Source organism: Cryobacterium cheniae, from assembly GCF_004403395.1.
Lineage (GTDB): Bacteria > Actinomycetota > Actinomycetes > Actinomycetales > Microbacteriaceae > Cryobacterium > Cryobacterium cheniae.
Genome location: NZ_SOGN01000015.1, coordinates 1 through 43,995 on the forward strand (window position 1 = coordinate 1; position 43,995 = coordinate 43,995).

Consider the following 43,995-nt stretch of genomic DNA (forward strand, 5'->3'; position numbering starts at 1 on the left):
TTTGTGGTCGCTGTCGGTGCTGATGAGGTGCTGCGCGACCCGGTATCCGGCGGCCGTGTAGTCGCGGTGGGTGTTGATCCCGTCGCAGGAGTACCGCACAACCCTGGGCATGTCCTCCCCGTCGAACGCGACGAGCGCGGACCCTTGTTCGTCGTACCCATCGGTCATGCCGTTGAACTTGCGGCCCTCGTACTGGCTGGTTACTGCGCTCACCTCGCGGTCGGTGGGTCCGTCGCTCCACGACACGTTCATCCATGCGGACGCGGTGCCGGTGCTCATCCGGACGCTGAACTTCACGCCGGGAAACGCGTTCTTCAGCGCCACCCGAACCAACTTGGCGGTGTCCTTGGTGCTGATGTAATCCGTCATGTTCGTATCTCCTCAGTTACTCGGTGCGGTATTGGCCTGATCGGCCTGGATGGATTCCCACAGGGCAAGCCGAGTCCGGAGGTCGGCGATCCGGGCGAGCTGGTCGGCAGCGCGCGCGGCCGTGACCGCGGGGTGCTCGGGTGTGTGGGACGTGGCGTATNGATCGTGTGGGCGGGGGTCTGGATCTGTTCAAGCATTTTCTCTCCTCCAAATTTTTTTGCCTTTCGGCGGTTTCTCCGCCCTCATGGAGTGCTGTCGGGGTCAAGCCCCAAGGAACGGTTGCAGGCCAAAAGTTATGGAGGAGCGCAGCGGGGGAAGAAGTTTTTGCCGAAACTGTGACGACGGCTTGACGCCGGCAGCACGCAGTGAATAATCCCCCAGACGAAAAGCAACAAAGTTCACGTGCGCCACGCTGCACAGTCGGGAACCAAGATTCCTGGTTCTTCCTGACTCGAGTGCAGGTTTCGACGGGGTCGCCTCTGGTGCCGCGAGTTCAGCCGCGAAACCATTTGATCCGCTCAGGACTCCCCCAGGGCGTGCGCGTCACCTCACCGTTAACGGCCGCAGACGCGCCAGGGGCCACAGGCCCGACCTGCCTACCTCGATCCGGGAGTCGTACTGAAGAACCTCATCAGCGAATCCGAACCGGCGACGCTGGTGGGCCCAGTCCGGGGGCATCACCGTGTCGGTGTCATCGGTGACGTCAACCTCGGCGGTATCGGCTAGATCCACTTAGCTGATCCGTCTGCGACCTCCGCTGTCAGAGGTGAACGTCGGTGCCGTGATTGTGCTTCCGACTTGGAACACGCATTTGAAGGTGAGAGTCAAGAGATGCTGTACCCCGAATCTTTAACGTGGCAGCCGCGACCCGGGTTGTGCCCCAGTTCATATCCACTACTGGTTGTACACATCGCCTTCTTTAGATGGTGAGGGTTTGATCGACAAGCCTTTGGGCGACCTGAGACAACAACAGGTGGTTACTGCGAGCGTGAGACCTAAGCAACGCGAACGCTTCCTCCATCGAGACGCCGCGAGAATGCGAAATTACGCCTTTGGCTTGCTCAATCACTACTCGGGAGTTCAACGCGCTCATCAATTGATCCCGCACCGAATTGCTTTCCCGGAGCGTGCGTTCCTGCAGAATCCCGATCGTAGCGACGTCGGCCAACGCTTGTGCCGCGCGCACATCCTGTTGACGCAGGGCGCCGGGAACCGTGGACAACAAGTTGAGGGCGCCAATGGTTGTCGCACGCAGCCGCAATGGAATCGCATGGACCGCCGCGAAACCCTGCTCCCGTGCGCTCTCCCGAAACCGCCGCCACGCGGGCGGGCTGTCCTCCACGTCCGGCAGGGACACGACCGACCCGGTGGTGAAACACTCCACGCACAGGCCCGCCCGAGCGCTGAGCTGCATCACTTCGACAAGCCGGCTGGCTTCGCTGGTCGAGGCGACAACTTCAAGCTCGCCGTCTGCGTCGGCCAGGAGAATACCTGCTGCCTCAATGTCCAGAAGGCTGGCGCAACTCTCCACCAGTGTTTGTAAGAGCTCCACTACGTCGTAATCGGCAACCAGGGTGTCAGCGAGGGTCGCGAACGTATCGACCAGGCGGTCTTCTCTCGTTTCATCAATCATGAGACCCTTCGATCTGGTTTTCAGTTACCGCAAAACTCAATCGCCGGTCGATGATCTCCCCCGCGATCTCCTGCACGGATCGGCCTGCGGCGAACGCATGGCCCTGGATGATCAGACGGGCGTCCAGGGCAGAAATCCCTAGCTGCGCCAGCACCATGCCCGTGGCCTGATGCACCTCACGACGGGAGAACTGTTTGCGAGCGTCTGTGTCGCCATCACTATCGCTTTGGGACAGCCGGATAGCCCGAGCGAGAACGAGACGGCTGACGACGGTCGCAAGGGCTGAAGTGTGCTGGATATTCAGTTCACTAAGGTGACTGGGGCGACTCGTGTACAAGTCGATCGCCCCGATGCGCAGGGGTCCCAGCACCAAAGGAAACGCGAACACCGCACCGAGGTCATCGGCGATGATCGCCTTCGAGAACGCCGGCCACACCCGGCGCGGACGTTCACGGATGTTCGGCTCAAGAACCGGCGACCCGGTTTCCAAAGCATCCCAGCACGGGCCCTCACCAAGATCAATCTGGAGCTCGTCCAGCCGAAACGATAGAGCGTCGCTCGCCGAGACCGATTCCGCAGGGAGAAAATCACCGAATGTCGAGATGGACAGACCATCCACCGGCAAGACCCCCAGGAAAGGTTCATACAGACGCGACTCATCACCCGCCAACGCAGCCAACGCTTCTTTAGCTACCGCAAATCGATCTAACATCGCACTCGCACCTCCGCCCCCTGTAGCTCTCCGCTTCAGACCTCGCTGCCTCGTAGTCCGAACGTACTCCACCACCGCTACAGCCGGAGATGCGGGGTTGGCCGTCAGCGGCCGAATATTTCGGCTCTTCATGCAGCACTCGCCGATCCCGTCACGACGGCGCCGGACACCAGGAGATCGTTGAGTCCCGCTGCTGGATCCGTGTCAGGCACTCTTCGCGGCCGAGATTTGAGTTCCAGCGAGTCCCTCTTCCAGGTCGTAACCAAGAGCTGCCGCAATACTGAGTAACTGCGCCTCAAGCAGCTCCTGCTCCGCGCAGGACATTTCCTTTTCCGCTTCGCCGATGCGTGCACGAAAATCGCCGTAGATGCTCTCCATCAGGGTCTCGCCCGTCCCGGTCAGCTCCAAGAACAGGCTCCGCCGGTCATCCGGGTTGGCAGCTCTACGGACAACATCCCGAGCGACCAACCGGTCACAGATCGCAGTCACCGCACCCGTTGAGAGATCTGTGGAGCCGGCCAACATCTTCGGTGTCATCCGGCCCGCTTCTGAAATCCGAAAAAGAACCCGAATCTCCGAACCCGAGAAGCCCGCCTTCGCCGCCATCCCGGCACGCGTTTTATCCAACGCTCGAAGCAGCACGACCACCGCAGCAGCAACACCCTCAAGAACCTGGACACAGCCACTTTCCTTGAACATGGTTTCTCCCGACATCAACGACACGTATTCAGCTGGATCCACAGCAATTCCACCTCCACCCTACCGACGACTGCCATTATCTTCCAACATTGAATATCACGAAGTGTGAATAGCTTGAACTTCAAACTATCAGGTATATATTACATCCCGACGCCACTTTTCACGGCATCGCCCGATCTCTGCTAAACCACAACGTGTGAGCCTTCAGGGCACGCTGAGAGACAAGGTCCTTATCTATGAACGCGTACCGCCTGACAGTGAATAGCTGCCACTATGTTGTCGACACCGAAGACGACCTGACGGAATGGAAAGCCTCAGTCGCCGAGGCTGTGCAAAGCGGTGGCGGATTCGTCACCGTCACCACTGCCGGCGGGTTCCCTACTGCACTGCTGATCACCCCGAACTCGACCGTCACGTTGCAGAGAGTCCGCCACCCCTCACCCCGGCCGGAACCGTGGACGCAGCTCCTCGCCGAGGAAGCCTTCACCTACGAGGATTTCTACGACTGAACTCCTGCTATCGCCAAATCCGATAGTCCCCAGGTTACTGCTCCTCGTCCGTTCTCTGCTGAACGTCCCTACCACAAGCCGGCGGTGTTCGGTGACCGTGACTGGCCGGATGCTTGAAACCAAAGAGGTTCGAGGTGCCAATTAGGTGATCCCGCAGCGGGCGCGGGCGCACATCGCACCTCATTCCGCGCGAGTTTGAGTTCATGGAGCGTACGACTATAGGGGCGCGTCAGCTTCTGACCGTACGCCGGGTGGGCTGAACTTGGCGACGCCAGCAGTCAGCTCGTGGCTTCCCGGATACCAGGATCACGCCTTCTTCACCACCGCCCACATCGACGGAATAATCAACAACCTCTCCACGACCTTGGAGCACTATCAGCGCGACGAGCCGGTGCAGCTCGCTCGGCGCTTCACCGAAACCGAGGATCAGTTAGTGCTCGAGGGCATCCGACCGCTGCCGCAAGCCGCAGCCCGCCTGTTCGCCGACGCACTGAATCAGGCGCGCAACTCCGTCGAGCACGCGCTGTTCGCCAAAGTGTTGCATCGGCTCAACCGCCCACTCACCCCCGATGAGTCACGAGCACTCGAGATCCCCGCATTCGACAAGCGCGAGAAATTCGAGCAATGGGCGAAGAACAGACACCGCTGTTCGATAGGTCTGTTTGCGCCCGGCGATGACCTCTACGAGCGCGTTCTGCGCCTGCAGCCCTTCCAGCGCCAGGACCCTCACCATTACCCGCTTCGTCTGCTCGCTGAGCACACGAACTTCGCGAAGCATCGAGAGCCGACCGTTGCCTTCACGCGGGTCGCGCGGTTTGATTTCGACTCGAAGATGATGGGCAGGCCTGTGGGTGAACGTGATGTCGTGGAGGTGGGCGACGTGCTGGCGGCCGTGCCCATTGGTAAGCGCGAACTGTTCTCGGTATGGCCCGAGGTAGCAGTGCAGCGCCCGCACACCGGAGAGTGGCAGACACTCATGCGTGAGGCAGGGGAGATCGCCGATTGGGTGCGGCGGCAAGCGCTGCCCTTCCTCAATGCCGGCGAGACCGATCTTCCTCCCATACCGCCAGCGCTAGACATCACCGTCGTGTATGACAGCACCGCCGCAGCATGGCTGGCAGCGGGTGAGACGTCAGCTGCCAAGCGCATGCAGAACCGCATCGGCGGTGAACAACTCCGCGGCACCGTCCTAGTGATGATGGTTGGTCTGTTCGGAGCAGAATCGCGGCGAAAATTTGGCACCTGGCTGGATGGCATGGACGACGAGACCGTGATGGAGGAGTTTTGGGACGTTCTCCAGTCGGCCTCCAGAGGAGGCGACTTTGCTTCGTACTACCGCGCAGCCGAGAAGTGGGCAGCGGAGGCCGGCGTTCAGCCGCCCGATATGGTCTGACTCCGTGCCCGTAAGGCGTTCAACGCGCCGTCGACCGGAGTCAAGCGATTCTGATTTTGTCGTCTTACGCCGGTCCCGTTTGGGTAGCCGGATATTGTGACTTTTTGGCGCTCTGTCAGTTTCCGAAATCGTCTGCACACGCTCTGGCGGAACTGCGGGGTTGTGCAGATCAGTATGGACACGAAAGTGTTCCGAGTCCCCTGCACGGAACTGCTTTCCGCTTCATAGTCGCGTGCACAAGGCGTCGTTTTCAGAATTCGTCTGCGTCAATCAGCAGCGGCTATTGCTTCATCCCGGACGAGATCGACGAGCCAATCCGACAGCATCTGCCCGTACATCGGGTCTGGAGCATGACCGTGTTGATGCGCGTGCCAGCGTGTGGCCTCGGCTGGCGTCGATTGGCGCGAGATGAAGTCGGTCAGCGGACAGTCGGCGAGCACAGTTGGGTGGGGCGAGGTCCAGCGCAGAAACCGCCAGTGGTAGGTGAGTGCCCCGAGGGCGCTCCGCAACTCGCTGGTTCGAAGCGGGAAGGCGAAGCCCGCCGCCCAGCGTGGCACCTCCTCTGCCGGCATCGGACGGGCGAAGTAATACCCCTGTCCCAGCGGCACTCCGAGGATGCTTGCGGCCTCTGCCATGCCAGCGTCCTCGAGTCCTTCAATTACGACGCTGACGCCAAAATCGCGTCCCATCTGGGTCAGCGCCGCGATGGTGCTCAGCGTCTCCACCGGCTTGGACCGGATATCGACGAGCAGACCACGGTCGAGTTTGATCATGTCGAAGGGCAGCGCGAAGAGGCGTTGGAGGGTGCTATATCCCGAGCCCAGATCGTCGAGGGAGAGACCCACCCCGAGACTGAGGAGTCGGTCGATTGCCTCGATCTGCACGTCGGATTCCATTGCGAGGGTCTCCAGCAGCTCCAGGCCGAGCCGGTCGGGCTTGATGCCGTGGAGCTGGATCGCATCGCCGACCCACCGTGTACAGTCTGGATGCCGGAGCGTGGACGGCGAGATGTTCACCGACACCTTGGTTGACAGACCCTCGTCGTCCCATCGGGCTATGCAGGCGAGCGCCTCATTCAGGCCCCGCCGGAATAGCTCGTCGAGATCGGCCTCATCCAGGGCGGGAAGGAACCGGGCAGGTGGAATCACGGTTCCGTCCGGCAGAGTCAATCGAGCCAGGGCCTCGACTCGCCGGAGCCCGCCCGTGCGCAGGTCCAGCACCGGCTGCATGAACATGGACAGCCCTCCGGCGAACAAGCGGTCCCGGTAGGTTCGGTCGGTAGGCACGTCCGTCGTGTCCGTCACCCTGTCGACGTGCCGGTCCACCGCTGCCTTGGGAGCGTCCGGCGCCAGCGACCACCACCGGCCCGCTGGCCGGTCCGCTCGGGCTTGACGGAGGGCGGCGTCCGCTCGATGAAGGAGGGACCCAGCCGCACCGTCACCAACGATGCGGGCTAGTCCCATGCTCAGCTCGATGGTGCAGTCCTGGTCCAGATCCTGGTTTGTAAACGGGAAGGGGGTCTCCACGGCTTCGTGCAGGCGCCCCAGTGAGTCCTCCAACCGGGTTCCTTCGTCGATGTTCTCGAGGACAACGACGAACCGGTCACCGCCGAGGCAGGCCAGGAAATCACCATTCGCCAGCCGCTCTCGCATCCGGCGTCCGAGTTGTTTGAGCAGGCTGTCGCCCGCCTTATGCCCAAAAGCGCCGTTGATCGATCGGAGCGCGACGACGTCGACCAGGGCCAGGGCTGCACCTTGGCGTGGCCTGCGTGTGGACAAGTGCTGGTTTAGGGCGCGGCGGTTCGGCAGGCTGGTCACCGGATCATGGCCAGTCTGGAACTGCAGTCCCTCCTGGTGTGCCATGCGCGCGGTGACGTCGCGCTGGACGCTGACGAAGTGCGTAATCGTTCCGGCCTCGTCTCGGAGAGGCCTGATGCTCAGACTGTTCCAGAACGGGGAACCGTCCTTTCGATAGTTGAGGATGTCCCCCTCGTACGGTTCCCCGCAGCTCAACGCCCGCCGGATTGCCGCCGTGATTACAGGGTCCGACCCAGGCCCCTGCAGAATGCGGCAGTTGAGGCCGAGCAGCTCGGCCTCGTCATAGCCCGTAATGGCGGTGAAGGACTTGCTCGCGTGAAGAATTCTCTGCTCTGGATCGGTAATCAAGGAAGCCTGGGACGTGGCAGCGAATGCGCGGGCTAACACTTGCGCGACCTCGTTCTCAGCCGAGTCGGTCGTCGGATGCTCAGGAAAGGTTGCCCGCAGTCCGGATTCGGCCGCAACTGACATGCGTGCGCGGGCGGACCATTGATTGGTTTTCACGCCGACGAACCAAGCTCGAGAGAGAAACTCATCGTGCACCCCTTTCGTTCGTGCCAGGTACGCGCCGAAAATCTGCTCGCGACCTAGTTGAACTACATAAATGACTCTACGAGACCATTCCTGCGCCCCGTACCAGTGTGAGTATTAGCGCTCCTGGGGGCCACCGATATTGACGTTGGGGGCCACCGGTCGATGTGGCCGGTATCGTGTTTGGGGGCCACCGAATATTGCTGTTGGGGGCCATCTGCTTAGCTCCTTCCGCCGCGTGTATAGGCACGCGGCAGAAGGAGTAATCAACAATGGTACGAAGGATCAACGCGAAGCTCGTGCTTCAACTCCGCGCCGAAGGAATGACGGGGCGGGCGATCGCTCTCGCGCAGGGCATGTCGCGCAAGAGTGTGCTGGCGGTGTTCGATGCCGCCGAGAAGGCCGGTGGTATCGGCAGTGACGGCCATGGCGGCCGCACCGAGGCCGAGGTGTATGCGCTGCTGTTCCCGGGCCGGGGCGAACACGAGAGTGTGTTCGTGCAGCCTGGTTGGGACGGGGTGCACAAAGAGCTCGCCAAGGTCGGGGTGTTGCTTCCACCGGTTGAATCCGCCGTGTACACCTCGGCCGAGTTTCGGGCACTGGTGACCGGACTGGGGATGCGGTCCTCGAGGGGCCGCACGGGCGTGTGTTGGGACAACAGCATGGCCGAAAGTTTCTTCTCAATGCTCAAGAACGAGCGCGTTTACCGCACTGCTTACGCGACAAAATCACAAGCTCGAAGCGATGTCATTCGGTATATCGAAGGGTTCTACAACAGCCGCCGCCGGCATTCCGCACTCGGTTACCGAAGGCCTAATGAAGTCCACTATGTTTATCAACAGCCAGCATTGGCAGCGTAGAAGAATCCACTAATTCCGCTGTCCGAAATGCCCGCGGCAGCTTAAACGGGCGGCGCCAGTTGTCATTGGTTTCGGCAGGATGCTAACGCGCTCTCTTTGCCCTCTTTTCGATGGCCAAGCCACAGATGCGTTCAACAAGTGTCGCGTAATCGATCCCGACCGCGGCGGCTGACTGTGGCAGGAGACTCGTTGCTGTGAGCCCTGGCAGTGTGTTCACCTCGATGAGCCATAGAACACCTTGCACGTCCAGACGGAAGTCCGAACGGCTGTACCCGTCGAGTTTGAGACAGGCATGGGCAACAAGTGCCAATCGCTGGGCTTCGGCGGCGATCTCGTCAGAGACCTGAGCCGGAAAGACTTCTCGAACAGCGCCGACCTGGTATTTCTGCTGGTAGGAGAATGTGCTTTCGGGATCGAGCATCACCTCTCCAACCGCTAGGGCGGTTCCATCGAGAACACCGACCGTAAGCTCACGCCCGGCGATGAATTGCTCTAGTAGCACTTCGCCGTATCGCGAGGCCGTCTCGAGCGCTGCGGCCAGTTCAACCGGTGACCGGACGAGTGAGAGGCCCACCGTGGACCCTTGGGAATTTGGCTTGACGATGAGTGGGTAACCTATCGGCTCAGCTTGGCCGTGGTGTTTGCCATCCCAGATCGCCCAGCCGGGCGTTTCGATGCCCGCAGCCGCGAAAAGCCGCTTCAAAATATCTTTGTCCATGGCAAGCCCGCTACCGAGGGATCCGCTGCCAGTGAAGGTGACACCGGCCAGCTCCAGCAAGGCCTGGAACTGGCCATTTTCACCAGAGCCGCCGTGTAGAGCCAGGAATACAACGTCCGTTCCCGCGACGGCGGACGCGACGGTAACTTCTGACGCTCGGATTTGGAGCTGGTTTAAGCTGTCCCGGCTTGGCAGCGTGTCTGGGACCGACGCAGTAAGCGCAGCCGGTTCCGACGCGGCGCTAACGGCACCGCAAGCGGTATCCACAAGGACGACATCATGCCCGCGAGACCTCAAAGCCTTCACCACTTGCGTGGCACTAGCGATCGACACGTCTCGCTCTTCACTATCCCCGCCGAACAACACCCCAACCCGCATGGCCTTAGGCTATCGGCTCGACGCACAGCGAACGCGACATGGCGCTGGACCCCTCAAAACCAGTGATTCCTCCGACTTGCTGGGACTTTCCGGCGATACCCAGCGAAAAGTGCACAACGCGATCCGCGAATGTGCTCGACGCACTCGCCAGGACGGCGATCGCCACGAGTGCGTCCTGTCGTTTGCAGGGCTTTGGGGGCATCCTGCGCTGTTCCTGGCGACCTTCCCTCCGGGTGCTCACGGGACAGCAGCGTCCCATCTGCTGGGGTATATGTCAGCGAAGCGGTATCAACTCCGATCCGATCGGGCGTCCGGGCTTCTCTTCGCTCAAGATGGGCAGCTCCAGCGGACCCATTACATCAATTCACCGATCAGCGACGATCCCGCGCCCGACATGCTGGTGGATGAGCTTCGGCTCGAGCCGGTGGGCGAGCAGAGCCGCCCCATCCCACCATCGGCCCGCCGCACGACGAAACGCCTGCGAGGCAAGCGCAGATGATCCTCCTCCGCTGATACTGTCACCGCACGGGCCGGCCCGTCTCGATAGCCGATCGGGCACCGGGCGGCAACGAGAGACTATGGCAGACTTCCAGCAATGACGATCGCAAGCTCCCCTTGGGACCACCCCGAGCCCAGGCAATCGCAACTCCACCTCGACGTCGTACCCGTGGGCGTCTTGCACGCGTTAGCAGCGGGCGAATCCGCCTTGCTCGCCCTCCAATACGTGTCGCCCTATCTGGCGGGTCCCGAGTGCCTTGGCCTTTGGCGTATGCGGAGCAAGCAAATTCAGGACACTCCCACGGACGCACCGTGGATTACGCGACTAATGGTCGACCCGCAGGTCACGGCACCGGTTGGATTGGCCGGCTTCCACGGTGCCCCCGACGAGGTGGGGATGGTGGAAGTCGGGTATCGAGTCGATCCCGCACTGCGTCGACGGGGCTATGCGAGGCGTTCCCTGGAAACGCTACTCGCTGTCGCGCAGCGTCACCCTGACGTGCACACGGTCCGCGCCACCGTCAGTCCGGAGAACCCGGCGTCGCGAGCGCTCATCGACAGCTACGGGTTCGTCGAGACAGGCGAGCAATGGGACGAAGAAGACGGACTAGAGATCATCTACGAAGTCTGTGTCAGCAGCGCTGCCGGCGTGAGCAGCATCCGGTATCCGAGACGAGTCAAACCACTCGCACACGCTGGCCCACGGTCATAAACGATCGTTTGCGGACAGTTGCGCGAGCACCCCAGCCGCTGTGACTGTTAGCGCTTCGTGGCGGCGTTCTGTGATCGCTATTTGGCGCTATCGAGCGTCAGGCGCTTCCTAATCCGGCAGGAGACCCAAGGTGCGCGCCCGGCGATAGAAGGTCGCTCTGGACATTCCCAGATTCCGTGCGACGTCGGCTGCTGGCTCACCGTGGTCTATGAGGCTGCGGGCGTTGCGTATTTGACTGTCGGTGATGATCCGCGGGCGACCGCCCAAATTTTTGCCGGCGTCGCGGCGTTTGGTGATCGAGTCGATTACACGCTCTCGCTTGATTTCATGTTCCATCTGACCGAGTGCGGCCATGATCGTGAACAGCTCGGGCGCTGAAGTCAGGAAGCGCCGCCTCAACCTCGGCGACCGCGACGCGCACCCGGGCAGGGTCGTTGCGCCGGGTGAAGTGGATCCCGAACAGAGCTTGGCGGCTGGCGCCGCTGAGCCAGAGTGAGTCGGTGGCGGTGGTGCGCAGTTCGCTGACCAGCAGCACCGGTGCGAGCCGGTTGCTGAGGGCACGAAGCGCCCGCAGCGCGGCTGCGGCGTAGACGGGATCGACGAAGTACTCGGATTGGATCTCGTTTTCATGCAAGGGTATCGCCTAGAGCCGAAAATGGGGTAGGCGTTCATGCCAGGGACCAGGGAGACCACCTTGCGGGTTCAGGTTGCTGTCGACGGTCGGTGTGCTGCGGATTCGTTGCGCGTCGAGGATCTGTTCCGGGACGGGGTCGTCATCGGCGCCGAGTCGGGTCTTCACCCAAATCGTGCCGAGGTCTTCACCGGTCCATTGGGTGAAGGTGCTCACACTGTAGCCGGCACCGCTGATCAAGGGAATCTGGTGCAGCTCGGCCTCTCAGCGCAACCCGCCGAGACGTCTTGACGGACCCGGTAGGTGGGTTCCACGCGCAGCGTGACGCGCAGCGTGACGCGCAGCGTGACGCGCAGCGTGACGCGCAGCGTGATGCGGACCGCGGTCGCGAGGGTGCCGTTGCGGTCCCCGGATCCGTGCGTGCCGGTCGCGAACGCACCGGCGATCGAGACATGCGGAAGGGATCCGAGGTTGTGCAGCGCCCAGCCGTGGGCATGCACCCATGCCGCGAGGTCCCCGTACCGCATCCCGGCCGGCGCGTCGACGGTTTCGGCGGCCTCTTCGAGGATAGGTGGTTCGCGGATCGTGGTGACCGAGACGGTGGTGTCGGTGGTGTCGGGCAGGTCGGTGAAGGTGTGGCGCGTGCCCAGCGCGCGTACCGGCCGCCGGCACGGCTCAAAGCCTGCACGTCAGCGACGGAGCGGGCCTGCACGATCGGGGCACGGTAGGTGTATGTGCCCGCTCAGTCCCGGTTCGCGGTCAGCTCGGGACCCGTTCGAGGACTCGGGTGGACTGTCCGATGACCAGTTCGGTAGGCAACGCGATCTTCCGCATCGCGCGCGGGTCCTCGACGAGGCCGAGCGCGACATCGACGGCCGCTTCTCCCATGCCTTCTTGGTCTTGCCGTATGTGCGTGAAACGGTACTGCGCCCGGTCATAGAATGCGTCGGGATGGTCGAAGCAGACGATCGAGAGATCGTCGGGGACACTTCGACCCAGTTTCCCGGCCGCCTCGCGGAGCATCGCGGCGATGTTGTACTCGGTGGCGACGATTCCGGTGAGCTCGGGGTGCGTTTGGAGGTACCCGACGAGATGATCGATGTCCTCTGCGGGTGTGGCGGTGCTGCCCGGCGTGGTGGAGTGGACAAGGTCGAACACTTTCGCCTCGTCGTGTGCGATATGGTGCATCGCCTGCGCCTTGACGTACCCGTCGCGACGATCGCGGAGGGTCGAGACGGTGCTGTCCGAACTGACCAGCCCGATGTGCTCATGTCCGAGCGAGAACAGGTGCTCGGCGGCGTGCTGCCCGGCGGCGATGTTGTCCGAGCACACCGTGGAGATCGGAACCCCGTCGAACACGCGGTCGAGGATCACGACTGGAAAGTCCTTCGTGAGCAGTTCGAGAACCGCCGGGGGCACGTAGATGGAGGAGCTGGGCTGCAGGATGAGCGCCCGCACACCTCCCTCGACGAGAGCGCGGATCAGCCGGTCCTCCGCGGAGGCGTCACCGAGGCTGCGTTTGATCAGTAGGTTCGCGCTGGCGTTCGCTCGGTCCAGCAGTCCGCCGAGAATGCGGGTGCCGAAGGTGTCGTCGAAGTTCGTGACGACGAGACCGATCAGGGGTTGCTTCAGGGTGTGACCCGGCGCGGTGGTGGCGGCATCGCTGATGACGATCGTTCCCACCCGGGGGCGGCGGCTGATGAACCCGTCGACACGCAGCAGATCCAGGGCCTTCTTGACCGTGATCGCACTGACGCCATGACGCTCGGTGAGTTCGACGTCGGACGGCAGCCGGGTATCGACCGGGTACTCCCCGCGCTCGATCGCGCCGCGCAGCTCGTCGTATACCTTCTGATACAGCGCGACCATCCCGTCCTGCCCTCCCCTCACTGAATTGAACATATTTAATCTAGCATCACCGTGTGGTGGCGTACGGCTGATTTGGCGGCAGTGAACGCCAGCGCGGCGGCGCCGATGAGAGGGCTGTCGACGGGGTGGGTCGCCGCCTTGATGCTGATGGCCCGCACGTGGCCGAACGGATGATACTGCAGCCGAGATGCGACTCGGGTGATGTAGTCCGGGGCGACCCGGGAGAAGCCTCCGGCGATGACCACCCGTTCAAAGTCAACGACGGCTGCCAGGCTGGCGATGCTGTTCCCCAGGGCCTGCGCGGATCGATCGATCGCGGTTATCGCGGCGGCGTCACCTTTAACGGCGCTGCGGGCGAGGTCCTCACCGGTTTTGCCCGTCCAGCCCAGAGCGCGCGCGTACCGGACCGATGCGGGGCCGGAGGCGATCTCTTCCAGAGTGGCCACGGCCCCGTACCCGCTCACATAGCACTGACCGATCTGGCCGGCGTTGCCTGTGCTCCCTGTCACGGGCTGCCCGTTTAGCACGAGCCCGCCGCCGACACCGGTAGAGACCACCAGGCCAAGCAGCGACTGCGGCGGCCGACCGGGAGTAAGCCAGTGCTCGGCCAATGCGAGCGCGGTCCCGTCGAGCGCGAGAGTGGCGGGCAGGTGCTCACCGTGTTCGGCGCGCACGGCGGTCTCGATGATGTCCGCAACGGGCAGGCCTGCGGCGTTTGGAAGGTTGACGGGGCTGACACTGCGTGCCGCCCGGTTCAACGGGCCGGCCGACCCGACCCCGGCGCCGGCCAGCTGCACTCCGGGCGGTAGAAACCGCAGACTTGTCTGCACCAGCCAGCCCAGCGCGGGTCGCAGGGTGTCGACCGTCGCGGTGCGCCCGGTCTCCACTCGTGCCCGGGAGCCGGGCACGAGGGATCCGTCGATCAGGACGATCGCGGACTCTGCTTTGGTGCCGCCGATGTCGACGGCCAGCGCCGCGGTCACCAGGCCCTGAGCACTCGGCAGATACCGGACGGTCACGGCCGTTCGCGGTCCGCGCGCAGTTCAAGGGCCATGATGGCGCTGAGCTGGGTGGAGAAGTCGACTCGGTCGGGGGCAGGAGCCGACCAGTCGTCGCCGGCAAGCAGCCAGCCGTCGACCTGCGCGTTCTGCCAAAGCGCGTCAGTGCTGCTTCGGATGAACGCTTCCAGCGCCCGGGCGTCGTCGCTGGCAGTGCCCAGTTCGTCGAGGAGGGTACCGACGTAGCGGTAGTAGATGCCCTTGAACAGTCCCTCGTCACCGCCGACGCCTTCCTGCGCGAACAGACCGTTCTCGGACATTTCGCGGATCGCGGTCAGCGCGGTGCGGGTCGCCTGCTCGAGGTAGCGGGCGTCGCCGGCCGCTTTGGCGAGGGCGACCGCGGCGCCCACGTACAGGCCCTGGTTGTACGTGAACCGCCAGTGCAGGTCGACTTCACCGTTCTCCTCCCGGTTGATGCCGTCTTCCACAAACCCGTCCGGGCCGACGAGCGTGTTGGTGAGCCACCGGTACGCGGCCACGCCGTAGTCGAGGTAGCGGGCGGCGTCGTCGTGTGCGGCGAGGCGGGCGGAGAGGATGACGAAAGGGCCGTTTGCGGGGGTGTTCTTGTAGTACAACTGCTGTTTGCGCCAGGCGACGCTCGCACCCATCTGGTCGTTCCAGCCGTGGTCGACGACGTGGTCCCAGATCTTCTTGCTGGCGTCGAGGTAGCTGGCGTCGCTGGTCGCGTCGTAGAGGCGGAGGATAGCGAGGGCATACCAGAGCATGTCGTCGAAGTAGTCGTTGAACAGGGCCCCATCGTTGCGGTCATGGACGTTCCGGTAAGCGTCTTCTGCCTTGTCGAGCCAAACCTTGTCGCCGGTGCGTTCGAACGCGTCGATGCGTACGTCGACCAGGTGGGCGAGCCACCAGTAGTTGAAGGTGGTGTTGTCTCCGGCCGGGTAGCTGTTGTTGAGTAGCTGTTTCCCCTCCGCGCCGAAGAAGTGGTCGAGGCTGCGCTGCGCGATGGTGGCACGCTCGCCCCACACAGTCTGCTGGATGATGGTCATGTGAGCTCCTGAAAAGTGTTGGGGTGACGGTGCGGTGGACGCGTCGGGTCCACCGCACCGCACTGTCGGGCTATTACTGGTTGTCGGCGAGGATCTGGTCGCCCAGGTTCTGCGCCTCACTGAGGGCTTCCTCAGCGTTGATCTCACCGGCGAGAAAGCGCTCCAGCTGCGGGATCAGCGCCTTGCCTTCGACGTCGGATGCGCCGGGGATGCGGGAGCGCACCTTGGCGTACTCGAGCGTCTCGATGAACGCGGCGTACTTCGGGTTGTCGGTGAAGTACGGGTCGTTCGCCGCCTCGATGTTCGCGGGGATCCAACCCGAGATCTCGCCGAAAGCGACACCATTCTTCGGCTGGGTGGTCCACCACTTGATGAACTCCCACGCGCCGTCGGCGTTCTTGGCGCCCTGCGGGATGATGAGCCCGAAGCCGCCCATTCCGGCGCCCTTGTCGCCGGTCGGGCCGGCCGGGGGCTGCACGATGCCGTATTCGGTGCCCGCCGCGTCGAGGCTCGACAGCGCCCACGGTCCGTCGAGTTTGAGGGCGACGTTACCTTCAGCGAACGCGTCGACGCCCTCACCGAACCCCAGTTCGTATACCCCGGCGTCGAGCAGGCTCTGCCAGAAGTCGAGCACCTCCAGGCCCTCGGGGCTGTTGAACGCCGTCGTCTTCTCGTCGGCGCTGTACATCTGCCCGCCCGCCTGCGCCAGCCACGTGTTGAACAGGCCCGGGTCGTTGAGCTGGAACCCAGTGCGGGTGAGCGTTCCCCCATCGTGGACGGTGGTCGCCTCGGCGACCGACTTGAGCTCGTCCCACGTCGTCGGCGCCTCCACCCCCGCCTCATCGAGCGCCGCGGTGTTGTAGAACAGCGACCGGTTGTCTACGAGCAGCGGCATACCGTACGTGACGTCGTCGATCACGAGCTCGCTCAGCGCCTGGTCGAAGAACTGCCCCACATCCACGTTGTCCGCTTCGATGTACTCGTCCAACGGGGCCAGCGCATTCTTGGGGACGTAAAGCGAGGTGTTGTAGCGGTCCCACAGTACGACGTCGGGCACGTCGCCGGAGGCAAGACCGGTGAGGAGCTTCTCTTCGACGAGCTCCTGCGCGACGTAGCTGACTTCGTACTTGTCCTGGGACTCGTTGAACGCGTCGGCCTGTGCGTCGAGCTGGGCGACCTGGTCTCCCGACCAGGACCCCCAGAAGGTGACCTTTTCTGGGGCGCCGTCGGCAGCGTTGCCGCCGGCAGCGTTGCCGCCGGCGCTGCAGGCGACCAGCGCGACGGCGGTCGCGGCCGCGACACCGATGGCGAGAAGTCGCCGTGGTGATGTCTTCATTGCATTTCCTCCTTGAATGTTGGTGCGGGGATTCGCCGGATCGGGTGCGTCCGGACGTGTAAGGGGCAGCTACTTCACGGCAGAGCCGGTGAAGTTCTGCACGATGTACTTCTGCGCGACGATGAAAACGAGCAGTGCGGGCAGGCTGGAGACGATCGTTCCTGCCATCAGCGGTCCGTAGTCGGTCTGGTACTCGTTGATGAACGCGGACAGACCGACTTGGACGGTATACATGTCCGGGTTGTTCAGCGCGATCAGCGGCCAGAGGAAACTGTTCCATCCAGCCTGGAAGGTCAGCACGGCCAGCACCGCTGCGCCGGCGGTGGAGAGCGGGAAATAAATGCTGAGAAAGATCCGGAACTCGCTCGCCCCGTCGATGCGGGCGGCGTCGCCGATCTCGTCGGGGAGCGACTCGAAGAACTGCTTCATGAAGAACACCGCGAACGCTCCCGCGGCGAATGGGACAAGCACGGCGGCGTAGCTGTTGATCATCCCCACCCCGCCCTGCCCGAACAGGTCGTTTCCTCCAACGAGCGGTAAGTATCGCAGCACCAGGAAGGTGGGGATCATGGTGACGATTGCGGGCACCATCATGGAGGCGAGGAATGTGGCGAACACGCTGCCCTGGCCGGGGAATCGCAGTTTGGCGAGTGCGTACCCGGCGAGGCTGCCGAAGAACACGTTAGTGATGGTGCCGCCGATGGCGAGGATGAACGAGTTGACCAGGTAGCGGGCGAAGGTGCCGTCCGCGAACAGGGCGGCGTAGTTGTCGACGGTGGGGTTGCGGGGAAGCAAGTTTAACGCCCCGGAAAGCGCCTCACTCTCGGTCTTGAACGAGGTCGACAGCGTCCATACCAGCGGAAGCACGGTGGAGATGCTGACCAGGATGACGGCGATATACCAGAATCCGGAGCCGACGATACGGCGACGCTGCGCCCGCTTCTTGGCGGGACTGGCCGGTAGGGCCGAGATGGTGGCGCTCATGAGAAGTCCCTGCGGTTTGTGATGCGGGCGTTGACCAACGAAAAGACGAGAATGATGAGGAAGAGGATGAACGACAACGCCGACGCGTAGCCCATCTCCAGGCGCCCGAATCCTCGGTCGTAGATGTAGTAGACGAGGGTGAGTGTGGAGTTGCCCGGGCCGCCCTTGGTGAGCACGTACGCCTGGTCGAACACCTGGAATGCGGCAATCAGCAGCAGTGTCACAACCAGGAACATGGTGCGCGCGATCGCGGGCATTGTGACGTACCGGAATACGCGCCAGCTGTTCGCACCGTCCAGCCGGGCAGCTTCGATCAACTCCGAGGGAACGCCCTGCAGCGCGGCGAGGAAGATGAGCATGTTCGCGCCGAACCCGGCCCAGACGCTCATCATGACGATCGCGATCATTGCCCATTGCGAGTCGTATAACCATGCCGGCCCGTCGATCCCGAACCAGCCGAGGATGGAGTTGAACAGCCCGTACTGCGGGTTCAGCAGCCAGAACCAGATCGACGCGGTCGCCACAGTGGAGGAGATGACGGGGATGTAGAACAGGGTGCGGAACACCCGCACGGCGCCGCTGCGGCGGTTTAGCAGCAGCGCGGTGCCGAGCGCGACGATCGCCCCGAGCGGGACGAACAGGGCCGTGTAGTAAGCCGTGTTGCGCAGCGCGATCCAGAAGATCGGATCCTGGAAGATGCGGACGTAGTTGTCCACCCCGATCCACTCGAAGTCTCCGACGATGGAGTAGTCGGTGAAACTGACAACGACTGCGATGCCGACCGGGATCAGCACGAACAGCACGAACAGGACCACCGGGACGGCCAAGAAGATCCATCCGCTCACCGCCTGCTGGCGGCGGGTGGCGCTGACCGCGCCGCCGTCGGGACGGAACCGCCTCCACTTGGGGGGCTGCTGCGCGATCTCGGGGGCGCGGACGGCTTCGTTGAGCCGGGTCAGGGTCGTCATCGGGCCATCGCCCCTGCCGGGGTACGCCGGTGGGTGCGCAGCCCCGCGACCTCGAGGACGAGTTCGCAGAACATCGCATTGGCCCAGGAAAACCACTCCCGGGTGTATCGGGACGGGTCGTCCTTGTGGAAGGACTCGTGCATGAACCCGGTCCCGGCGTGGGTGCGCATCAGCAGGTCCAGAATGGCGGTACGCTCGTCGTCTGTTTCCGCAGTCAAGCCCTGGACCGCCAACGCGATCGGCCAGATCGTCCCGTCCGGGGTGTGCGGGCTGCCGACACCGGCGCCGGCGGTGCCGGTGAAGTAGAACGGGTTGTCCGGGCTGAGCACGAACGCGCGGGTGCGCAGGTAATCGGGGTCCTCGGGGGTGCACCAGCCGAGCAGCGGGAGCGAGAGCAGGCTGGGGGTATTCGCGTCGTCGGCGAGCAGCACCCCTCCGAGCCCGTCGACCTCGTACGCGTAGACCGTGTCGCCGGACGGCGCGATCGCGGTGCCGTAGTCGGCAATGCCGTTGCCGATCGATTCGCGCAGCGCCAGCGCGGACGCGGCAAGCTTTTCCGCGCCGAACACGGTGCTGGCGATCTCGGCGATGTGTTCGAGTTCGACGAACGCGAACATGTTCGCGGGGATGTTGAAGTGAAACGTGCACACGTCGTCGCTGGGGCGGAAACCGGACCAGCTCAGCCCGGTGTTGGCGACGGGTTCACCGCGCCCGTCCCTGGCTAGGGTGTCGGTGGGGGCCCCATCGAACCGCTGGAACCGGTACGGGGAGGCCTGCTCGTGGTCCTGTTCAGCGCGCCACACGTCGACGATCTTCCAGGCGGCGTCGAGGAACGAGGCCAGGTGGTCGACGCGGCCGGTGAGCTTCCACAGGTCGTGGGCAAGCTGGACCGGGTAGGCGAGCGAGTCAATCTCGTACTTGCGTTCCCACACCCATGGTGACATCACGGTCTGGTCGGTGTGGTGGCCGGCACCGTTGGGGGCAGCGTTGAATGCGTTCGCGTAAGGGTCGAGGCCGATGAAGTCCAGCTGTCGGCGGGACACGGCGATCGCCGTCTCCGCGAGCAGCGGGTCTTCGGTGACGAAGTGCAGATAGGGGGTGAGCTGGGCGGTGGAGTCCCGCAACCACATCGCGGGGATATCACCGGTGACCACGAACGCGGACCCGTCGGCGAGGATCTCAATGGTCGTGTCGAGGGTACCCAGGTAGCAGCTGCGGAAGACCGCGGCGATCTCGCCGCCGAGGCGCGACTCGATCTGTGTGAAAAGGCGGTCGGCGATGACCGGTGAATAGGTGGGCACTCGGGCTCCTTGTGCTGTGTCGGTGTCGGGCGTGGTTGGTGCGCGACGTGGATGGTTAGGTCCCGGCTGACCCGCATCTCCGTTGATAGGTGAATGAGTGGTCTGGAGTACCAACGCCCTCGCGAACGATATTACCGTACTAAATATATTCAATCGTGTCTAGAGGGTATTTTCTACACATATTTAATTTCGATCAGAGCGTCATGGTCATCGCCCTTCACACCCCTCGGCTCGGGGACCCGGGGCGGGATACCGCGAAATGGCGGACGGCGCTCCGACGCACTCGGCTTCGTCGAGCGGATCTTCCTCGCCACGTCGTCGCGCTCAAGGCGGCACACAATGCCGTGAGTTTTCCACGTCCCACAAGGCGCGCGAGGGTCGGGCCGCTGCTCCGATGGCTACCGTTACGTCGCTACTACCTGTCCGCAGATCTGGGCGCGAGGATCAAGAGGCGCCTGGCGGACGCTCAAAAATCAGATGGCTGCTGTCACTAAGGGCCATTGAAGTGCAGAATCGTCGATGAGCTGCACAAGGCGTCGCTTCCTCCGTATCTCCAGGAACACCGTTGCGATAAACAAGCATGCGAGTGAGCGCTCGACTCGGCTCTTGCCGCAACGGCGCTCGCGAAGGACTGGCACACGATGCTCACCGCACTTGCGTGGCTGGATGCGCATCGTGGTTCGGCCCTATGCCCCTTGTGCCATGTGCCGTTTTACGTACTCATCTAACCGTATTCATGCACACCGACGTCGACACGTGCTGCAGCTCGGTATCCGCGGCGGCGACGCGTCCAAGCGCCTCCGTCAGTCGCACTCCCAACGGTTCAGTCTCAACATTGGTTATTGCGATGGACTCCGGGTCGGTCGTCGAGTGCGTCGACGCGCACCTGGATGAGTTCGGCCTGGGCATGCAGCCAGCGGCGAACCTCTGGGTTCTCGTTCTCTTCCCCGGCGGGCGGCGGGCTCACCCAGCTCGGCAGGTGCACGTCCGTGGTCTGCTGTGCCGAGGCGCCGAGGCGGTGGTGATACGCCTTCGCGAATGACCCGATGGTGGAGTCCGGCCCGGTGTCTTCGGCACGAATGACTGCGGTGAGCTTCGCCTGCACGTCGGCGCCGTGCGCTTCGTGCGCGGCGAGCCGGCTGGCCAGATGTGTCCAGGCTTCGTCGCCGATGACCTGGTCCGCGATGCTCGGCTCGAGCACGTCCCGGACTGCGGTCTCCATCCGCTGGAGCCGGTCGGGGTCAAACACCCGGGTGAGGGCATCTTCGTAGGCCGGCAGGAGTGTCGCCAGGCTCGCGGCAGCATCCTGAACGCGCTGAATCTCTTCGCTGGCGGACCGTTCCGCGCTTTCACGGGCAAGCACCGCGGTGAGGGCATCAATGATGTTAGTGCGGAGGTGGTCGGGGGCGTGGACATCGACTTCGAGGATTTCTTCGACGACAGCATACATACGGTTGGACTCGCGCCCGCGCGTCGCAGCGACGTAGAGCTGCTCGCGTGAGGTGGACTGCGGGTCGACGAGGATGTGGGAAGTGTCCACGGTCATGCCCTGGACCCGGTTGATGGTGGCCGCATAGCCAAGCTCAACATGGGTGGCCACGTACTCGGCGGGCAGGGTGAGTACTCCCCCGTGCCGGAGACTCTTCACTTTGAGGTCTCCGCCCCCGGTGTCGATGACGGTCCAGAGGTCGCCGTTGGCGACGAAGTCCTTGCCCTGGTTGGAGCGCAGCTTCCGGTCGTTCTGCCGGGTCACGATCACATCGTTCAGGCCGGCCTTGTTCCCGTCGTGCAGCACCATCCCGCTCTTCCCGACGACGCCTTGGCCGACCAGGTCCAGGCGGGCCCGCGCGTTGAGTGCGGCGACCTCGTCGTTGGTTCCCGCGACCATGATCGAGTGCCGGTTCGCCGTGCGGTCGGCGGTCCAGGCCACGTAAATCTCTTCCAGCATGCTCTGCCGGATCCCGCCCAGGGTTCGGTCGGCGGTGACGTAGAAGTCGAGCGCCGCACTGGCTCCGTCGCGGAGAAGGAGGGACGCGGTGGCTTCCTCGGTGTTGATGAAGCGGTGGACCTGGTCGTCCAAGCGACACGTCCGTAGTACCGCTCATCCATCGCTCGAACCCGCCGAGTACGGACCACCCGAAGCAGTCCAGCGTGGACAAGTGTCGCGACGTGATGGGCGACAGTGCCCTTGGGTCGCCCGATCGCCTCTGCCAGTTCCGTCACGGTCGCAGCGCGCTCCAGGACCAGTTCGAGTACCTTCCCGCGGAGGGGATTCGCCAACGCTCGGAGGGCTGCAGCATCTGTCACCGTGCGGTGCTCCTCGAGCTCGTAGTCGGAGGTCGGGGTATTGATCGGCATTGCTGAGCCGTTCTATAGTATTGGCTCGTTCACTGAACCTCTCACGAGCGGAGCAACCGCCATGGCTGACATCGTTCTTTTCCACCACATCCAGGGCTGCACTCCAGGGGTGGTCGCCATCGCCGAAGAACTCACCCGCGCCGGCCACACGGTTCACCTTCCCGACCTGTTCGATGGCAAAGTCTTCACCCAGTTGGAAGACGGTTTCGCCCACTTGCAGTCCCTCGACGCGGAAGGGCTTCGGGTCCGAGTTGATTCCACGGTGGAAGCTCTGCCCGCCGAACTCGTTTACGCAGGGATCTCCTGGGGTGTCTCTCACGCGCAGCGGCTGGCGCAGACTCGACCCGGAGCTCGGGGAGCGCTCTTCTTCGAGGCCTGCTTTCCAGTCACGGGCGAGTGGTCGTTCGGTCCGTGGCCGACCGGCCTGCCGGTGCAGATCCACGGGATGGATCAGGATGAGTTCTTCGCGCTCGAGGGCGATCTCGACGCCGCACGCGAGCTCGTGTCCGCAGCCGGCGCCCCGCAGGCCGAAGTCTTCACCTACAACGGAAACCGCCACCTCTTCATGGACGCATCGCTACCGTCCCACGACCCCGCGGCAGCACGACTCGCACTCGACCGAACCCGCGACTTCCTGACAAAGATCTAACGCAAGCACAGCGTTCGTCCTGGACGAGAGCCCTCAGCTTGCCGATATCGACCTTGGCGCAGTCCGCAATCAAGCTCTCATCGCTGGCACTCCCCCGCCTCTCGGTCCGTACCGGACGTATCAGGTGCCAATCGTTGACATTGCCAACCTCACCAGGCTCAACCTGGCGGTTTTGGCCGAGTCGGATGCCTTGGCGCCCCTGCCAACGATCCAAGACGATGCCGACCCCCAAGAGCTGTGGGTTGAGTTGACTGGACTATCAGTGGTCCGCCTGTAACCGGAACAGGTCATCTGCCGACCTAGCTCACCGCAGACGCTCGAGGCTTCGTCTCTCCGGTCAGCTTCGCACCGTCAAGTTGCATTTCCCTTGCACGGCGAGACATGACGGAAGATATCCGGGGGTGACACCGAATTCGGGTAGAGATCGCCGAGGTGGGTTTCCTTCTGTTCCCGTGGCGGCCATGGCGAGGTGAACTTTGGCCGCTGTTCTTGCGATCGGCCGCTCACCTTCCCGCGGGCGCACCGTGACGAGGGCTCCAACGGCGCGCTCTGAGATGCGTGCCCGCTCGAACTCTGCCACGGCAGCGAAAACACTGAAGACCAGTTCCCCGGACACCGATGTGGTGTCGATCGCCGCCCCTCCTCGGTGAGGCCCTGAAGCCCGATGCCCCGTTCGGTGAGTTCATGGAGGGTCGTGACGAGGTGGCGCAGGTCGCGGCCTAGTCGGAGGGGTTGACCCGGCTCTGGGAGTGGTCATCCAACTCAAGGGCGACCGCGCGGGTTAGAGCGTCCTCGGCGGGAAGCGCAGCCTGTTCAGCGGGAGAGAGATCGTAACGGGAGACAGCGATCGGCTGGGTAGTGCCGGCGAGTGCGTATCGGACGACGGACTCGTTTTTGTCAGCGACCAAGAGCATCCCCACCGTGGGCTGGTGCTGCGGCTTCCTCAGCCGATCCTCAACGAGGGCGACATAGAAGCCAAGTTGGCCGGCGTCGCGCGGATCGAATTTCGTGGTCTTCAACTCAATGACCACATACCGGAGTTGGTCGACGTGGAAAAACAGCAAATCGGCGAAGAAGTCATCGCCGTCGACGTCGAAGTGGACTTGGCGTCCCACGAACGCGAACCCGGGGCCGAGCTCGCGGAGGGTGTCGATGATGCGCTCGACGAGCCGGTCCTCCAGCTCTCGCTCGACGGCGTCACCGTCGATCGCGAGGAACTCGAGCGTGAACGGATCCTTAGTGATCTGCTGAGCGAGCTCAGAGTCGCTTCGTTCGAGAGCGTGCAGGAAGTTGGACGGAGCTGCGCCCTCGCGCAGGTGCAGGTGGGTGGTGATCTGGTGAGCCAACACCGGACGGCTCCAGCCCTGCGCGATGTCCTTAGCGCTGTACCACTCGCGTAGGTCGGGATCGTCGAGCTTGTCAAGCAGCTCGATGACATGGCCCCAGGGCAATTCGCCAACGGGTCGTTGGCGAATTGAGTCGTGTTCGGGCCACGCCTCGGCGAACCGGCGCATGTACCTGAGATTGGCCGGCGAGAACCCCTTCGCGGTCGGGAACTCTGCACGCAGATCCGCGGAAAGCTGGACCAAGACCTTACTGCCCCACGCGGCCGTCTTCTGTCGCTCGATAATGGCCGCTCCGATCTGCCAATAAAGCCTGAGCAGTTCGGTATTCACTCGGCGCTGGGCCATGTAGCGCGCCTCATGCACGAGCCGCTTGATGCTCTCAAGCGTGGCAGCGTAGTCGGACGGGACGATGGAGCTCATCCCTCAACGCTAATGGAGGTCGGTCGACCGTGCCTGCAGCGGACAGCCGGGGCTCAGGGTTTGGCCAGGTGCCGGTAGATCGTGGGGCGAGTGACTCCAAACTCCTCAGCGATGTGCTGGACGGTGTGGGCCCGCTTGCCGTCGGCGCCCTTCTCCTCATACATCTCGCGGGCCAACTTGACCTGGCGCGACCCGAGCTTAGGTTTCTGCCCGCCGGTTCGTCCCCGGGCACGGGCCGCGGCCAACCCATCGCGCGTGCGTTCAGACATCAGCGCATGTTCAAACTCCGCAATCGAGCCAAGGATCTGGAAGAACATCCGCCCGGTGATGCTGGACGTGTCGATGCCCTGATCCAAGACCACCAGATCAACGCCGCGCTCCTGGAGGGTGTTCGATAAATCGATGAGGTTCTCCAACGACCGGCTAAGCCGATTAAGTTTAGTCACGACGAGCTGGTCGCCGGTCCGGTTCGCCGAGAGTAAAGCCATGTCAAGTTCGGGCCGGCGGGCGAGTGTTCCCTGTGACTTTTGGCGCTCTGTGGCGGCGTTCTGTGATCGATATTTGGCGTATTGAGCTGTATGCCCGCATCGCTCCGGAGCCGGAGCCGGTGTCGGCGTCTTGTATCCCATGGGCTACGAGCCATGACGATGGTCCCGTCGCCCTCGTTCACCCGGCCCGATGGCTAGAGCGTGATGTTCTGGCTGGATCGCCGACGGTGATCGAGCATCTCATGCGGAAGCGACCAGTCAGAGGTCTCGACTGACCCACCCCAGCAAAGATACACAGACCGATCAAGCCACCAGACCGCGCGGAGGCCTGACCGGTCTCGATATCCGCTTACGCGACTTGAGCGAACGTGAACCCAAACGAGCGCATGAGAGCCATGAACGCTTCAACTATGTCGATGATCCGTCTGATGTCCGGGAGCATGGAAATCACCGTCCGAAGCCATCGAAAGCGGCCCGGCCAAGCCGAAGGCGCATTTCCCTGATTCTCAGACCGTGCGCTATCGTTGACTGCAGAGTCAGACATGTTCGTGCTTGATCCTTGGTCCAAAATGGGGTCCGTTCCTTCGTTGGTGCATGGGGTCTTGCAGGAGTCGGTTGGAGCCGACTTTGTCTTACTTGCTCACAGTTCGGCCCAGACTTGCTAGCTTTCTCGCCAGCGAGTACTGGGCCACTTTTGTTCTAAGCGAAATCTGAAATCTCACGAAGTGGATTTCAGCTTCCGCCTAAGTCCCAGTTTAGGGCCAAAAAAGAGGCCCCAATCGGGCCATGCGCTCGTCGGATAGCGGGGGTAAGCGGAAGGATGCAGCCCCGTTGTCCAAAGGACGTGTGGGAGAGCAATCACTCAGACCTCGGTTCGAAATCAATCAAACACGCGCCCGTCTTCATGAACGATTCGACGGTTTTGTACCGTTCAGGGCTTCCCCATGACACAGCTCACCAACCCGGCATGCGGGTGGTGCTACTCAAGGACACCGAGGAAAGTGGCTGGGTCGTCTTCGGTCTACGGCGTGTCGCGCATTACGGGGTGGCTTGCCGACAGCCATTAGTGATGGCCGAGGCTTGGAGGACTGGCTTGAACAGCGGGCCGAAGGTGGAGCCATCGGAACATTCAACGCTACGGGGATGCCAGTCCCCTTCCTCGAACACATTGATGCGGACCGGGCTGTGCAGCCGCCCACCACGGCCCCATCGTCCGTGCACGGGAGCCCTGGCTCGCTGACCATGGCGTCGGTGCGTGGTCTGGTCCGCCCTCGATGCCCGCCGACCGTTCCTGGCACGGCATGGACGCGCGATCGAACGAGCGAGCCCTCGCCGCTGGAATTGCACTGCCCCTCCTCCGGCTGCAGGCATGGCTGTCTCATCGGAGAATCTTTCAGGCCTCGGCGCGGAGGTAGGCGTAGACGGTTTCGCGGCTGATCCCGAAGTCTCGAGCGAGAGCAGCTTTCGGTACGCCGGCGGCGGCCTTCTCGCTCAGCTCGGCGGCGCGAGCCGTGTCGAGTGACGGGGTGCGGCCTCGGTAGGCGCCACGCTTCTTGGCCAGTGCGATTCCCTCGCGTTGCCGTTCACGGATCAGGGACCGCTCGAACTCAGCAAAAGCTCCCATGACATTAAGGAGCAGGTTCGCCATCGCGTTATCGTCGCCCGTGAAGGAGAGTTGCTCTTTCACGAACTCGACTCGGACCTTTTTCGCCGTGAGCCGGCGCACGATCGAGCGGAGATCATCCAGGTTGCGGGCAAGGCGATCCATGGAGTGCACGAGAACGGTGTCGCCATCTCTGACGAACTTGATCATCTCCTCGAGTTCGGGCCGGTTCAGATCCTTCCCCGACGCCTTGTCCTCAAAGACCCGGTCGACATCGACGCCATCAAGCTGGCGGACGGTGTTCTGGTCGAGGGTGCTGACTCGCACATATCCAACTCGTTGGCCCGTCACGGAATTTCCTGTCTCTTATGTCAGGTTGAACTCTAAGACCCCGCATCAAAGGCTGTCAACCAATAAGAATTTGACCCTATCTTGACTGTGATGAATGCCGTCACCTGACATCTAGTTGGGGTGTACTCCAACGTAACGCTGGGCACATCGCTCTTATCCAGCTCAAGCGTTGTCGATGCGCTCAGACTCGCCGCGTACGACGCCCTTATTGGTGTGGACTCATCGGGCGAGGGCGATTGAATCTGCGGCGGACGCCGCCGCCACTTTCTAGCGGCCAGGTTGCCTGTGCATCCTGGCGCACGGCGTGGAACTGGGCACGCCGTTGTCTTTCACCGGGGCACCAGAATTGCTGTCTTTGCCCATCTCAGGGAATGCAATTCGACGGCTCCGGCTATGGTGCCGACATGGAACCAGACCCCCTAAGCGCTCCCCCGAACTGCGAACGCTGCCTCATCCCCATGCGCGCCGAAGGCGCGCCGGCCAGCCCGTTCTGGCGGTGCCCGTCATGCGACCTGGTGCACCTGTCCTAGCCGACAGCCGCGGCACCTGCGGGCGGATTTTGGGGGCATGAAAGGGGGGCCCGCGACACGCCAACGAGTCAACGTCGGCCACGGTCGACGCCCCGGACTGCTGGACCGCCGTCGAACAACTACGGGCCGCGATCCCCACCGATCACCTGGTTTTGTCCGCGCGCCAGCGGCCCCCGGCCGCGCGCCAGCCTGGCTGTTAACGCCGACCGAATACAGGGCCACTACTGCCGGGCGAGTTCTAGGCTTTTCTGGCCCTGTTTTCAGTTGGCGTTAACACGGGCACCCGGCCGCAATATCGGTGGCCCCCGAAGGCAATATTCACTAGCCCCCAAACCCGCAAATACTCACTGGATGCATTTGAGTTAATCTCCTGCAACGCCAAAATCGGGCATAAACTGTGCGACCAGCTGTTCGAGGTGGGTCCCGTCGATCAGCTCTGTACCTGTTCGCAGAGCTTCATCTTTCGCATCCCTTGTGTACCAGGAAGTAGTCATGACAATTCGTCTCGTTGCGCCACGAGTGATGGCAAAGCTGTGCAAACGTTGTATCGGAGTGGCGCTCACACTACCGATGTAACGCTTGCACTGGACCACAACGGATTGGTTGCTCGGATCGATCGCGGCAATGTCAACTCCGCGGTCACCAGAGCCTCCTTGGACTGCAACGTCGGTATATCCCTGTCGCCGGAGTAGCTCGGCTGCAAAGTGTTCAAATTGGTAAGGGTCGAGTTCCATGATCTGCGAAATGCCTTGAGGCAGCGCAGGAACTGGCCGCTTTTTGAACCTCTTACCGTCTTCTAGGGCGACGGCATATGGCGCCAGAATCTGACGCATATCCATTCCTTGGACATCATTGATGAGCATGCGCGTGCCGTTTTCGACGTACCCGGCAAGACGAATGAGGAACATGTCGTAGGTGAAGGTGGAATCTGTATCAGTCAGCTCTCGCACGACGGCCGGGACGTACGCGAATAGGCGTTCAGCGGCGGGGACGTCGAAAAGCTGTCCCGCAAATGGCGTGTGGGGCCGTACGAGGTAGCCGCCGGGCTGGACCTCCCTGGTATATCTCTCAAACAGCTCAGACACAATGTGCTCATTAGTCGGGAGATTCATTTCAGGCACACCTTCGGCAATAAGAGAATCGCTAAATCCTCGGCGCCACGAAGCCTCGCTGATGGGCGCAGCGGTTGTCTCCTGAAGATGGCTTGCGGCTCGATAGGCGAGGTGGTCTAGGTCGATGTCTCTGATGAAGTGACGGCGAACGGCTTGAGGAAGCTTAATGAAGACGAACACGATATCAGCGGAAAAAACGTAGGCGGCGCTTTGCTGGATACGCATGGAGGGGTCCGCACTGGAAACGTCGATCGTCAACAGTGGTTCGAAGCCTGCCATCCGGGCGGCCAACTTCAGCCGGTTTATGTTTTCGAGCCAGCGTCGGGCAGGAGTCGGACGGAAATACAGGGCCAGGTAGCCGAGATCTTCGATCGCACTACCGGCGCCGGTGAAAAACTCTCCTAGATCAGACCACCATCTTGTTTCGTTGTGCTCAACCGAACGAGAGGGAGCGTCCGTGACGACGACCTCATTGGCCAGCCGAGTGTCGTCATCACTCAAGCGATAGCCGAGCCAGGGGTGGTAGACCTGCGCCTTTTCAAAGTACGCGTTGGCTTCCGTCCAGGGTGGATCGGTCAGCATCAACTGAACAGATCCTGGAGACAGAGTTACTAGAAAGTCGCGGAAATCCAGGCACGAAATCGGTGAAGTCCCGCTGTTGGTTGCGAATGGATATTTCCGCAATCCAGCTGATCGTTTGTCTATTGAGTCAGCAAGGCGAAAAAGAAGATTTACTTCGCGAAGTTGCACATCGGGGACATGCAGATCTTGGCTTTTTCCGCGGTAATCCTTGAACTTTGCTTGCATGATGATTGCGAGAAAAGCGTCCTGCAAAAAAAGGCGAACATGCTCGCTGATTTTCAGCTGGTCGATAGCTTCCCAGATTGCGACCATCGCGAGCTTTGAACGGTGAGGAAAAAGATTGCCGTAAGTTGTCCAAGGTCCAGAAAGGTTGATCCGCGAGTTCTTGATCAATTCGGTTGAAAACAACTGGTCATACTTCTGGGGAATCGGTCGACTGTTCACTTCGTCCAAGTGACGCTGGTCCTCGTCATCGAAGAATTTATCCGTTGCGCCACAGACGGGACACTTGTGTCCTTGCCGATATGCCATCGTCATCCCGGAGGGACCAAGGCGCACATGATGGGTGACATCCCGGAATCGGAGAGGCTTTCGATCGAAAAACTGGGAGTCAATGACGTGTAGGTGACCGCACGAGCAGACGACGCGATAGAGGTCATCAATGACCGGCCTGAGTTGCTTTATGAGATCTTTTTTTGCCTGCGCAAGTTCCGACTCCCCCGGGAGCCGCCAAGGACTGGAGCTCATCCGCTGGGTATAGGGCTCCCACTCATTGGAGTTTACGGGTCGGCCTAGTTTGGCTGCGGCGTACGAGAAGATACCGGATCCAGAGAAAGGGTCGACCACGAGACCGTCGTCGTCACTGAGTTCCCGGACGATAGTCTCCGCTTTTCGAAGATCTTTGCGGCCCACAAATGGAAAAAGCTGTTCCGCTTGAGTCGTGCCAGTCACTTGTGCGATCGAAGCGACCAGGCGAGCTACTTTGTCACGGACATCCTCTTTAGTTTGTTCGTCAAGTAGCCAGTACATGGTGGTCAGCCTTCCCCCGCGGCCAGTGCGCGTTTAACAGTGCCGTACTTGTCGGCCAGACGAGTGATGTCGCCCGAGCGCAAAGCCGCGGCGATCATTGCCGCGTATCTCCCGAAATATGTCGAGCCCGCTGCAGGAGCCGGCCGTTTTTCGGTGTCGTTCGCGAATCTATCTGGTGCGGCCGACAATCGGGAGAAGACACACAGCAAGTCACCATCAAGCGTTGTGTTGGGTGATGTCACCGTTTTCAGCGACCGACGTTGCTTGGGAATGGGAATTACATCGATAAGGAACACACCAGCTTTCGAGGCTGCCTCGTAGATCGTGTTCCAGCAGCGCAAATCCTGGTCTTGATAGAACCATGCAAGGAAACCCGTCGGGCCGAGAAGTGTCGCATTAGCGGCGAATGCCTCAGCTAGTCGATCAAGGTATGCGTCAGAGTCGATTTGTCGGTGCTGGGCGTCCGAGCGAACGAGTTCATGACTGTGAGCGGACGCGGGCACAGCAAGGTCGAGGACCCCGTTCCACATCGCCGCATACTCGCCATAGGGAACCTGATCACCGTACGGTGGATCGGTTAAAACGAGGAATGGAGTCTGATTTAGATGCGTGTGCGTCAGCTCCTGAGCGGGCAGGGTCAGCAGCTGGAAGGCATTCGGAACGCGTGCCACTGGGATGGAGTCGTGTGCCCATTCGACCATCTTCTCGATCTGCCGGAATCGGGCATTCAGAACCATGATGGGGTTTCGAGAGGTTAGGTCAGTCTTGGGCCGCCAGTAGGGCCACTGCGAACTCGCTTTCTTATCCGAAAGCCTAAGGAGGGGCAACGACGCAGATAGAACGAGTTTCAGTGCTGCCGCATGTTTTGCGACCAAAGGCGAATCTGAGATGAGGCCCAGTAGGACGTTGATGCTGGCCTGATTCTGCACAGTGAAGTATTGAGCCAGCGTCGCTCCCTGAGGGATTGCGATTCTTGAGTTGGGTGGCAGGCTGATGGCGTCAAAGTCGACGATCGCGCGTGTCGATGCCAGGGGGAGAGCACGTTGGCCGATCACTTCTGACAGTGTCCGCTGATCAGAGCGGGCAGTTCGCATACCCCAAGTGGCAGCTCTGCGCTTCTTGGTCACCACCTCCGTCAAGGTAAGCGTGAAGGCACCGTGACCAAAGTCCCCGTCGACGCGATATCTCTCGCGTTCGATGAAGCTCTCATCATCAACAGCGAACCAAGAAAGCGTTTCGAAGGAGTGGACGTCGAGAATGCGACGAATTTCTGGCAGGAGCACTTTCGCGTTTTCGATTAAGTCGAGGACGCCTTCAACTAAGTGCTGGGCCATCGGGCTAATGTCGCTACCTGCTGCACGACGGTGAGTGGAAAGCGCCGCGAAGACTGTGGTTCCCGAGCCCATGAAAGGGTCAACAACGAAGTCGTCGACGGAAGACAGGTGGCGAATGATTGTTTCCACCACATTCATCGGTTTACGCGCCCAATAGGGGTGGACGACGCCAATGGGGGTATCGTGCTCGGGCCGGAGGTCGCCTAGGGCTGTTCGCAAAGCATCGACAGTCCGGAACGTGATTTCGTCTGTCGAGTTACGCATGGCTAAGAAGAAACAAGTATTCCGTCACGTCAGACTTGGCCTTGGCCTGCCCCTGTCCCGAATGTCGAAGGTCGATGGACTTCAGTTCGACCGTGAAGCCAACAGCCTCGGCGATAGTAGTGATCCTTTCCGCGCTGAGAAGAGATGTATTCGCATAACTCAGCGCGACCTCGTAACCCTTCGCCATCGACATCTCGAATAGCTCGCGGAAAGCACCTTCTACCTTCGAACGTAAACCGAAGGCACTAACAATCCTCCCCTCGCGGTATCGGCCAACGGTCACTTGATTGAGTCGATCGTTGAAGGTGAGGGATGGATAGTCATAGAGGGCGACGGTATCAAGCACGTGGTAATAGCGCGAGTAATGCTCTTTGAAGTAGGGAGGATCGGCGTAAACAACAGTTGTCTTGGGCGCAGCGTCTATGGTGTCGAGGGCGTCCTGAAAGCCAAGATTCAGAGTCCTAGCGAAGGACGGCCGGGGATATCGGGTGAGAGCTCTAAGTCGACTCAGTACTTCGCGCTCAATATTCATTGACCGCCGTAAGACCAAATTCCTTGCGGTTTTCTCCGAACCTGGCTTGAGGTACTGAGCCAGGTGGGTAGTTGTCGACGCGACAAAGGTCAAGCTCGAGATGAGTGCACCAATTACCATCTGAGCCCCGGCGGGAGAAAGCTTTGCTGCCATTTCTTGGATCGCATCAATTTCCAGACACTGACCAATTCCAAAATACGTGTTCGGATAGTAGGCCGAGAAAAGGTCGAACCTGCCTGTTGCTTCGTGATGGCTTCCGCTTTCTGCGGCGCAGAACTCGGCATACTTCTGCCAATCGAAATCTCCACTGCTCTGGGCAGCGACAAACTCCTGCTCCACCAAAAGTGCCTCCCGCAGAGATGATCGCGGGCCATCTAGGAGGATCGCCTGGGCTCCACCAGATTCGAACCACTCGATAATCTCTGGAAGCTCCCCGCGCGGAACTTCAAAGGCCGCCGCGAGAACGCGGTGTGAATAAGGCTGTATATCGTTCGCCCAGATTGCCAGGCCACGAGCCGCCGCTTCATTGGCAATGGATCCCGATCCACTCATCAAGTCCACTAACGTTTCGGTCGCAGGAAACGCCGCCGCTATCTCGTCGAGGATCCAACCAGCAATGCGTTGCTTGGAACCCATATATTGCATGGGCAGCGGGAAGGCAGTTCGGGGGATCAAAAAATCGTCATTCCTCGGCAGACGAGACAAATTCTCTGCCGTTCTTTGCGTAGCCGTCGGCATGGGAGGTCATTCCGCGAGGCGCGGACCAAGCTTATCGACAACGCCCAACTGGGCGACATTCCCCTGTCCGGGACTGTCACCACGCCAGCTGTCACGAACCGCCGCGGATCTGTAGGACGAAGTTAGCTGAGACAGCAGCACGTCAGAGCGCCATGTGGATATGCCCTGGTTCTAGTCCTCCTATCCGAATCATCGTGCGTGAACGGGTTCCCTACAACCGGTCCCAAGTGATGTGCCGCGCCCCTGCCTTCGGATGTCCGGTTCCTTCCCCGATCTGGGGGCAGAGACGGCAGGGATCATCCCGATGTACGTTCCGCAGGCTGTTCTCCCCCTTCGGGGTGATCGCCCTTCTCGACGAGCCTCGTTAAGCTGAGAAAAAGCTTGGGGAGCGAATATGGAGTACGTCCTTATCTGGATCATCGGGTCCGTTGTCGGTCTTGCCCTTACCTACGCCGTAATTCAGGCGGCAGTGCGCTCAGCGCTCTTCGGTCACTACAAGGTAGTCAGGTGGTACGAGGCCACGGGCGAGTGGCTGCCCAGCTACGGTTCGTGGAAGGAAAAGCCACGACAACTCGATGGCATCGCTTCGCCGCCGTCCAAAGCGGTCAGGTAGGGTCCGCGACTTCGCAAGGCCGTACAGGACGAATGCAGCATGTTGATGGGGGATCGTGAGTAACGACGTTGAGGCGCCGCCGGGTTGGTACATCGACCCGAATGACGCGACGCTATATCGCTGGTGGAACGGCACCGTGTGGACCGCGCAGTCATCCCCGGTGGCAACTCCACCCGTCCAGCACGCTATCCCGCTGGCACGTGGCCCCATCCAGCAGACTCCCGGCGCCAAGGACTCCACCACCGGATATCTGTTGTGCATTCTTCTAGGCGGAGTCTCCGCACACAACTTCTACCTGGGTCACATCCGCACTGCGATCATCTTCCTGCTTCTCTGGTGGGGAGGGTGGGTACTCACTCCATTCGGATTCGGATATCTGCTGCTCCTGGGCGCAGCAATCATGTGGATAATTGACCTCATCTACATGCCCGAGTACGTGCGGAGCGCCAACGCGAGGCTGCACGCAAACAACCGCCCGTGATCTCTCGGTCCGCGGCCAAACGACCTCCATTGAAGCTCTTCCAATCGGCTGCGCTGGACGCCGGGCTCTATTCTTTTTTGGCCGCAGGCTCAATAAGGGAAGGATCCCCAGGATCGAGCGTGCGGACATTGTTCACAGTGCGGGCTACTGGGAACGCCGTCACAGTCCTGGCGACAGCCACGGAGCTGCGGTCAAGCATTGAGAGGACTTCTTCCTTGTCGGTGATCTTCTCCGGGCGCAGCCATTGGTCCCACACGTCCGGGGTCAAGAACACTGGCATCCGGTCGTGGATCTCACCGGACGCGTCGCGCGCCGCGCGGGTGATGATCGTGAACGAGATCTTCCACACGTCTCCCTCCTGACGGGCCGCGTACAGGCCGGCCGCCGCCAGCACATCGCCGTCACTGTGGATGAAGTAGGGCTGTTTGCCATCGTCCATCTGTTGCCACTCGTAGTAACCGGCCATGGGCACCAGGCACCGTTGGCTGGCAAACGCGCTGCGGAACATGCCGTTACTGGCCACAGATTCCAGGCGTGCATTGATCGGGGCAGGACCACCCGGCTTCGCCCAACCAGGCTTCAACCCCCACGATGCCAAATCCACGTCCCGCTGCAGTGTTTCGTCGTGGATACACTCGCGCACGATCGGCGCGGGATCCGTGGGGGCAACACTGTACGAGGGCTTCCAGTCGGCGGCGTTGTCGCCGGTGGCGTCGAAGACGCTCAGCAGCTCATCGGTGGTGCTGGGAACCACGAATCTGCCGCACATGCTGTTGAAGCTACCGCTCCCCCGACCTCACCAGCAATGGAATCAACCCGTTGCCCTCTGGGCCAGCCGGGAAGAGGTACGTCAGACGAGTCGAACGACACTGCACTCCGGGCAGCACCAGTAGGGGCCGTCATCGGTGCCCTCGATCACCATGCGTACCAAGCATCGTTCGCAGTTCGGCACACCAAGGTCGTCCATGTCGGCCACACTACGCCGGGCACCGCTTAGGGCGCCCTCGATGAATCCGGTCCGTCCCCGGGCAGGGCGCCCTCTCGACACGGTTCGGCCAGAATCTCCGACACCGCTCCCCCGGGCCCGTCGGGCTCAATCCTGTTGACCAGGTCGCCCGAACGACAGCGACACTCGGCACGAATCGTTCCGGTGGGCGGCCTCGAGATGAGGCAGTGCTCACAGTCGGGTGGCACTGCCAGGTCATCCGAGCCCTGGACGGCACAGAGCACCCCGCCACACGGCGAGTTCCACGCTCTCCGAGACGAGCGGCCGTTTCGTATTTTCGTTATCGTTATCGTTATTTCGTTCACGTATTGCGTTGCCAGTGATACGATATTGGTATGAGCATTCCTGAAGTCACCGACGTGCGCACCTGCGGTTTCCCCGGCTGCGACGAGCCCGTGGACGCCACGGCCGGTGTCGGCCGGCCCGCCGGCTACTGCGTCAATCCCGCTCACAACCGCGCCGCTGCGTGGCGGGCCCGCCGCGCCGAGTCCGGACGGGTCGAGCGCGCCGTCGAGGACGACAAGCTCCCCGTTGATGCGGCACGGCAGCGGGCGAGCGTGCTGCGGTCCCAGGTCGCCGGGATGGTCGAGCACCTGCAGCAGCAGCTGGTGGTCCTCGTCGACGAGCTCCGCACCGTCGCGGACCCGGACGCAGCCGAAGCACAGATCGAGGCCGTCACCTCTGACGCGGCCGAGCAGGTCGCCACGGCAGCCGCCCGCGCCAACCGCGCCGAGACCGCCACCCGCAAGGCCGATGCCGAGCGCGCCGAAGCCGACGCGGCAGCCGAGGAATCAGCGGCCCTGGTCGACGAGCTCCGCACGACCCTGGCCGCGCTCGAGCAGCGAGCCGCCACCCTCGAGAGCGACCTGGTCACTGCGGGAGAGGACAATGCACGGGCGACCGCCGAGATCACCGCCCTCACAGACCAGGTGGCCACTCTGAGCATCGAGAACGCGGCCACGACCGCACAGCTCACCGAGGCCCGGGAGCTCGTCGCGGCGGCCACAACGGCCAAGGACGAGGCACTGGCGGCCGCGCGCGACGCGATCGCGCAGGCCGCCGCCGCGGCCAGCCGCTCGGAGCGGGCCGAGACGGATGCTGCGAGCACCCGGGACCTGCTCGATCAGGCCCGGACGGAGCGCGAGAGCGCCCGGGCGGAAGCGCTCGTTCTCACCGGGCGCCTGGCCACAGTCAGCAGTGAACGAGACAGCGCCACGGCCGAGGCCGGCAGGGAGCGTTCCTACGCCGAGCAGCGCGTCACCGACGTGCGGGCCGCCCTCGAGCAGCAACTCACCCAGCTACGCGCCGACCTCGACCAAGCACGCACCAGTGAACGCGAACAGCGCACCCGCGCCGACCGCGCCGAAGCACAGGCGCCACGCCCCAAGCAGAAGTAGAACGCCGGCCCACTCCCCCGGCCCGCGTCTCGGCGGGGCCCTATTGGGCGCGTGACTAGGTCATCCACGGCGCTGAGCGGGCGCGTTCGTCGGCTGGCTACGTATGTTCTACGCCGTTGAACCACTCGCCTGAGGGTGAATCAGTCAGTCGGGTTGAGGTGCAACCGGAGTGCCTCGGCGACCAATGCTGATCGTGATGGGGCGCCTAGGTTGAGGACCTTTGCATCGAGCCACTCACGCTGTTCGCTGCTGAGCCGTAGATTCATTTGGATCCCGGCGGTTCCACGCCGACGCCGTGCGCGAGTGGGCATTGCTTTGCCCTGAATGAGTGGCGCAGCAGGTGCAAACTCGGCAGCCAATTGGGTATCCGTTACGTTGTCGAAGGCTTCGACGAGCAAGTCTGTGTAGGTGACACGCCGTTCCAAGGCTGCTTCACGAGCGCGCTCGAGAGTCGATGGGGCTAGGTACACGCCGATGGTGGCGACCCCTCCCCCACCGTTGTTTTGCGCGGTAGCTCGGGGCTTCGTTGGCTTGTGCGGATCCGGTGCCGCACCTTGTTCTGGCACTATCTCCGTTTGTGGTTCCGTTTCCTGCACCACGGCGGCTGCCGTGGACGTGCGGGGTGGGAGTATTCCGGCTAGGCCGGCGGCACGGTCTCGTGGTTCTTCCTTGTTTGTCTTTGGGGTGCTGAAGCTACTTCCAACGCTTGTGCGTTTGATCATGTTCACGCGACTTCAACCTCGTTCTGAATCTGCCCGAGAACGGTGAGGATTTCGCGGGTGAGGTTCTCGTAGTCCTCGGCGAGGCCGCTCGCATCGCGCACGAACAATCCGTCCGCGGGCTTTTCCTTAGCTTTGAGCGCGGTCAGACGTGCTGCTCTGTCGTCTTTTGCTGCCTGTTCTAGCTCATGGATCAATAGTCCTCGGCTACGTGCGTCGACGGCCGCGCTGTCTAGGTGGCGGATACGCGTTTCGAATACCGGCGCGACCCCGCCCAGCAGGTCGGTCAGGGCTGCGCGAACGTCTCTTTCGAGTCGGACCGAGCGTGATCCGACCGCAAACAGCACGACGCCTGCAAGACGAAGCTGAGGGTTTCGGGTTGCTACGTTCTGGAATCTCTCGGCAACCCGGGCCACGCCATCGATGCTGGCTTCATCGGATCGGGTAGGTATAACAACGGAGGTCGCGACGGCAAGGGCGCCTTCGGCGATCACTCGGTCCCCCGGCGGGGTGTCGAGCAGGATGAGGTCGTACTCCCCCGCGATGGCTCCAAGGGTGCGCTCGAGTTGCACTCCGAAGTCGCCGGCCCCGCGCTGCTGCCAAGAGAAGTTGAGTCCGGCGATGTCCCCCACGGCTGGTCCGCCTGGCACGACGTCGAGATTGGGGCGGATGTCTTTGAGGACGGGCAGGCTGCCGCCGGTTGCGAAGGCGTTGAAGAGCGCCTGGCCGTCGGAGGGTGGGAATCCAAGGTCGCGTGCGATGTTCCCCTGGGGGTCGAGGTCCACGATGAGGGTTCGCACTCCAGCCGCAGCGGCAAGGCCGCCGACGTTGGCAACGAGGCTCGTCTTTCCGACCCCGCCCTTGCCCTGCTCGATGGCGACAGTTCGTGCAATAGCCATTGCTGTACTCCTTATTGTGTGGACTGCTACAGCCCTCATTGAGAGCGTAGTCGCTACAGGTGCAGACATCTCCGCAACACGCCCAATACCTGTTAGTGCAATACGTTACACGTTTAGTCGTGCACTACGTATCGCTATACGTAGTGCTATAACATCTACTATACCTATCGCCAATACTCGCCGGGGAGTGGGAGGGAGTACCCCTGGCCGCGACAACGGCCGGTGTCATGGCAGTGACGTCCAGGTGGGCTGCTCAACGAGTTTCCGCAGTCGGCCCACACCAGTGGGGGAGTGTGAGGGGGACACCCCTCACCGGCCGGCCCTCCCGGGGCCAGCCGGTGCTTGCGGCTAGATGTTACGGAGCATGCTCACCACGGTGGGGAACGGGGACAGGCTCTCCACGAGGGCGTCGACGGTCCCGGCGTCGGGCTTCTGCGCGAGAGACTCTTGGATTCGGGCGAGCTGGTCGTCGGTGAGGCCGACGGTTTCACCGTCCCGGGTGACGCTGACGGCGATGGCGGTGCCGAAGATGACCGTGCGGGAGCCGAGTCGGTGGGTGAGGACGGTCGCGGGCAGGTTCAGGGTTGACCCGTTGATGAGGCCTTCATCATCGACGAAGAGGTCGATGTCGTCCTCCAGGCCGACGACGTCGAACATCCGGCAGCCGATGGCGGCGATGATGTCCGCCCCGATGCTGGCCTCGTTCACGTCCAGGGTGGTGATGGTTTCGGTCGGGTTGATCTTGACGCTGCGGATGTTGGTGGTCATGGGGTTCTCTCTCCAAGGTTGGTGAGGTGCGCGGGGTCCCGAGCTCTCTCGTGGGCAGTGGTTGTGTTGTCGTCCACCGTTTTTCTGCCCTTGGTGGCAAGAGAAATCGATTGAGAGCGGGAGTGCCGGAGTGCCCGCAGTCTCGTGCGAAATAAGGGAGCCTGCGACCGCGTGCGAGAGTGCGGGTGACGCAGGCACGCAAGCGAACTACGATGATTGGCCACCAAGGGAAGAAATGTTTTGAAAGAGTCAGGCCGGCGCAGCCGGCTCCGTGTGGGTGCGGCCTCCAGGCCGGATTCACCTGGTGGGGGAGTGCGAGGGGGCAACATCCCCCTCACGGCGGCCGGCCCCAGGGTGGGCCGGCCTACGCGGCAGTTATTCGGGCCGCTGGTGCTGCTGGATCTCCGCATACGGGGCGGTATCGGTCCACGTGTACCCGGTGCTGACACTGACCGTTTTGGGGTTGGCGCGGACGACTTCGCGCCACTGGCCGCGGATCTTCACCCGGTCACCCTTCTTGACGGTGCTGCGGTCGTAGCCGGTGGCCGTTCCGCTCTCGATCTGGGCGGCGCGCACGGCTTCCCAGTACGCGATCTGGTCGCGCTTTTCAGCGAGGTTCGGTGCGAGGTGGTCTGCTCGGGCCTGCATCTGGGCGTCGGTGGCGTCGACGTAGCCTTGTGCGGCGTCGTAGCGCGGGGCGATGACGCGTCGTTCTAACTTGCGGAGCTCGGCCCCCAGAGTGTCGATGCGGTTGGCCACCGTGACGGGCCGGTAGCGGGCGTCGGTGGTGTGGGTGGCGGCGTCGGCTCGCGCCTGGGCGTGGGTGGCGTCGACGCTGGCTTCAACTGATTTACGCATGGCGTTATCTGCTTTGGTGATCGCGTTGCGGTGGCGTCCTTCGGAGTGGTGGCCGACTTTGATCGGTTCTCCTCCTTCGGGCAGGCGGTCAAGCGCGCTCCGGGCGCGGGTCCACGCGTCGTCGCTTGCGGTGGCCTTCCGGTCGGCTTTGGCGGCCAGGGCGTCGACCCGGTCGGATTGACGCTCGATCTTTCCGGCCTCGACCTCGGCGGTCGTGCGTCGCGTGCTGTCGATGTCGGTTTCGACCTCGAATCCGGCCGCTTCCAAGGCCTCCTGGGTGCGGGTGATGGTGTGGAGCTTAGGGAGGCGGTCGCGGGACTGGGGCACGAACCAGGCGCCGATGCTGCGCCCCCAACGCCAACCAACGGTCCTGAGGACTTCGGCGGTTCCGTCGCCTTTACTGGTGCCGTCGATCATGGTTCCGGCTGCGTGGCTGTGGGTGATGGTGAGCATGTTTTTTCCCTCGTTTATGCGAAGCTGTCGGCGTAGCGGGTCGCGGTGCAGGTTTCTCCGGGCTGGGTATCTACGGCCCCTTCCGAGGTGCACCCGCTGCAGCCGCACCCGTCCGCGTAGCGCTCCCTCGGGTAGGTGTTCTCGCACGGGCAATCGGACTCAGCCATGGGTTCTCTTTCCTCGTGGACAACTGTTTTTTTGCCTGTCTGGCAAAAGAAATCGATAGCGACCGGGAGTGCCGAAGTGCCTGCAGTGTTGGGCGAAATAAGCCCGCAGGGCGCGTCCGGCACTGCGGGTGACGCAGGCACGGGAGGGAGCTACGGTGAACCGCCAGAAAGGACAAAAATGCCCGGCAATCAGTGCCGCGAAGCGGCTCCATATAGCTTCTGACGGCTTGGCCGTCTTGCTTTCAGAGTGATATCACTCTGATATCTCCGTGCCGCGTAGCGGCTCCCCTGGGGGATGGGTACGGCGGCTGCGCCGCTGTTCCTTCACGGCCCGAAGGGACAGGTGCCTGGTTGTTTTTAGGCTCTGGCTTCCGTGCCGGAGTCTGGAAACAGAAAAGCCCCGGCGTGACAGTGGGGGGACTGTCACGCCGGGGCTTGGGGCGAGGTTAGTCCTGTGTGACCGTGGCGGCGTTGGCCTCGGTTTCCTTGGTGGCTACCTTCTCGGCGACTGTGTTGATCACGATCTGCTCGACCTCGCTGAGGTTGTATCCCCATGCGGCCAACTGCTCGAAATAGCGGGCGCTGTGGGCGTCCGGGTAGCGCCACGTTTCCTTGCTGGTGCTGTCCTCGATGCCTGCCAGCACGATGGCGAGCGTGACGTGCTGCGCCTTGGTGGGGGAGTGTTCCACCAGTGCCGAGAGCTTGTCAGCGGACCAGTAGTTGGCCCGCTCCAATCCGAGGAGGGTGTGGGCGAGGACGTTGCCGTTCTGGTTGGCTTTGCCGACAACACTGTGGTGCACGGTCAGGCCCAATGCGATGGCTTTGGCAGTGTTCTTGGGGAGGGTCTTGCGGCTGAGGAACTCGGCCAGCCATTCGCGGCGCACAATCTCGGCGCTGGCCCACGCCTTGTTATTGGCGATGAGGGTTTTGCGTTCGGCCTTCTCGTCGTCGGTCATCGGGCCGCTGCTGGCTCCGCTTCCGCTGGACTTGCGAAATCCTGCAGCCTTGGGGTCTTTCAGGTAGTAGCGCACGAAGACTGTGTCGCTGCTGGCGTAGGCGTACACGTACGCGGCCCGGCCCACCGCATCGGTGAGGTGCTGCACGGTGACCTGTTCGTCGGCTGCGGTGCTCAGGTAGCTGATGCTGACGTAGTCGGTTTCGTAGGATCCACGGTCGCGGTCGAGGATTTCGTAGCCGCGCTCGATCAGGTCGGCGGTCGCGGTGGCCTTGATCGATTCGATGCGGGCCTCGTCGCGGGCGCGTTGTGCTGCGTGGGCGAACTTCTCCGGGGCGGTAGTTGCAATGTCGATGAGCACGGACACGGTTTCGTCGTCACCTTCGAACTCGATCAGTGTGGCTGCCTGGTCGAGAGTGAGGGAGTGGCTGACGATGGCGGATGCTGCGACGGCGTTCTCTGCGACAGCGATTCCGGCCTTGACTGTGGCAGGCTTGCTGCCCAGTCGCTTGGCGATCACGGCGGGGGTAAGACCCTCGAACGCGAGTTGCTGGAACGCGGCCACCCGGTCGGCGTCGGTGACGGCTTCGCGGTGGTCGTTCTCGGCCATCTGCTGCACGATGCGTTCGACGGTCGTTTCGTCGGCGGCAACGATGTACGCCGGAATGGTCACCAGTCCGGCCTCACGGGCGGCGAGGGTGCGGCGCTGACCGGCGCGGACGATGATGTTGCCCTGGTCGTCGCGGCGGGCGAGGATCGGCGTCAGAACACCGTTTGCCTTGATGCTGGCCACGAACTCCCGGCCCAGCGCAGCCTCGGAGCGCACGTTCGCTTCCACGACGATGAGGTTGGGATCGATGTGCTCGATGGTGCCTACGGTGGCGGTGGTGTTAGTCATTGGGTTCTCTCTCCATCAACTGATTTTTTTGCCTGTCTGGCAAGAGAAATCGATTGAGAGCGGGAGCGCCGGAGTGCAGGGTCGTGGAATACCGCAGCGCAGCGAGGATATGCCGCGAAAGCCCGCAACGTAGGCACGGAGCGAACTACGGTGAAACGGCCAGACAGATAAAAAAATGCAAGAGGCTACCGCGCAGCGGTTCCCAGGCCCGCAGGGCTCACCGCAGGTGGGTTGTTCTCCCACAAGTCCACGCTTGAAACCAGCACGGTTCCAAGGGCCGGCGGGGCACCGGATGAGAAGCCCTATCCCCACGAAGGCCACCATCGCGCTACCGTGCCGGGGGAGGGCCTCCGTGACTGGTGAAGATGTTAGATACCTACGCTGAATCCGGGGGCCCTCCCCACCACCGCCAAGCATCCCCAACAGCCCAACAGCATCAGGGCAGAGTCCCGGCTACGCTGCCTCGCCCAGGTACTGCCACCGGTTCTCCGGGTTGAGCAGCCCCGCACCCACCAGCTCGAGCGCGGAGCGGTGATCGGCCAGGTTGGTGCTGGCCCGCGGATACCGCGGCCACACCCGCTCCCCAGGAGTGCTCGCCTCAAACAACGGCCGGCTCGACACATGCGGGCGCCGCGGCCGAGACCTGGGCGCTGACATCATCGTGGTCAGTTCGGCTTGCCACCACGCCCACACCTCCCGCTCGATCCGATACCGCTCCGCCCGGGCCAGCAGGGTACCCAACACGCCCAGCTGCAGGGCTGCCTGGTTCCGAAGATCCTGCTTCGACCTGGCCCACCCATCACGGTGAACAACGAGGAGCTTGTGACGACGGAGGCGACTGAGGATCGTGGCAGTGTGCCGGGCCGTAACGCCCAGGAGACGAGCTGCGGAGTCAATGGTGAGGGACGGGTGCTGGCGCAGCAGGGCGTAGAGCTTGCCGGCGAGGTGTCCCAGACCCCGGCGGGTGAACAGGTCATGGCGTTGGTCGGTGAGTTGTTCCTCGAGCAGGGCCACGAGGTAGGTGCGGGTATTAAAGAGCTCAGCTGCAGAACGACCTGGAGACGACGCGATTTCGGCCGGGGGGCGGGGGTTATTAAGTGGTTGTGACCGGACTGTACTGGGACCTGTGGATAACGTGGAGGCTAGGCGCCATTCGGCGGCGTTGCCGTCGTCACTCGCACTGACCCGTTCGACGTATCCGGCAGCAGCAAGGGCGGTCAGGGCGTCGGCTGCGGTGGTGCGGCCCAGGCCCCCCATCGGGCCCAGGTCGCGGATCGCGGCAGCGACAGTGCGCTTGCCGGTTTGCAGGGTGAGGTAGGCCAGGGCGCGGAGAATGGTCTGCTGATTCGAGGACGCCTCGGTCCGGCCCCACCGGCCCGGGGTGACCCGGAACCGGGTCAGGAGGGCTTCGACGTCGGTCACGATGGCGTCCAACTCCGCCAGGTCCTGCGGCTCCCGCACC

The 43,995-nt window shown here is 62.5% G+C and carries 34 protein-coding genes and 6 pseudogenes; 9 read left to right on the plus strand and 31 right to left on the minus strand.

The features are described from left to right. From E3T23_RS02085 to E3T23_RS02100, 4 genes are all read right to left on the minus strand, one after another. Positions 1–369 (minus strand): LPD29 domain-containing protein (locus E3T23_RS02085; protein WP_198416164.1); only part of this gene is annotated, 369 nt, incomplete at its 3' end. A gap of 919 nt (positions 370–1,288) precedes the next feature. Then, positions 1,289–2,002 (minus strand): GAF and ANTAR domain-containing protein, encoded by a 714-nt coding sequence (locus E3T23_RS02090; RefSeq protein ID WP_134368759.1) that lies wholly within the window; start codon positions 2,000–2,002, stop codon positions 1,289–1,291. Beyond that, positions 1,995–2,714 carry a GAF and ANTAR domain-containing protein gene (locus tag E3T23_RS02095; protein ID WP_134368760.1) on the minus strand — a complete coding sequence of 240 codons (720 nt, stop codon included), beginning with the start codon at positions 2,712–2,714 and terminating at the stop codon, positions 1,995–1,997. The genes E3T23_RS02090 and E3T23_RS02095 overlap by 8 nt, the downstream gene beginning before the upstream one ends. A gap of 204 nt (positions 2,715–2,918) precedes the next feature. Then, positions 2,919–3,455 (minus strand): MarR family winged helix-turn-helix transcriptional regulator, encoded by a 537-nt coding sequence (locus E3T23_RS02100; protein ID WP_134368761.1) that lies wholly within the window; start codon positions 3,453–3,455, stop codon positions 2,919–2,921. Positions 3,456–3,649: 194 nt separating this feature from the next. Here E3T23_RS02100 and E3T23_RS02105 point away from each other — a divergent pair, with 194 nt between their 5' ends. Next, positions 3,650–3,922: a hypothetical protein gene (locus E3T23_RS02105; protein WP_134368762.1), complete on the plus strand. Its 273-nt coding sequence runs from the start codon at positions 3,650–3,652 to the stop codon at positions 3,920–3,922. Between the two features lie 262 nt (positions 3,923–4,184). Further along, positions 4,185–5,315 carry a hypothetical protein gene (locus E3T23_RS02110; RefSeq protein ID WP_134368763.1) on the plus strand — a complete coding sequence of 377 codons (1,131 nt, stop codon included), beginning with the start codon at positions 4,185–4,187 and terminating at the stop codon, positions 5,313–5,315. Between the two features lie 266 nt (positions 5,316–5,581). Here the strand turns inward: E3T23_RS02110 and E3T23_RS02115 are convergent, their stop codons facing one another. Continuing rightward, on the minus strand, positions 5,582–7,675 hold the full coding sequence (locus E3T23_RS02115) for an EAL domain-containing protein (RefSeq protein WP_134368764.1): 2,094 nt from the start codon (positions 7,673–7,675) through the stop codon (positions 5,582–5,584). A 260-nt stretch (positions 7,676–7,935) separates the two neighbouring features. On the opposite strand from E3T23_RS02115, the pseudogene E3T23_RS15560 reads away from it, so the two are divergent. Beyond that, positions 7,936–8,217: pseudogene (locus tag E3T23_RS15560) on the plus strand (IS21 family transposase); the annotation flags it as partial. Positions 8,218–8,232: 15 nt separating this feature from the next. Then, a pseudogene (locus tag E3T23_RS02120) lies at positions 8,233–8,523 on the plus strand (integrase core domain-containing protein); the annotation flags it as partial. 82 nt (positions 8,524–8,605) lie between these two features. Here the strand turns inward: E3T23_RS02120 and E3T23_RS02125 are convergent. After that, positions 8,606–9,619, minus strand: a complete 1,014-nt coding sequence (locus tag E3T23_RS02125; protein WP_134368765.1) for a D-alanine--D-alanine ligase family protein — start codon at positions 9,617–9,619, stop codon at positions 8,606–8,608. Positions 9,620–10,388: 769 nt separating this feature from the next. Between E3T23_RS02125 and E3T23_RS15565 the strand changes: the two genes are divergently transcribed. Then, a complete protein-coding gene (locus tag E3T23_RS15565; protein ID WP_255570602.1) occupies positions 10,389–10,829 on the plus strand; it encodes a GNAT family N-acetyltransferase in 441 nt (146 codons plus the stop codon). Between the two features lie 108 nt (positions 10,830–10,937). On the opposite strand, the pseudogene E3T23_RS02135 reads toward E3T23_RS15565, so the two are convergent. From E3T23_RS02135 to E3T23_RS15575, 13 genes and pseudogenes are all read right to left on the minus strand, one after another. Further along, positions 10,938–11,195 (minus strand): annotated as a pseudogene (locus E3T23_RS02135) (helix-turn-helix domain-containing protein); the annotation flags it as partial. Continuing rightward, positions 11,155–11,463, minus strand: coding sequence for a hypothetical protein (locus tag E3T23_RS02140; protein ID WP_134368768.1), 309 nt, complete (start codon positions 11,461–11,463; stop codon positions 11,155–11,157). The pseudogene E3T23_RS02135 and the gene E3T23_RS02140, both read right to left, overlap by 41 nt. Before the next feature lie 9 nt (positions 11,464–11,472). After that, on the minus strand, positions 11,473–11,676 hold the full coding sequence (locus E3T23_RS02145) for a hypothetical protein (RefSeq protein ID WP_134368769.1): 204 nt from the start codon (positions 11,674–11,676) through the stop codon (positions 11,473–11,475). Between the two features lie 20 nt (positions 11,677–11,696). After that, a pseudogene (locus E3T23_RS02150) lies at positions 11,697–12,113 on the minus strand (FAD-binding protein); the annotation flags it as partial. 106 nt (positions 12,114–12,219) lie between these two features. Continuing rightward, positions 12,220–13,362 carry a GntR family transcriptional regulator gene (locus E3T23_RS02155; RefSeq protein ID WP_134368771.1) on the minus strand — a complete coding sequence of 381 codons (1,143 nt, stop codon included), beginning with the start codon at positions 13,360–13,362 and terminating at the stop codon, positions 12,220–12,222. A gap of 2 nt (positions 13,363–13,364) precedes the next feature. After that, on the minus strand, positions 13,365–14,348 hold the full coding sequence (locus E3T23_RS02160; protein ID WP_134368772.1) for an ROK family protein: 984 nt from the start codon (positions 14,346–14,348) through the stop codon (positions 13,365–13,367). After that, a complete protein-coding gene (locus E3T23_RS02165) occupies positions 14,345–15,394 on the minus strand; it encodes a glycoside hydrolase family 76 protein (protein WP_134368773.1) in 1,050 nt (349 codons plus the stop codon). Before E3T23_RS02165 ends, E3T23_RS02160 begins: the two co-directional genes overlap by 4 nt. Before the next feature lie 73 nt (positions 15,395–15,467). Beyond that, positions 15,468–16,730 (minus strand): ABC transporter substrate-binding protein, encoded by a 1,263-nt coding sequence (locus E3T23_RS02170; RefSeq protein WP_134368774.1) that lies wholly within the window; start codon positions 16,728–16,730, stop codon positions 15,468–15,470. Positions 16,731–16,799: 69 nt separating this feature from the next. Continuing rightward, positions 16,800–17,714, minus strand: coding sequence for a carbohydrate ABC transporter permease (locus tag E3T23_RS02175; RefSeq protein ID WP_134368775.1), 915 nt, complete (start codon positions 17,712–17,714; stop codon positions 16,800–16,802). Next, positions 17,711–18,682, minus strand: coding sequence for a carbohydrate ABC transporter permease (locus E3T23_RS02180; RefSeq protein WP_134368776.1), 972 nt, complete (start codon positions 18,680–18,682; stop codon positions 17,711–17,713). The genes E3T23_RS02175 and E3T23_RS02180 overlap by 4 nt, the downstream gene beginning before the upstream one ends. Then, a complete protein-coding gene (locus tag E3T23_RS02185; protein ID WP_134368777.1) occupies positions 18,679–19,983 on the minus strand; it encodes a glycoside hydrolase family 125 protein in 1,305 nt (434 codons plus the stop codon). Before E3T23_RS02185 ends, E3T23_RS02180 begins: the two co-directional genes overlap by 4 nt. Before the next feature lie 829 nt (positions 19,984–20,812). Beyond that, positions 20,813–22,063: a hypothetical protein gene (locus tag E3T23_RS15570; RefSeq protein WP_241977527.1), complete on the minus strand. Its 1,251-nt coding sequence runs from the start codon at positions 22,061–22,063 to the stop codon at positions 20,813–20,815. Positions 22,064–22,125: 62 nt separating this feature from the next. Continuing rightward, positions 22,126–22,341, minus strand: a pseudogene (locus E3T23_RS15575) (ArsR/SmtB family transcription factor); the annotation flags it as partial. Here E3T23_RS15575 and E3T23_RS02200 point away from each other — a divergent pair. Continuing rightward, on the plus strand, positions 22,331–22,990 hold the full coding sequence (locus tag E3T23_RS02200) for a dienelactone hydrolase family protein (RefSeq protein ID WP_338145440.1): 660 nt from the start codon (positions 22,331–22,333) through the stop codon (positions 22,988–22,990). The pseudogene E3T23_RS15575 and the gene E3T23_RS02200 sit on opposite strands and share 11 nt — an antisense overlap. 719 nt (positions 22,991–23,709) lie before the next feature. Here the strand turns inward: E3T23_RS02200 and E3T23_RS02205 are convergent. The 6 genes from E3T23_RS02205 to E3T23_RS02230 form a co-directional block, all read right to left on the minus strand. Further along, positions 23,710–24,756, minus strand: a complete 1,047-nt coding sequence (locus E3T23_RS02205) for a PDDEXK nuclease domain-containing protein (protein ID WP_134368781.1) — start codon at positions 24,754–24,756, stop codon at positions 23,710–23,712. A 53-nt stretch (positions 24,757–24,809) separates the two neighbouring features. Further along, complete coding sequence (locus E3T23_RS02210) at positions 24,810–25,385, minus strand: recombinase family protein (protein ID WP_134368782.1); 576 nt, start codon at positions 25,383–25,385, stop codon at positions 24,810–24,812. A gap of 1,252 nt (positions 25,386–26,637) precedes the next feature. Then, a complete protein-coding gene (locus E3T23_RS02215) occupies positions 26,638–27,198 on the minus strand; it encodes a recombinase family protein (RefSeq protein ID WP_134368783.1) in 561 nt (186 codons plus the stop codon). An 892-nt stretch (positions 27,199–28,090) separates the two neighbouring features. Then, positions 28,091–30,451: a restriction endonuclease gene (locus E3T23_RS02220; RefSeq protein ID WP_134368784.1), complete on the minus strand. Its 2,361-nt coding sequence runs from the start codon at positions 30,449–30,451 to the stop codon at positions 28,091–28,093. A gap of 5 nt (positions 30,452–30,456) precedes the next feature. After that, entirely contained in the window at positions 30,457–32,049 is a 1,593-nt protein-coding gene (locus E3T23_RS02225; protein WP_134368785.1) for a DNA methyltransferase, read from the minus strand. Next, positions 32,042–33,256 carry a DNA adenine methylase gene (locus E3T23_RS02230; RefSeq protein ID WP_166806164.1) on the minus strand — a complete coding sequence of 405 codons (1,215 nt, stop codon included), beginning with the start codon at positions 33,254–33,256 and terminating at the stop codon, positions 32,042–32,044. Before E3T23_RS02230 ends, E3T23_RS02225 begins: the two co-directional genes overlap by 8 nt. A 457-nt stretch (positions 33,257–33,713) precedes the next feature. Here E3T23_RS02230 and E3T23_RS02235 point away from each other — a divergent pair, with 457 nt between their 5' ends. Continuing rightward, positions 33,714–33,932, plus strand: coding sequence for a hypothetical protein (locus tag E3T23_RS02235; RefSeq protein ID WP_134368787.1), 219 nt, complete (start codon positions 33,714–33,716; stop codon positions 33,930–33,932). Between the two features lie 55 nt (positions 33,933–33,987). Further along, positions 33,988–34,413, plus strand: coding sequence for an NINE protein (locus E3T23_RS15095; protein WP_166806165.1), 426 nt, complete (start codon positions 33,988–33,990; stop codon positions 34,411–34,413). Between the two features lie 67 nt (positions 34,414–34,480). Here E3T23_RS15095 and E3T23_RS02245 read toward each other — a convergent pair whose 3' ends face one another. Further along, positions 34,481–35,182, minus strand: a complete 702-nt coding sequence (locus E3T23_RS02245) for an SOS response-associated peptidase (protein WP_134368788.1) — start codon at positions 35,180–35,182, stop codon at positions 34,481–34,483. A 572-nt stretch (positions 35,183–35,754) separates the two neighbouring features. On the opposite strand from E3T23_RS02245, the gene E3T23_RS02250 reads away from it, so the two are divergent. After that, entirely contained in the window at positions 35,755–36,816 is a 1,062-nt protein-coding gene (locus E3T23_RS02250; RefSeq protein ID WP_134368789.1) for a coiled-coil domain-containing protein, read from the plus strand. A 724-nt stretch (positions 36,817–37,540) separates the two neighbouring features. On the opposite strand, the gene E3T23_RS02255 is transcribed toward E3T23_RS02250, so the two are convergent. The 5 genes and pseudogenes from E3T23_RS02255 to E3T23_RS15100 form a co-directional block, all read right to left on the minus strand. Further along, positions 37,541–38,503, minus strand: coding sequence for a ParA family protein (locus tag E3T23_RS02255; RefSeq protein ID WP_241977523.1), 963 nt, complete (start codon positions 38,501–38,503; stop codon positions 37,541–37,543). A 279-nt stretch (positions 38,504–38,782) separates the two neighbouring features. After that, positions 38,783–39,202 carry a DUF3846 domain-containing protein gene (locus E3T23_RS02260; protein WP_134368790.1) on the minus strand — a complete coding sequence of 140 codons (420 nt, stop codon included), beginning with the start codon at positions 39,200–39,202 and terminating at the stop codon, positions 38,783–38,785. 375 nt (positions 39,203–39,577) lie between these two features. Further along, on the minus strand, positions 39,578–40,513 hold the full coding sequence (locus tag E3T23_RS02265) for a DUF3560 domain-containing protein (RefSeq protein WP_134368791.1): 936 nt from the start codon (positions 40,511–40,513) through the stop codon (positions 39,578–39,580). Between the two features lie 613 nt (positions 40,514–41,126). Beyond that, positions 41,127–42,533, minus strand: coding sequence for a ParB/RepB/Spo0J family partition protein (locus tag E3T23_RS02270; protein WP_134368792.1), 1,407 nt, complete (start codon positions 42,531–42,533; stop codon positions 41,127–41,129). A gap of 453 nt (positions 42,534–42,986) precedes the next feature. Beyond that, positions 42,987–43,995 (minus strand): annotated as a pseudogene (locus E3T23_RS15100) (helix-turn-helix domain-containing protein); the annotation flags it as partial.

What these genes read in the sequence shown, in the direction of transcription:
- E3T23_RS02090 (WP_134368759.1), bottom strand. Translation starts at nt 2,002, where the DNA reads ATGATTGATGAAACGAGAGAAGACCGCCTGGTCGATACGTTCGCGACC.
- E3T23_RS02095 (WP_134368760.1), bottom strand. Translation starts at nt 2,714, where the DNA reads ATGTTAGATCGATTTGCGGTAGCTAAAGAAGCGTTGGCTGCGTTGGCG.
- E3T23_RS02105 (WP_134368762.1), top strand. Translation starts at nt 3,650, where the DNA reads ATGAACGCGTACCGCCTGACAGTGAATAGCTGCCACTATGTTGTCGAC.
- E3T23_RS02125 (WP_134368765.1), bottom strand. Translation starts at nt 9,619, where the DNA reads ATGCGGGTTGGGGTGTTGTTCGGCGGGGATAGTGAAGAGCGAGACGTG.
- E3T23_RS15565 (WP_255570602.1), top strand. Translation starts at nt 10,389, where the DNA reads ATGCGGAGCAAGCAAATTCAGGACACTCCCACGGACGCACCGTGGATT.
- E3T23_RS02155 (WP_134368771.1), bottom strand. Translation starts at nt 13,362, where the DNA reads ATGTTCAATTCAGTGAGGGGAGGGCAGGACGGGATGGTCGCGCTGTAT.
- E3T23_RS02165 (WP_134368773.1), bottom strand. Translation starts at nt 15,394, where the DNA reads ATGACCATCATCCAGCAGACTGTGTGGGGCGAGCGTGCCACCATCGCG.
- E3T23_RS02170 (WP_134368774.1), bottom strand. Translation starts at nt 16,730, where the DNA reads ATGAAGACATCACCACGGCGACTTCTCGCCATCGGTGTCGCGGCCGCG.
- E3T23_RS02175 (WP_134368775.1), bottom strand. Translation starts at nt 17,714, where the DNA reads ATGAGCGCCACCATCTCGGCCCTACCGGCCAGTCCCGCCAAGAAGCGG.
- E3T23_RS02180 (WP_134368776.1), bottom strand. Translation starts at nt 18,682, where the DNA reads ATGACGACCCTGACCCGGCTCAACGAAGCCGTCCGCGCCCCCGAGATC.
- E3T23_RS02205 (WP_134368781.1), bottom strand. Translation starts at nt 24,756, where the DNA reads ATGAGCTCCATCGTCCCGTCCGACTACGCTGCCACGCTTGAGAGCATC.
- E3T23_RS02210 (WP_134368782.1), bottom strand. Translation starts at nt 25,385, where the DNA reads ATGGGATACAAGACGCCGACACCGGCTCCGGCTCCGGAGCGATGCGGG.
- E3T23_RS02220 (WP_134368784.1), bottom strand. Translation starts at nt 30,451, where the DNA reads ATGTACTGGCTACTTGACGAACAAACTAAAGAGGATGTCCGTGACAAA.
- E3T23_RS02225 (WP_134368785.1), bottom strand. Translation starts at nt 32,049, where the DNA reads ATGCGTAACTCGACAGACGAAATCACGTTCCGGACTGTCGATGCTTTG.
- E3T23_RS02235 (WP_134368787.1), top strand. Translation starts at nt 33,714, where the DNA reads ATGGAGTACGTCCTTATCTGGATCATCGGGTCCGTTGTCGGTCTTGCC.
- E3T23_RS02245 (WP_134368788.1), bottom strand. Translation starts at nt 35,182, where the DNA reads ATGTGCGGCAGATTCGTGGTTCCCAGCACCACCGATGAGCTGCTGAGC.
- E3T23_RS02250 (WP_134368789.1), top strand. Translation starts at nt 35,755, where the DNA reads ATGAGCATTCCTGAAGTCACCGACGTGCGCACCTGCGGTTTCCCCGGC.
- E3T23_RS02255 (WP_241977523.1), bottom strand. Translation starts at nt 38,503, where the DNA reads ATGTCTGCACCTGTAGCGACTACGCTCTCAATGAGGGCTGTAGCAGTC.
- E3T23_RS02260 (WP_134368790.1), bottom strand. Translation starts at nt 39,202, where the DNA reads ATGACCACCAACATCCGCAGCGTCAAGATCAACCCGACCGAAACCATC.
- E3T23_RS02265 (WP_134368791.1), bottom strand. Translation starts at nt 40,513, where the DNA reads ATGCTCACCATCACCCACAGCCACGCAGCCGGAACCATGATCGACGGC.
- E3T23_RS02270 (WP_134368792.1), bottom strand. Translation starts at nt 42,533, where the DNA reads ATGACTAACACCACCGCCACCGTAGGCACCATCGAGCACATCGATCCC.